The organism is Streptomyces sp. NPDC001985 (assembly GCF_040296845.1).
Classification (GTDB): Bacteria; Actinomycetota; Actinomycetes; order Streptomycetales; family Streptomycetaceae; genus Streptomyces.
In genome coordinates this window covers 57,672-115,342 of the sequence record NZ_JBEOYB010000001.1, presented here as the reverse complement: position 1 = coordinate 115,342, position 57,671 = coordinate 57,672, and the positions used below count along the sequence as shown (strand labels likewise).

The following is a 57,671-nucleotide window of genomic DNA, read 5'->3' as shown; positions in this document are numbered from 1 at the left end:
CCACCGGAATCTCCGTCACCGCCGACGCGTCCTTCGTGTACACGGGATTCACCGCCTCCCTCGGCACCACGATCAGCCGGGGCCTGAAGGTCACCACCGGCTCCGGCTCCGGCGCCACGCCGGAGAGCAGCCGCACGCAGACCGTCAACCGTGTCCACCCCCAGGGCGGCCGGGTCGCCGATGCGCTCTGGCAGAAGGAGGACAAGTACACCCTGACCAGGCTCGACGGAACGGTGGTCGTCGAGTGGACCACCCGTGACCCGAACACCTTCCTCTCCGACGCCTGGTCGGGCTGACCGGCGGCCCCGCCCGCCCCCGCCCGCTTCGGTCGCGGGCGAGTGCCGGCGGGGCCGGTGCGGACCGGCCCGCGAGGGCGGCGACACCGCCCGGCCGGAGAGACGGTCCGCCCGCCCGGTCCGGCGTGGCGTCCCCCGGTACGGCGGTCCCGCTCGGTTTCATGGTCCCGGCGACTGGCTGTCCGGCGGAAGGGCTGATGCGGTGAGCGGAGTTCCGGCGCGGGGTGCGATCGATGTCCCGGCGAACCCGTCGCGCCGACGACTGCTGGCCGCGGGAGTGACGGCGCCGGTGCCGGCCTGGGCCGCTCCCGGAGCGGCGGCCGCGCAGGCGCCGCCCCGGGAGCTGCCGGTGCCGACGGCGGAGGCGGACTGGAGCGGGGTGGCCGGCGTCCTGGGCCGGACAGGGACGATGCTGGACGGACTGGTCTACCGCGTGCGCTTCGCCCGCCAGGACCTGCCGGTGACCACCTACGGCGTCGGACTGTTCCCCGGCTCCTACACGGCGTTCACCCGCTACGGCGACGGCCGGACTCTGCTGATGGGCAGCCTGGCCGTCACCGAGCCCGAGGCGCAGCCCGCCACCGACGCGCTCCTCACGGGCGGCCTGGAACTCACCGCCGTCCACAAACACCTGCTCGCCCACGAACCGGCCATGTGGTGGATTCACTTCCACGGACACGCCGGGGACCCCCTCGCTCTCGCCCGCGGCGCGAAGGCCGCTCTGGCCGTCACGACCACGCCCTCCACCCCGCCGGTCGCCTCGCGGCCCGTGCTGGACCTGGACGTCGCCGCCATCGAGGAGACACTGAGCGCGAGAGGTGTCAACGACAGCGGAATCCTCCGGTTCACCTTCAACCGCCGCGAGACGGTCACCGACCACGGACGTGTCCTGCCCCCGGCCACGGGCATGACCACACTCCTCAGCTTCCAGCCGACCGGCGCCCGCCGGGCGGCGGTCCACGGCGACTTCGCCATGACGGCCGGGGAGGTACGCCATGTGCTGACAGCCCCGCGGCGCGGCGGGATCAGCATCGTCGAGCTGCACAACCACGGCCTCACCGAGGAACCCCGGCTGTTCTTCGCCCACTTCTGGGCGGCCGGGGACGGCGCGGCGCTGGCCCGCGCGCTGCGCACGGCGCTCGACGCCACCAACACCACCCCGGCCGGCTGACCGGCGGAACCCGGCGGGGAGCCGGATACCCGGTCAGCGCGCGGCGCTCCCCCCGGGCCGGGATGCTCCGGGCCCGCGTGCGCGGCAGTCGGGGGCGGATGCGCGGGCGCGGTGCGGGTCCGGCTCTTCGGAGGGTGCTCCCCTCGGCGGACCCGGACGGGAACCCGGTGTTCCCGGCGCCCCGCCGAGCCCCACGCCCCCCGGCGGTCCCGGTGCCGGTGCCGTGTGTACGGACAGGCGAGCGGTCGCCGGTCAGTCGGCCGCCACGGCCTGGCGGTCCTTCAGCGCGCGCGACTTCGCGTTCTCGATGTGCTCCCGCATCCGGTCGGCGGCGCCCTCGGCGTCCCCGGCGGCCAGCGCGTCGTAGACGGCCGTGTGGTCGCGCGCGGGTGACTCCGCGTCGGACGAGCCGAGTTCGGTGAAGAGACGGAACCGCTGCACATGGCCGCCGAGCGAGCGGTACGCCGACTCCAGGAAGGGGTTGGCCGACTGCCTGGCGATCAGGAAGTGGAAGCGCTCGTCGGCCGACAGACAGGCGCGGACCGATGTCGAGCCGCCGCCCCCGGTCGCGCAGCGCCGCAGTTCCTCGATGCTGTCGGCCACCTCCTGGAGGAACTCGGGGGTGGTCCGGCGGCCCGCCTCGTAGGCGAGCGTCGGCTCCAGCACCAGGCGCGCGTCCATCAGTTTGATCAGCTCGGTCTCGCTGAAGAGCGGGGCCACGCGGTAGCCCTTGAGCGCCTCGCGGCGCACCAGACCCGTGTGTTCGAGCCGGGCGAGCGCCTCGCGCAGCGGGGTCTGGCTGACGTTCAACTCGCGGGAGAGCGCGCCGATGTTGAGCGGCCGGCCCGGCGACCACAGTCCGTCCATGAACTGCCCGAGCAGCACTTCGTACATCTGGTCGGCCAGGGGTTGCCGGCCGGACGGGCGCGTCGTCATGCGAGTTCTCCTTTGTCGCCCGATGGTAACGCGGCCTCTCCGCCCTGATCGACTCGCTCCTCTACCGCTATAGTGTTTCGCATAATCCTATACTATAGTCCGGATCTCTTCACTGAACGTGCCCAGAACACAGAGGACCCCTGATGACACAGCCGCCGAACGAACACGCGCTCCGTGTACTCGTGACAACGCCCTATCTCGAACCCGGCGGCGCGGTCGACCGGACGCTCCGGGAAGCAGGTCTGGAGACCGTCTTCGCCCGGCGCGCCGACCGGGAGGCCACCGGGCAGGCGCTGACGGAGTGCGTCAGGGATGTGGCGGGCATCATCGCCGGCACCGACGCCTTCACCGCCGAGGTCATCGAGGCGGCGCCCGGACTGAAGGTCTTCGGCCGCTGCGGCGTCGGCTACGACAACATCGACGTCGCGGCCGCGACCCGCCGGGGCGTCGCCGTCACCATCACCCCCGGGTCCAACCGGATATCCGTCGCCGAGCACGTTCTCGCGCTGATGCTGAACTGTGCCCGGCGCATCCCGCAGAACCTCGCCGCCGTACGCGACGGCGGCTGGACGCAGGAGAGCGGACGGGAACTGCACGGCACAACGCTCGGCGTCGTCGGCCTCGGCTCCATCGGCAAGACCGTCGCCCGCGCGGCGCTCGCCCTCGGCATGCGGGTCGTCGCGCACGACCCCCGGCTGGACGAGGACTTCCTGACCGAGACCGGCGTCAAGGCGCGACCCCTCGACGGCGTGCTGGCGGCGGCGGACTTCCTCACCCTGCACCTCTCCCTCGACGACACCACCCGGCATCTCATCGACGCCACCGCGCTCCGCCGGATGAAGCCCGGCGCGTATCTGATCAATACCGCCCGGGGCGGTGTCGTGGACGAGGAAGCGCTCGCCGACGCGATCGAGGCCGGCCGGCTGGCGGGCGCCGCCCTGGACGTGGTCGAGCACGAGCCGCTGCGGTCCGGCAGCAGGCTCCGCGCGCTCGACAGCGTCCTGGTCACCGCGCACATCGGCGCGGCCACGGTCGAGGCCCGCGCCAGGTCCGGTGACATGGCCGCCCGGCAGGTGATCGACCTGCTCACCGGACGCACCCCGGACCACCTGGTCAACCCCGAGTACGCGCACACCGCGCACACCGCCGGAGCCCGCTGATGCGGGCGCCGAACGGGCTGCGCTTCGACGCCAATCTGAAGTGGCTCTTCACCGAGGTCCCCTTCGAGGAACGGTTCGACGCCGCGGCCGCCGCCGGCTTCACCGGCGTCGAGTACGCCGACCCCTACCCGTACCCGGCCGCCCGGCTGCGCCGCCGGCTCACCGACGCCGGGCTCCACCAGGTGCTCATCAACGCCCCGATGGGCGAGCCCGGCACCCCGGAGCAGGCGGGCGTGGCCTGTCTGCCCGGCCACACGGACCGGTTCCGCGCCGATCTGGAGCGCGGCCTCGGCTACGCGGTCGAACTGGGCAGCGACTTCCTGCATGTGCTGGGCGGGACACGGCCGGCCGGCGTCGACCACGACCGCGCCTTCGCCGTCCTCGTCGCCAACCTCGCCTGGGCCGCCGAACGGGCCCGGGGCACCGGAGTACGCCTGGTGCTGGAGGCGCAGAACGCCCGGGACGCACCCGGCTTCCTCCTGGACACCCAGGCACGGGCCGCGGCGGTCGTGGAGGCCCTCGGCCCGGACGGTCCCGGGCTGCTCCTCGACGTCTACCACCTCCAGGTCCAGGAGGGAGACCTCGTCTCCACTCTCCGCGCGCTGCTGCCCCGGACCGGCCACATCCAGATCGCCGACCCACCGGACCGGACCGAGCCGGGCAGCGGTGAGATCTTCTGGCCACGGATCTTCGACACGCTGCTGGACGCCTCCTACCCGGGCTGGATCGGCTGCGAGTACCGCCCGGCGAACGGCACGGCACGCGGGCTCTCCTGGGTCGCCGAACTGGCCGGAACAGCGATGACCGCACGGACGGTGACCCCATGAGCGGCGGAGCCGGCGACCGGACCCGGGACCGCGACCGGACCCGGGACCGCGACCGGACCCGGGACCGCGACCGGGACCGGGCACCGAGGATCGCGCTGATCAGCGCCACCCCCACCGCCGTCGGCCCGGCGGTCGCGGGACTGGCCGAGGAGTTCCCGGCGGCCGAACCCTGGAACCTGCTGGACGACCGGCTGCTCACCGACGCGCCGGACCACGGCCCGCTGCCGCCCCGCCTCGTGGACCGGATGCACCGGCTGATCGGCCACGCCCTGGCCGGAGGGGCCGACGGAGTGCTGCTGACGTGTTCGCTGTACGGCACGGCTGTGAGCGGGATCGAGACGCCGGTCCCGCTGCTGGCCCCCGACACGGCCGCCTTCGCGCGGGCGCTGGAGCTCTCCCAGGGGGGCGGCTCGGTGCTGGTCCTCGCCTCCTTCGAGGCCGCCCTGCGCGACGCGGAGTCCCGCTTCTCCGCCGCGGTCGCGGCGGCCGGCTCGGCGGCCGAACCGGTCGGTGTGGTCGCGCCCGGCGCCTTCGAGGCGGCCCGGCGGGAAGACCCGGCCGCACTGTTCGACGCACTGCGGAACGCGTGCGCTCCGCACAGCGCCGGCGCCGGCGTGGTCCTGCTCGCGCAGTACTCACTGGCGCCCGCCGCCGCGCGGCTGTCCACCGCGCTGGGCCTGCCCGTCGTCTCCGGCCCCCGGGCCGCCGCCGCGGCCCTGCGCTCCGCACTCACCGGGAGGCCCGTATGAGCGAGAACCCGGACAGCCACCCGCTGACGGACCCGGCCGGCGACCGCGCCGCACCACTCGGCGTCATCGCCGACGACTTCACCGGCGCGACGGACGTCGCCGTCGCACTGCGCCGCGCAGGACTGCGGACGCTGCTCTTCTTCGGAGTCCCGGACGGCACGGGCGGACAGGGACAGGGCCACGGAGGCCCCGGGGGCCGGCTGCCGGAACACGAGGCGCTGGTCGTCGCGTTGAAGAGCAGGATGACACCCGCGGCCGCCGCGGTCGCCTCGTCCACGGCCGCCCTGGAGTGGCTGCGCGGACAGGGCGCGGGACAGATCTACTTCAAGTTCTGCTCCACCTTCGACTCCACCCCGCGCGGCAACATCGGCCCGGTCCTGGACCGGCTGGCCGAGGCGACGGGCGCCGGTCCCGTGCTGGTGACACCGAGTTCACCGGAGCATCTGCGGACCCAGTACCACGGCTGTCTGTTCGTGGACGGCGTCCTGCTCGCCGAATCGCCGATGCGTGACCATCCGGTGACCCCCATGACGGACTCGTATCTGCCCCGGCTGCTGCGCGCGCAGACACGCGAGCGAGTGGACCTGATCGGGCTCCGCACCGTACGGGAGGGACCGGCCGCGGTCCGCGCGGCGCGGGAACGCGCCGGAGCGCGGGGCGCGCGCTACATCCTCGCCGACGGCATCGACGAGAGCGATCTGCGCACTCTCGGCAGGGCCGCCCTGGGCACACCGCTCGTCGCGGGCGCCGCCGGACTGGCCGCCGGCCTCGCGCACGCGTACGCCGAGGAACGCGCCGCCCGCCCGCCGGGCGCCGAGCGGTCCGCCGCCGGTGACGCCCGGGAGGCCGGGGCCGTCCCGAGGACCCCGGAGGGCCCGGCGGCGGTGCTCGCCGGAAGCTGCTCCCGCCGCACCCTGGAACAGCTCTCCGTGCTCATCGACGCGGGCCGGCCCCGCTACTACCTGGACGCGGTGGCCACCCCCGATCCCCTGGCGCTCGCCGATGCGGCGCTCGCCTGGTACGACGCCCTGCCCCCGGGCGGCGGCGCACCCGTGCTCCACTCCTCGGTCGCCCCCGGGAAGCTGCGCGAGGTACAGCGCGAGCTGGGCGTGGAGCGGTCGGCCGCCGTGCTGGAGCACGCGACCGGGCTGATCGCCGCCGGACTGGCCGGGCGCGGGGTGCGCCGGCTGGTCGCCGCCGGGGGAGAGACCTCGGGGGCGGTGGTCGCGGCACTCGGGGTGACCGGCGCGCACGTCGGCACCGAGGCCGCGCGCGGCGTGCCGTGGATTCATCCGCTGGGCGGCCGTCCGCCGGCGCTGCTGCTGAAGTCCGGCAACTTCGGCGACCCCGGCCTGCTCCTCGACGCCTCGGCGGACCCCGCGTGAGCGCGCGCCGCGACGAACCGGACCGGCGCCGGCTCATCGCCCTCGCGCGGGCCGTCGCCGCCCGTTCGCTGACCCACGGAAGCACGGGCAATGTCTCGGTCCGCGCCGGCGGACACATCCTGGTGACCCCCACCGGGTCGACTCTGGCCACCGTACGCGCCGGGGACCTGTCGGTCATCGACTCCGACGGCGCCCATGTCTCCGGCCCGGGGCCGTCCAAGGAGGCGTTCCTGCACGCCGCGGTGTTCCGCGCCCGGCCGCACGCCGGAGCCGTGGTGCACACCCACTCCACCCACGCGGCGGCCGTCTCGTGCCTGGCCGGTGTCGACCGCCGCGACGTCCTGCCGCCGCTGACCGCCTACTACGCGATGCGCGTCGGCGGCCTCCCGATGCTGCCGTACTTCGCCCCGGGCGACAGCCGGGCCGCCGCCGCCGTCGAAGCGGTCGCCCGCGACCATGCCGCGCTCCTGCTGAGCAACCACGGTCCGGTCGCCGCCGCCGCCGATCCCGACGGCGCGCTGGCGGCGGCCGAGGAGATCGAGGAGACGGCCAAGCTCTTCCTGCTGCTCCGCGGCGCCCCCACCCGTCCCCTGACAGAGGCCCAGCGCGCGGCCCTGCGCCCGGCCTCCCCCTGACCCACCCCCCTGAAATCTCCTGAGGGAGCTGCGGGGCGCCCCGGCGGAATCCCTGCCGGAACGCCCGCCTCCCCACCCTGGTGAAAGGACGAAGATGTCCACGGACATACCGAGCACGGTGTCGCTCTTCAGCGCGCTGGCGGTGAAGAAGGCCCTCGACGACGTCATTCTCGCGGCGTTCACCGAGCGGACCGGGACCGCCGTCGACGGCGTCTACGACCCGACGAACGTGCTGTTGCGGAGAATCGAGGCGGGTGACCGGCCGGAGGTCATGGTCGCGGTGACCGGCTCCTTCCCGGCGCTCTGTACGGCGGGGGTGATCGACCCGGCCTCGGTGCGGAGCGTCGCCCGGGTCGGGATCGGCCTGGCCGTGCCGCCCGGCGCGGAGCCGCCCGCGCTCGACACCGTCGACGCGCTGGTCACGGCGCTGCGCTCGGCCCGTTCGGTCGCCTACTCGCGGACCGGCGCCAGCGGCGTCCACTTCGCCGGGCTGCTGGAGCGGCTCGGCATAGCGGAGGAGGTCAACCGGCGGGCCACGATCGTGGAGAAGGGCTTCACCGCGCTGGCCGTGGTGGACGGCCGGGCCGATCTGGCCGTCCAGCAGATGAGCGAGCTGCTCTTCGTGCCCGAGGCCGAGGTGGCGGGGCCGCTGCCGGACGGCGCCCAGCACTTCACCGAACTCTCCGCCGCGCTGGGCGCCGCGGCCACCGGCCGGGCCGAGGCCCGCGCCCTGCACACCTTCCTCACCGGGAAGGAGGCCGGAGATGCGTACCGGAACGCGGGACTCGAAGTGCTGCCGCTGGACTGAACCGCGCCCCGCCCACGGAGCGTCCTCCCCCGAGCCCCTCGTCCGCCGGGAGAGATGCCGATGAACGCGATATTCGCGCTGGTCGCCTTCATCGGGGCCATCATCGTGTGGAATGTCTGGGCCAAACGCAACATCGGCGAGGCGATGGTCGTCGGCTTCCTCGTCAGCGCGGCCTTCGCCGGCACGGACGCGCCCCGCGTCGCCTGGGAGAGCCTCGTCGAGGGGTTGCAGTCGGAGATCACCTTCGCCGCACTCGCCTTTGTCTTCGTCAGCGAGCTGCTGACGAGAACGGGGCTCGTGCAGCGGATGATCGACATCCTCAGCTCCCTGCTCGGCCGCCGCGAGGGCGGCTCCGCCTACGCGGCGACGGTCTCGGCCGGTCTCTTCGGCGCCGTCGCGCACAACGGCGCGGCGATCGTGGCGACCATCGGGTCCATCACCATCCCGTGGATGAAGCGCTCCAGGGCGAGCGGCGAGACCGCGGCGCTGATCCTCTCCGGCAACGCGGGCGTCGGCGCCACCTTCCCGTTCAGCGGCGCCTTCTTCATCCTGCTCGCGGCCCCCACCGTCACGCCGGTCCTCCAGGCGCGGGACGTGGTCGGCACGATCTTCGTCGTGGGCGCCTGGATGGTCGCGATGCGGCTGGTCATCGCCTATGTCATCGTCAAACGGCGAGGCGTGGGCGCGATGGCGCCGGAGGACATCCATCCGCTGCGCCGGTCCTTCGCGGCCGGCTGGACCTCGCTGCTGGTGCTGGCCGCGATCGCGGTGCCCATCGTGCTGACGGCTTCGCCGACCAGCGATCTCATCGGCGACCGGCTGGGCGGGCTGGACGTCTCCGACGCCGTGCCGCTGCTGGTCTGGCTGCCGGTGGTGATGCTGCTCGCCGGACTGCTGGTGGAGCGGCGGGCGCTGCCGCGCGGCGGCGGGGAGTGGTGGACGCTGCTGTCGGAGATCAGCCCCAAGCTCGGGCTGATCGGCGTCACGATGGTCTCGGCCTTCGCCGCCTCCAACGTGCTGAGCACGCTGGGGATCGGCGAGCAGCTCGCCCCGTATCTGCGCGGTCTGGAAGGGGTGCCGCAGGTTGTCGCGGCGCTCGTCGTCGGACTGGTCGTGGTGATCGTCGCGGGCCCGCTGAACACGACCTCCACGCTCGCGGCCGTCGGGCCGGTGGCCTTCGCCGCGCTGACGGCGGCCGATGTGCCGCCGTACATCGCCTTCGCCGCCGTCATCGTGTGGGCCTCCTCCGAGGGCTGCTCGCCGCCGGGCGCCGCACCGCTGTACGTGGCCGCCGGCATCGCCTCCATCAACCCGGTGCGCATCTTCGTTCCGGTGACGCTCTACTACCTCGTGCCCTCCTATCTCATGGGCGTGCTGATGGTGCTGGGAGCGGTATGGATTCCCGGATAGGAGTACGAAGATGTACACGATCTGCCTGAATGTCTCCCGCGTCCTCGTCGCGCTCTTCCTGATCGTCGGGTTCGTGGTGGTGGTGGGCCAGACGGTGGCCATCGCCGTCGGCTCCGCCGGTTTGATGACCCGCTTCGGGACCGATGTCACCGACGTGGCCTGTGTCCTGGCCGGTCTGGCCGGAGTCTTCGCCTTTCTGCTGCTCTACACGGCGGAGGGGAAGGAGAAGGCGGGTGAGTGGGAGGAGTGAGGCGTGGGGCCGGCACTGTCCGGCCGCTTCTCCGGAGCGGCCGGACGGGCGCCGGCCCCTGCCGGGCCGGGCGGAGGTTCGGAGCCGGGCGGAGGTCCGGTGGGTCGGCCCGAGGGGCCCGTGCCTCCCGCCGCGGGCGGGCCGGGTGGCCGGATTGGCGTTCTGGGCAGCGGTGGGCGGGGGTCCTTATCGTGTGGCGCACATGTCCTGAGCCCGGCCCTGGGCGAGGACCGGTGACGGTCCCGTCCCCGTGAGGGACCGCGGACGAAGCAGGGGGAGCACATGGCACACTTCCGTGACCTCGACGAGTCGCACCAGGCCCCGGACGGCGAGCTGTACATCGCTCTCGCGTCCCATCCCGCGCTGGTGTGGGACATGCCGCGGGCGTCCACGGCGCCGGGCACCGCCCCGATCATCCACACCCGCAACAACGGCGCCCACCAGCGGTGGCGCTTCGAAGTCGACCACGACAGCGGCAAGTACACCTTCTTCTTCATCGTCAACGTCCGCAGCGGCCTGGCGCTGACCGTCCAGCCGGACCGCACGATCACCCAGCAGCCGAAGGCGGCATACGAGCTGGGAGGCCGCCGGCAGCTGTGGGCCATGGGCTATCCCGGTTTCGCCGGCAGCACCTTCGACCCGGCCAAGCCCTCCCAGCCGCACCCCACCGGTTCCCAGGGCACCCGTCTGCGCATCCTCGAACACGAACCCGTCGACGTGGCCCCCGTCTCCGGCACCCTGATCGCCCTCCTCACCAGGTGGGACGTCTTCGAAACCGGCTGGACCTTCATCGCCGCGCCCTGACTCTCCCGCCGTCTCCTTGGGAAGCCCGGGAAGCCCGGGAGGCGTGTCGTCGGCCCCGTGCGGTTCCGCGTTCCGCGCCGGTATCCGCGCATGGCTGTGCCCGGGGAGGGTGGTCCCTGCCCCGGGCACGGTGGTGAGGGTCAGACGAGTGCCAGGCTGATCTGGTCCTTGAACACCACCCAGTGCTGGCCGGGGTCATTGGTGTCACACGGCTGGCTGGAGACGTCCGGAGTGCCCCAGGCGTTGGCGAGACAGTAGGCGGAGGCGTAGTTGAGCGAGATCTGCTGCCCCTCCACGTCCCAGTACTGGCCCTCGTCGGTGGGGTCGCACGGCTTGGTGGAGATGTCCGGGGTGCCCCAGGCGTTGGCCAGGCAGTAGCCGGGCGCGTCGGTGAGGGAGATCTGGTTGCCCGAGACGGTCCAGCGCTGGCCGGGGTCGCTGGTGTCGCACGGCTGACTGGAGATGTCGGGGGTGCCCCAGGCGTTGGCCAGGCAGTACTGGCCGGGGGCCTGCTGGGCGGTGGGCGCCGCCCCGGACTCAGCGGCCGACAGGAGGGAAGCCATCGCCGCCACGGATACCAGGGCGAGGGACTTGCGGAGGGTGATTCCCATGCGCGGACTCCATTCTCGGCCCAGGTCGGGCGTGTTTCACGCGCGGCCTGGAAGGGAGGGTGCTCGGCTCGGATGCGAGCGCACGGAGATTGATATCAGTGGTATCGAGCCAGCCGATCACTGCGCGCAACGTATTCACCCAAACGCGTTATTCATGGGATGATCCGATAGATTCCGGATGGTGTGCTGGGGCCTCACGTGCCGAGTCGCGCCGAGTGCGCCACCGGCCCCGCACCGGCCCGGGCGCCGGGAGTTCCCGCGCGAGAGGGCGGCCCCGCTGCCCTCGGGGACACGGCAGAACCCGGGCCCCCGCCGAAGCGTGGGGCCCGGGCCTGCCCGTGGATCTTCCGGTGTCCCGGACCGCGCGGGTCGCGGGGGAGCGGGGTCAGATCGTCCGGCTCGGATCGGCGGGTCGGATCATCGGGGTCAGACCGTCGGGGTGGGGCAGGACGCCTCGACGATCCTGCCGTTGTTCTGGAACGCCTCGCCGTTGTGCACGGTCAGGCACTTCCCGGTCCACGCGTTGGCGAAGGCGAAGCCGTTCGCATTGCCGTTGCCCACCTTCACGGGATGGATGCTCCAGAGCTGATTCCCGACCCCCCAGGAGTTCCCGCACGGCCACCACCACAGCTGCGTACCGCTCGGCGGATGGCTGCCGCCGTTGTTGGGGGCGGTGAGGCAGTTGCCGGTGTTCGTCCTGATCCAGAAGTGGTTCCTGCTGTCGAACCCGGTCGGGAGGGACGCCTCCCACTGCTGACTGTTGGGCGCCGGGTTCGCGCACCCGCGCTGAGTGACCAGACCGCCCGTGGTGCCCGACTCGGCGCCGCGCACCATGCAGCGGTTCCGGTACCGGGAGTTCTCGTACTGCTTCATGCTGTTGAGAATCCAGATGCCTTCATGGGCGTAGATGAAGTTCTTGCGGTTGAGGTCCTTGGCCACCGAAATCGGGGTCACGCCGGAGCCGTCGCTCTTGTGGTAATGGTCCACCGCGATGGCGTTCGGCACACGCCCCGTGGATGCGCAGTCCTTCTCGACGCGCTGGACCAGCTTCCTGCCGTTGAACGGCCCGTCGATGAACCAGTCATCTGAATTGAATTGGTTCAGGATGAACAGCGGCGTCAGATTCCCACTGACCTTCGGGGTGTTCATCGGCTGGCTCTCGGCACGGTTCCGGCAGCCATAGGGGGTGGCCATGAGTCCATATCCGTACTGGGTCTCGACCGCGTGACCCCATGTGTACAGCAGGGAGCCCTTGACGTTCTTGCTGTCGTTGGGGTTGGGGTCGACCGAGACATTCTTCGCCTCCTTGTCCCGGAAAATCACCAGCCGTTGACCCGCGTCGACCATCTGCCGCAGGGTCGGCCAGTTGTTCTGGTAAATATTGAAGGAGGCCGGATCGAAGAGCAGCTTGGGGGCGCTCCTGTCCCACAGGAGGTTGGTGATCTCCGTCCTGAGTCTCTCCTCCGAGACGGAGTTCTCCAGGAAGATCGTGACGACCTCCTCCCGGTTCTGCTTCAGCCAGTCCACGATGGTGCGCAGCTCATTGCGGAGCAGATCGGCGCAGTCGTGCGCGTGACAGAGCTGGATCTCGCCGCTCCGGTCGTATGTGTCGAGCATGAACCCCCGCACGCCATCGACCAGTTGGGCGTTGATGCTGCGGCCCTGGTTCCGCGCGCGGGGCGTGATTCTGCTGTCGTACGCGTAGGAATTGTGGGTGGTCACGAACGACCACTGGTCGTAGCGCGCGTTCCCGTACTTCGCGGAGGGCGTCGCGACGGCTGTGCCGGGGGCGATCAGCACGGAGGCGAGCAGGAACAAAGGGAGCAGGAGCAGAGCCATTCCGCCGGAATATCGGGATCGTTTCATGGCTGTACCGCCTTTCGGATGGTGAAGGGATGGTGGTGGGTGGGGAAGGGCCCGCCTCGGGCTGAACGCGGGAGACGTCCGGTGGGGCTCGCGCCGTCGCGGTCCGGGGTGGTCCGCGAGCGTGCTGGTGCCGCGCCCGGGGAATGCGGCGGAGAGCTGCCACCGGCACGGGAGTTCCTGTTGTTCTCCGTCTCAACTCGTTGCCGTTTCCCTTGAGTTGCCGTCATGGCGTCCCGTCCGGGACGCCACCCTCTCTTTCTCCGGGGGAGGAGAGGGGGTTCGAACCGGGGAGGTTGCCCCTTCACGGGATATCGGCGGGGAACCGGTGGGCCGGCCGCACTCCGGCCCAGGGGATCGGTGGTGGAGTCCCGGTGGGGCATCCGGCCGCACGGGTTTCGGGATTCGGTCTTGCGCGCACGTCAGAACCGGTTCGGTGCTCGCTGCCGGGACGCGGAGTGTCGCGATCGTCCAGCAGCGGACGTTCCGGTGTGACCGCGAACGCGGGGGCGCCTTCGGGGGCGGCCCGCTGTCGGGGCCGCGCGCGCGTCGAAGGACACCCGGGAGACGGTGGGGCCACCCCGCCGGCCGCGGATCTGCGAGGTCGTCCCGGACCGCGAGGCGCCGCGCCGGTCTCTGTGCCGGGCCTCCAGGGCCCGGCACGGAGACCGGTGGGTCAATCCGGCTCGTCCGGGTGGAGAACCGGGCGCCGCGTCAGGCCATCAGGCCGCCGGCACCTGGATGTTCCCCCACGTGTACCCGGCGCCCACCCAACCGCGGAACGGCGGGTTGAACGTTCCGTCCGGCCGGCCGCCGAAGATGTGCACGGCCATCTCGGGGACCGTGGTGAACCCGTACAGAGAGGCGATGTCGTCGATCCCGTCGCCGTTGAGGTCGCCGGTGGTCAGCCTCATGCGGTCGGCGGTGCCCCAGCGGTTGTCCGGGGTGTTCGTCACCTTCCACGCCTGGAAGGGGGCGTGGAAACCGCCGTCCGCCTTCGAGAGGAAGGTGTGCAGACCGACCGCGGAGCCGCCCTCGTAGTCGTACAGGGCCGCGATGTCGGCGCCGCCCTTGCCGTCGAAGTTCCCGCTCACGATGCGTGTGCGTTCCGGCGCTCCCCAATACGAGGCACCGGTGTTGGTCGTTGTCCACGAGCGGAAGGGCGGGTTGAAGGTGCCGTCCGCCTTGGCGGTGAACGTGTGGAGGCCGAGCCCGTCGGCGGAGGAGAGGACCGCGATGTCGTCGCGGCCGTCGGGGTCGAACTTCCCGCTCACGAGCTGCATCTCGCTCGTCCGGGCGAAGCCGCTCGTGTTCTCGTACCCGGTCTTCGGTCCGGAGAAGGTGCCGTCGGAGTGGGCGAGGAAGGTGAAGATCTTCCACCGGTCGCCGTTGCCCGCGTAGGTGTAGAGCGCCGCGATGTCGTCGCGTCCGTCGCCGTTGTAGTCGCCACTGGTGAGGCGCATGCTGGTGAACCAGCCCCAGTCGGAGTTCGCGCTCCAGGACGTGGTGCCCGCGGAGTAGCGGCCGTCGGGCTTGCCGAGGAAGGTCTCCAGGGAGAACGTCGCTTTCCCGGCTTTGACGCCCTCGTCGTTCAGGGTGACGAGGTCGGGCACACCGTCGCCGTTGACGTCACCCCGGGCCGTCCTGTGGGCGGCGCCCGCGGGCGAGCTGATCACCTGGGGGGAGTTCTTGGGGTCGCGGAACGTGTTGTGCCCGGTCGTCCCGAAGGTGAACGGCCTGGCCGAGTACGGGGCCGACGAGGGTGTTTCCCGCGGGTACGTCGCCAGGAACGGAAGGGCCGTCAGCCCGTTCGCCGTCAGGTCGTTCTGCGCGCGCAGCCAGTCCCAGTTCGCCTTGAAGTCGTCGTAGATCCGTGCGTCGGTGATGCGCAGGTGCGTCTCGTCGGCGCTGGTGACGGCGGGGTTGTTGAAGTTGTCGGAGCCGGTGTGCACCACGCGGTGCGGCCCGGCGGCATCCTCCCAGGACAGGAGCGTGTACTTGGAGTGCAGCCCGCCCGAGGCCCCGTTGAGCTGGTTCATCGTGACCGCCCACACCTGGACGTCCCGGTTCGGGTGTGCCGCGTTCGGCTCCAGGGCCAGTGCCTTCTCGGGCGAGCCCGCCACCAGAATCCTGAACGCGCACCGATTGCCGCCGACGGCGCCGTTGTCGATCTTGTCCTTGATGGCGGCGTCGACCTCGGTACGGCCGCCCCACGACGCCATCGCGATGTGGACCTGCGGGCGTGTGGCGCAGTCGAGGGCTCTGATGCTCCTGGCCACCGGGTCGTTCACGACCCCGCCCTGCGTGGCCGACCGGGGGAAGCGCCAGCCGGCGGCCTTGCCCGCGTGTCCGCTGAAGTCGCCGGTCCCGCCGGCGTCGACCTGCGGCCAGATCGCGGCGGTCTCGCCCGCGATCTCCTTCGAGAGCATGGTGTCCCAGGTGTGCTCGTAGCCCTGGTGTATCTGCGCGTCGTTCGAGCTGATGAGCATGTTGTCCGCGAGCCCGGGGGACGTTTTCGACAGGTTGTGCGAGGACTGGACCGCGACGTTCGTCCGGCCGTCGGAGACTTCGCTGAACAGCCAGAACTTGTCGTGGTTGATGTCCTTGGTCTGCATGCAGCCCTTGTTGCAGAGGACCACGCGCGGCCGGTTGTCGGGGCCGTTGCCGAGCGACTGCGCCAGGCGCTGGACCTCCGGGAGTGGGACGGCGCAGTCCAGATTCGGCCCGGACCACCGGCAGCGCTCGCTGAGGACACGTACGTCGGTGCCTCTCGCCTGGGCGGCGATGAGCGCGTCGGCGATCTCCCTGTCCTCCATGATGTACAGGGACACCCGGATGCGGGAGGTCGGGGTGGCCTTGCCGATCAGCTCTTTCAGCTTGTTCTCGATGGTCCGGTCGTAGCCCGCGGTACCCGTGGGAACCGGCTTGTTGAACACCGCCTCCAGGGAGGGGGCCGCGGCAGGGGACGGCGGGTCGGCCGCGGCGGATACCGTGGTCGGCATCGACACGGCGGCGGCGGTTATGACGCTCAGCGCCAGCGAGACAAGTCTGGTGATTCTCAAAGATCCACCTTTGAGTAGACAATCATGGGCCCGCCGGAGTCCGGCGGGCCTGACGAATCCAACCGTCACTTCCTTTCTATCCTTCTGCTTCAGCCGCACCAAGACACGGCGGAGAACACACGGGTCCCGGAGGATCGCCCCATCACCACGTGATGCCCTCCGCGGCGCACCACGACGGACGGCTCGGCGAAGAGCGCGTCCGCGCCGCGGTTCACGGACGGGGTGTGCCTGCCCGGGCAGCTGCCCGGCGTGCCTGCTGACCGCGCCACCCCGCCTGGTTCAGCAGCCACAGCAGAGCCGGGATCACCAGACCCGCGGCGATGAAGGCCCAGGCGCTGTCCCGGTGCCGGCCGGTCTCGTCCACCTGCCACAGGACGAACACATTGATCGCGGCGGCGGCGGGCATATGGGTCAGCAGCACCAGCATCTCGACCGGGTGCAATGGTTCAGGCGACTTCACGCTGAGAACAACAATCATCCCGAGGAACAGGACCCAGACGCCACCTGTCCAGCCGGCGGCGAGATACCAGCCCTTCCCGGGGCCGTCCGCGAGGGTCCCGCCCCTGGCCGTCGGCTCCACGCCCAGATCGAGGACACCCACGACCGCGAGCCCCACACAACAGGACCCCACGAGGCCCACGAGCCAGATCACCCCGAAGACTCTGACGGTGTTCCACGAGAACCGCGCAGATCCGTGCCGTTCCCCCATGGCCTGGCCCCCTCCGATGCGATGGTCGTTCCATCGATTCGGATCAGTCTGGTGTACGGGACTCGGCTCGCGGCATTATCCCGCCGGCAGGCGCGAACCGTCGGGGCGAAACCGTGACACCGGCACCGGTGCCGGAGTGCTCGCGGCGCGGGTCCCCGGCCTGATCGGCCGGGGGCCCGCGCGGGGGTGGGGCGGCGTCAGCTGGGCTGGTCACCGGTGTAGCGGTAGATCTCGCCCGCGGTGTTGATGTGCCACGCCGTGCCGTCGGCGCCGGCGGCGATGTCGGTGGCGGTGCCGGGGATCTTGACCCACGGGTTGCCGCCGGCGGCGTCGTTGTTGGTGTACCGGTAGATGGCGCCGCCGGGGTCGACGCCCCACACATGGGTCCGGGAGCCCACCGCGATGCGCTTGAGGCTGCCGCTGACGCCCTTCCACGCGTTCGAGCTGTCCTGGTCGCCGGTGTACCGGTAGACCTGGTTCCCGGCGTTGACGCCCCAGACGGTGCCGTCGGCGCCCGCGCCGATGTCGCTCAGTGTCCCGGGGATCTTGATCCAGGGGTTGGTGTCGTGGTTGGTGTACCGGTGGACGGCACCGGCGGAGTCCACACCCCACACGTTCGTCCGGGAGCCCGCGTCGACACGGACCAGGCTCCCGCTGATGCCCACCCAGTTCGTCGTGGTCTGGTCGCCCGTGTACCGGTAGATCTGGTTCCCGCTGTTGACGCCCCACACGGTGCCGTCCGACGCGGCGCCGATGTCGCTCAGTGTCCCGGGGATGTTGATCCAGGGGCTGCCGTCGTAGTTGGTGTAGTGATAGACGGCGCTCGCCGCGTTCACCCCCCACACCGTCGTCCTGGACCCCGCCGAGACGGCCGTGAGACTGCCCGCGACCTTCACCCAATCCGCCATGCCGAGAACTCCCCTTCCTCGAACCGGTCAGTGACCGCCATCCTCCGCGATGCCATGGGCCCACAGGCGGATGAACGACTGCCCTGCGGTCGAACAAGCCAGACACGTCAGTGTGTGAACGCCTGCCACCTGCCGGGACGAGGGCAGCAGCAGCCCGGCGGGGAGTATTTCGGCGCAAAGCCCTGTCGCACCTGTGGGGGATCGACACGGGCTCCGGCCCATGCATTCCCGTCCGCACGACCCGCCGGCCACCGGCCGTCCCGCCGAGCCGCTCCCGTACCGCCCAACGCACCGGGACGCCTCGCTCCCGACGGCCACGAAGGCATCACCGGGACCCTGACCGGGATGTCCTTCCGTTCAGGACCCGGGTCGTCTCTCGCGGATCTCGCCGGGCTCGCGAGCCCTGGCGTCGAGACCGCCCAGGATCAGGTCGGTGAACACGGCGGCCGCCTCGCCGTCGGTGGTCCGCTCCCGGTGCAGCTCGGCGGCGATCGCCTCGGCCGCACCCAGCAGGCCGACGCACCGCAGCCGGAGGGCCTGGGGCGCGAGGCCGGAGTACGGCAGCAGCGCGGTGGCCATCAGCTCCGCGTAGCCGTCGGTCAGCTCGTGCTGGACCGCCTCCATGCCCGGGTTGCCCTTCAGCGCGGCGGAAACGGCACTGAGCTCCGGCATGTCGGTGGCGCAGGCGAAATAGGCGGCGCTGATGACGCGGGCGACCTCGCCGGCGCTGGGTGCGGCGTCCCGCAACGCCTGTGTGATCGCGGCCCGGTGGCGTTCGTCGAGTCGCCGGCAGAGCGCGAGCAGCAGGCCGGGGCGAGTGGCGAAGTGGTCGTACGCGATCGGTCTGCTCACCCCGGCCGCCTCCGCGAGGGTCACCAGCGTCAGGGCGTCGGCGCCCTGGCCGCGCACGATCGCCCCGGCGGTGTCGAGCAACTGCTCGCGCCTGGCCTGCCTGGACAGACGGGTCGGTGTGGTGGCCATGGTCCTCCCTTGCGTTCCCGCTCCAATCTAAGCTACAAAACGTAGGTTACAAAATGTAGCTTCATGGATGTGAGGGGGAACCGACCGTGGAACAGCAGGAATCGGTACTGATCCTGGGGGGAACGGGCCAGGCGGGCGCGGGTGCCGCCGCCCTCCTGCGCCAGTGGCACCCGGCACTGCCGCTGACGATCGCGGGCCGTGACATCGGTCGCGCGCGGCGGGTGGCCGACGGACTCGGCGCCGCGACCGCCGCGACCATCGATCTGCGGCGCGCCGATCTCGGCCTCCCGGCCGACCGGGGCCACTCGGCGGTGGTCGCCGCGCTCTGGGACGACCGCCTGCACGGGTTGCGCTACGCGCAGCGCCGCGGGCTGCCGTACCTCAGCGTCTCCAGCGGTCTGGTGGACATCGCGCCGGAGGTCGTCGCGGGCGCCCAGCGGGCACAGGCCGCGCCGATCCTGGTGGCCAGCCACTACTGCGCGGGTACCGTCGTCCTCGCGGCACTGCGCGCGGCCCGGCGGTTCGACCGGATCGACACCATCCGGATCAGTGCCGTGCTGGACGAACAGGACACCGGCGGGCCTGCGGGAACGGCGGATCTGGAGCGGTGGTCCACGGCCACCTCGGCGGGACTCGTGCGCCGGGACGGCGTCTTCACCTGGGTCACCGGCCCCGACGCGGAGGCGGATGTGCGCAGGACCGACGGCATCGATCTGCCCGGCCAGAGCATCGCCATCCTCGATGTGCCGAGTCTCGCCCTGGCGACGGACGCGCCCCATGTCCGCTTCGACCTCGCCATCGGCGAATCCGCCGGCCGGAGCCGCGGGGAACCCGCTTCCTTCGAGGTCCGGATCGACCTCGAAGGAGCGGACCGAGGGGGAGCGCCGATCCGTACGAGCCGCTGCCTGGTCCACCCGGCGGGGCAGCGCCCCCTGACCGCGACCGGCATCGCCCTCGGTGTCGAGCGATTGCTCGGGCTGCGCGGCGAAGCCGTCCCGCCCGGCATCCACACCCCCGAGGCACTGATCGACCCGGCCTACGCGGTCGAGCGGATGACGGAGACCGGCGCCGCCTTCACCGGCTGTCACGGAGACGGCCGTTCCCACCCACTCACCGACGGTTCCGGTGGTTCCGCGGATGCGGTTCCGGGGCTCCGGACCTGACAGCGGAGGGGGAGACCGGGAGCGCCGCTCCGGGCGCCCCGCCGGACAACCGCCCTGGGACCTCTTCCCCGGGGAGACGCCGGCCCCGGCCGGCGTCCGCGAGGACCGCCTGGGCGCCATCCGGCAGCCGTCCCCCTCCGCCGGCGCGGGGGCGGCGCTGCCCCTCCGCGGCCCGCCCGGGGTGGTTTCGGGCCGTTCTCCTCCGGCCGTGGCGGCGGGGTTGAGCCAGTGCCGGACGACGGGGTGCGCGGAGTCCGGGTGCGCCGGAGGGCCGGGCGGCGCGGCGTTCTCCGAAGTGGGCCGGGGTTGTTCCGGCTGCTGATGCCGCGTGCGGGGGAGTGGTGCGCCTCGGTGCTGTGCCGGGCGCCGGTGCCGGAATGGGTTCCGGTCACCGACCGGGGGCGGATCTCTCTCCGTGTGGTGGGGGTATGCGCCATTCCGCCTTCTCGCGGGATTTTTGGCTGTCTGTTCGATTTTCGGTGAGAGTCGGGGTGTGGTCGACTGTGCCGCAATCGACATGACCGCTCCTTCACCCGCCTGCCCGGGACGCGTTCGCTCTGCCCTGCCCCGGCCGGCGGTTGCTCTCTCCTGCCCAGCCCCCTGCTCCACCCGTTTCCCCCACCCGCGTTCCCCCGCGCACGAGGTGGGGCCGCTCCGAGGACGGATGGCCCATGACCACGGCTGACCCGAGTCTGCAGAAGGCCTACAACGACCGCCGCTACACCCACACCACGATGGTGCGCCACCAGGGAACGGCCCTCGCCTTCGCCCTGGACGAGCAGCGCCGCATCGTCTACACGGTGCTCGACCTCTCCGTCCACGACGACGCCAAGGGGGAACTCGACGCCGCTTACTGGTCCGAGAACCCGGTCGAGCTGCCCTTCCCGCGCGAGATCGTCAAAGTGGGCTACGCGGTGGCGGGCGCGACCGCCCTGCCCGTGGTCAAACGGGGCGGGCGGAGCGAGGCGGGCGCGGACGAACTGCTCGCCGACGACGAGACCGACCCCTTTCTCTCCTCGACCGCCCGGCTGACCGCGCCCGCCGTGCCGTTCCAGGTCCTGTCGGACGGCACCCATGTGGTGGTGCTCCGGCAGGCGGTCGACGGCGGACACGCGGACGCCGTCCACCTCCTCACCGGGGGCGGCAGCTCCGGCAGCGCCTCCCGTACCGACTATGTGAAGGACACCGCCGGGACCAAGGTGCCGGTGGCCGCAGCTACGCTGCTCTGCGACCGCTTCCTCCTCGTCGGCGGCGCCCTCAAACCGGTCAGCGAGGTCCGCTTCCGGCGCAGCCGTCACAAGACCAGTCCGGATTCGGTCAAGGACAGCCTCGGCGCCACCGACATGGACGGCAGGCCGTTCCTCGAACCCACCCAGGAGCTGGCGTTCATCCGGAACCTGACCGGGGGCCGCTTCACCGCCGTCCTCACCCCGACCGCCGTACAGGGCCGGCAGCGATGGCAGTTCTTCGCCCACAACTCCACCACCAAACGGATCGACTCGTTCAGTGTGGAGCAGGGCACCGAGGGCCTGTTCAACACCCAGGGCACCCGCTACTGGACCAGCCCCGACCCCCAGTACCGGACATCGGTCTACGAACGGGCCCCGGGCTTCTGCCCCTTCACCGGCCGGCCGCTGGTCCCCGTCCTGCCGGAGGCCCTGCACGCGGAGAGCGCGGTCAGCTTCCCCGATGCCACCGGCAACAACTGGATCGACTGCGGCCGGCCCGCCCTGGGCCTCGGCTCGGGCCCGTACACCATCGAGGCGTGGGTCAAGCCGGGCAGCCGCAGCGGCTCGGTGGTGTCCCAGGCGGACTACTCGTTCCAGAGCGGCTTCCGGCTGAAGGTCTACACCGATCAGACCGGCCCGTACGCCAATCCCACCGACGACCGCCACCTGGAACTCACCCACCCCAACGGCAGTGTGTGGGTCTACAACGTCCTGAAGACCGGGGTGTACGCCCATATCGCGGCCTCCTACGACGGAACCACCGCCTCCCTGTACGTCAACGGGTCACTGGTGAAACAGGGCACCCTGCCCAGGACATCGAGCAGCACCGCGAGCCTCTGCATCAACGCCGCATCCGCCGTCGGCGGCACCTACTCCGGCGTCATCGACGAGGTACGGATCTGGAACCGGGCCCGGACCCAGAGCGAGCTGGCGGAGGAGCTGTCCTACCGGCTGATCGGCAACGAACCGGGGCTGGTGGCCTACTACCGTCTCGACGAGGCGACCGGCAGCACGGCGTACGACCAGAGCGACACCGGCGCCCACGGCACCCTCACCGGAAGCTGCTCCTGGGTCGCCTCCGAGGCGCCCATCGGGGACCACCCCGGGGTGCGCCGGGACAGCTTCACCCTGAGCGGGCGCGATGTCGTCACCGGACTGACCGCCACCGTCTACTACCAGCAGGAGAACCTGGCCTCCGGCCACAGCGGCACCGTCCAGCCCGCCAAGCGGCAGGCCCGCGTACTCCTGGCCTGCGGCACCCGGCCCACGGGCACCGCCACGGGCGACCCCGCCGCCGCCACCGTCGACTTCGGCGTCGGCCTGGACGGACGGCTCTCCCAGATCCCCGATGTGGTCACCCTCACCGCCCTCCCCCAACCGCCGCCGTCCTCCACCACCGCCGACACCCTCAACCAGCGCATCACCACCCTCCAGAACGAGACCGCCCAGCTGGGCACCGACATCACCGGACTGCGGAACCAGCGGAGCGCCCTCGGGCCCGACCGCGCCCTCCCCTCCGATCCCTGGGTCACCGACATCCTGCGGCGGAAGGTCGGCCTGGACGTCTCCGCCGGGGGCCAGATCAGGGTCCTCGGCACCGACGGCAGCACCACCGACGGCGCACCGGTCACCCTGCTCAACCGGATGTACAACTGGCAGCTGCTGCCGCTCCCCAGCAGCTCCGCCTGGGACGTCCGGGTGGCCATCGTCGACCTGGAGGCCGGCGGCTACCGGGTCGTGGAGACCGAGAACGGCGGCACCACCGCCGGGACCCGCCTCGTGCTGAGGCGGCGCTCCTTCGCCCAGCCGCTGCCGGACTCGGCCCAGTGGGTTCTCAGCAGCTCGTACGACACGACCCGCTACCGCCAGACACTCAAGCACGTGGCGAGCGGGAAGTACCTGAGCGGGAACACCATCCAGGAACAGAGCCAGGCATCGCAGATCAGCATCCAGTCCCTGCTCGCCTACGCGCCCGATGTGCTCAACCACGAGAAGCGGCAGCAGGAGGCGACACTCGACAACTCCATCGCGGACAAGGAGAATCTGCGCACCGTCAAGGGCCTGGAGCTGGACGCCGCCCGCGATGAACTGGCCCGGCTCACCGGCGGGGCGCAGGGCGCCGCCGACACCACGCTCGCCGTGCCGCTGATCGGCACCGACGCCGCCGGTCTCAGCACCTCCGGAGCCCTGCTGACCTTCGCCAAGGCCGACACCACCCCGTTCCTGCTGGACAGCGCCACCGGCCGGGTCGCCCTCTACTACCGGGCCAGTGGTGACGGCCAGTTCTCCGCCGCCTATCTGGACACCGCCACCGTACGCTCCACCCAGCGGCTCTCCGGGACCGACGGAACGATCCTCTTCACCGCCCGCGACCCCGGCGTCGACATCGGCAAGGACACCACGATCACCGTCACGGCCGGAGCCGCGACCACCCTGTGCACGCTGACCATCACCCGGGCCACCGAGACCGAGACCTTCCAGAACGTTCCGCGCCGCGCCCGGGACCTGGCCGGAGTGATCAACGGCCTTCCGGACGAACCGGTCAGGATCGGCACCGTCGCCAGTGCGGCGGGCCGCACCCTCACCCTCGCCGCCGGAAGCCCCCTCGAACTCACCGACGCCACCTTCCTCCAGATCTCCGGCCGCCGCTACCGCGTCACCTCCGCCGTGCAGAGCGGCGCCACCGCCGTGACCGTCGCCTCCGATCTCGCGACCGGTCTGACCAACGCCGTGGTCTCCCTGGTGCGCTACGACACCGCCCAGGCCACCGCGTCCCGCGCGGGGGCCTCCCTCGCACGGGGCTCCCGCTGGATCGCCGTCGGCGCGGAGAGCGCCGACACCCTGATCCCCAACGGCACCGCCACCGGAGCCACCCCCGGCCACGGCACCCGCTGGCGCGGCGACTCACCCGGCCGGGCCCTCTCCTTCGACGGCACCACCCAGCGGCTCTCCCTGCCCACGGCCCAACTGCCCCAGCTCGCCGCCCCCGCCGGCGATCTCACCGTGGAGGCCTGGGCCAAACCCGACCCCGTCACCACCACCCCGACCCGCCAGCGGCTCGTCCAACTGGAGTCCGGCGACACCAAGACCTCCCTGATGCTGCTCCCCGCCGCCCGCGCCATGGCGCTGAACGGCATCAGCGCCATGCAGATCAACAACGCGAGTCCCACGGGCACGGACTTCACCATCGAGTGCTGGCTCAAGCGCTCCGCCAACCGCAACAGCACGGACACCATCGTCGCCTGCGGCACCAACGGACTCACCATGGGCTTCACCGCGAGCGGCGCCTTCAGCTTCGGCTTCGGCACCGGCAGCTCCGTGGAGACGCTCACCACCACGACCACCTGGAGCGACACCGACTGGCACCACTGGGCGGTCACCTTCAACCGCACCACCAAGGCGCAGGTCATCCACCGGGACGGTGCCGAGGTCGCCCGCCGCACCGCCGCCACCCTGCCCGGGAACGCCACCTTCATCATCGTCGGCCGCACGGACACCGGCACCACCGTGTTCTTCAACGGACACCTCGCCGAACTGCGGACCTGGAACACCGCCCGCTCCGACGCCGAGATCACCGCCCTCAGGGACCGGCCCGTCACCGGCGACGAAGCCGGACTGACCGGCGCGTGGAGCTACCAGAAGAGCACCTCGTACAGCGACGGGGGCCTGCTCTTCACCGACCGCTCCACCGCCGTGCGCCACGGCGGGGTCTGGGGCAACGCCGACAACGCCGAATCCCCCCTCGGCTACCAGGTCATCGCCAAGGTCGCCGACCAGATCCGGATCAGTGACCGGACCTGCCCGATCGGGGAATGGTCCCATCTGGCCGCCGTGTACGAGCAGTCCTGGGGGCTCCGTCTCGACGGCTCCTCCTGGGCGGAGACCCAGGACGCCGACCAGCTCGACCTCACCGAGGACCTGACCATCGAGGTCTTCGCCACGATCGACGCGGTCGGCACCCGGCAGGGCCTTGTCTCCAAGGGGCAGCTCGGCGACAGCGCGGGCAGCGTCCCCTACCAGTTCTCCGTACTCCCCGGCGGACGGCTGGAGTTCGCCTTCGAGGAGCCCGGCCCTTCGGTCCGGCGCTACACCTCCAGCACAGCGATCACCCAGGGTTTCCACCGGCTCGCCGTGGTCCGCCGCGGCGGGAAGTCCATGGAGCAGATCAAGGGAAACAAGGAGTTCACCTACAAGGACGCGGACGGCAAGGAGAAGACCCAGACGGTGGAGGTGATTGACCGGGTCGACACCAAGACCTGGGACGACATCGTCTTCGTCGCCGACGGCCAGGAGATCGGCACCGGCCGCTACACCGGCCCCGGCCCGCGCGGCAACGACGGGTCGCTGGAGATCGGCCGCGCCCGGACCACTTCCGCCGTCCACCCGCTGACCGGCACCCTCGGCGAGGTCCGCATCTGGAGCAGGGCCCGCGACACCGCCCAGATCGGCACCCCGCTCCAGCCCCGTGACGAAGGACTGGTGTCCCGCTGGTCCTTCGAGGAGAACGAGGGCAGCACCACCCAGGACCCGGCCGGCGGCCACACCCTCCGCCTGCGCGGCGCCCGCTGGACCACCGACCCCGACCCGGCCGCCAGCACCTTCCGGATCTACCGCAACGGCCAGCCCCTCCCGTCCACCGCCGTCAACACCGTCACCCTCCGCGGCTGGAGCGGCGGTCAGCTCACCCTCGGGGCCATCAACACCGGCGGCACCACCCACGCCGACTTCTTCCGGGGCACCCTGGAGGAGGTACGGATCTGGCAGACCGCCCGTACCCGGGAACAGCTCCTCGACAACCTCTTCACCCGTCTCAAGGGCGACAAGAAGGACCTCCTCGGCTACTGGCCCTTCGACAGCGCCTCCACCACCACCAGCGCCGCCACCGTCGCCGACCACTCCCTGCGCGGCAACAACCTCGACCTGGGAACCGGCAACAGCCGCCCCACCGTCGTCCAGTCCACCGCACCCGTCTCCACCGACACCGCCGCCGTCCGCTCGGCCCTCGCCACCGTCGCCACCCCCTTCCACCGCACGATCTCCGCACCCCCCGCCGCCGCCGAGTACGCCGACCTCCAGTACACGGCCGCCGGTGAGGCGTTCGGCGTCCTCAAGCGCTGCTACAGCCACATCAAGGACAGCGCCTGGAACCTCACCACCGGCTACAAGGTCGGCGACCTGGTCAGCGAATGGGTCAGCCAGATCCAGTTCGACCCCCAGCTCATCGGCTATATCGAGGGCGCGCCCCCCGTCCCCTCCGAGAACCTCACCAGCACGACCACCACCACCGAACCCGCCGGCTGCTCCAGTGTCACCTTCCAGCAGGCGGACACCGTCACCTCCACCCTCTCCTCCGACCGCGAGCGGAGCGTCAACGCCTCCTTCAACCTCGCCGCGGGCGCCGAGATCGACGAGAACATCCTGATGATCACCGCCCCTCTCGGCATCGGCACCGCCCAGCCACTCGCCTCCGTCGCCCTCCGCGCCCGGATCGGCGGCGGTATGGAGTACGTCAACACCTGGACCGACGAGACCTCCGTCTCCCAGGGCACCACCACCGACTACGCCACCACGGCCACCCTCACCGGACACTGGGAGGACAGGTCGGCGCCCCTCAACAGCGCCATCGGCCAGCGCTATGTCCCCGCCAACCAGGGGTACGCCCTCGTTCAGTCCGAGACCGCCGACGTCTACGCCCTGCGGCTCGCCCACTCGGGAACCCTGGTGGCCTACCGGATCACCCCCAACCCGGACATCCCCCGGGACTGGAACATCATCACCTTCCCCATCAACCCCCAGTACACCAAGCAGGGCACCCTGGACGGCGCGGTCGGCTTCAACGACCAGGGGAAGGTCCTCGACCCCTCCTACCCCAACGCCTCCCAGCGCGGCGACTACAGCTACTTCAAGCCCCGCGAGGCCTATGCCCTCAAGCGCCGCATCCTGCGCGAGCGCCAGCATCTGGAGGCGTACTACAACGCCGTCTCCACCGAGACACATGACTCCGACCCGACGCGGGAACTCGCGGCACGGGTCCTGGGCTCCGTGATCGGCGCCTCACCGAGCACACCGGCGAAGAACGCTGCCACCCGCTCCCAGGACGCCTTCGCCAACCGCAACATCGCCAACACCTACGTCTGGACGGCGGACGGCGGATTCTTCGCCGAGACCACGAGCACGGTCGATGTCGTCACCGAGACCACCGGCGGCTCCTACAGCGTCTCCGGCTCGGTCACCACATCCCTGGAGATCGACTTCGAGATCGCGGGCATCGGGGTCGGCCTCCAGTTCGACGCCTCCATCGGGGGCGGTATGACCGTCACCCGCCACCGCTCCCGGGAGGCCACCCGCTCCCACAGCCTCAGCGTGGTGTGCAGCCCCACCAACGACCTCCAGAAGTACGGCCAGGACGGCAAACCGGTGTATCTGAACGGCAAGCCCGTCCTCGCCCCCGGCAAGGTCGACGCCTATCGCTTCATGACCTTCTACCTCGGTGAGGACACCTCCCACTTCGACGACTTCTACAACAAGGTCGCCGACCCGGTCTGGCTCGCCAACAGCAACGAGGCGAACGCCGCGGCCCTGCGCCAGGCCCGCCAGAGCGACCACAAGCCGCCCTGCTGGCGCGTCCTCCACCGGGTCACCTACATCTCCCGCATCCTGCCTCCGATTCCCCCGCCCAGCGCACCGCCGCTGGAGAAGGCGATGAAGGACCTGGACATCGCCAGCAACTACGAACTGATCCGCCGTCTCGACCCGTATGTCCGCTCCTCCACGACGAGCGGCCATGAGCTGGCCACGGCCACCCGCGCGGCCCTCACCACCTATCTCCCCCAGCTCCTGCCGCACACGGCGGCCGTCATCGCCTTCCTCACCGACTACTACGGCATCACCGACTGAACCGGCTGAACCGGAGCGGTCTCCGGGGGAAGATCTGCTCTTCCCCCGGAGCCCGTGCCCGTGCCCGTGCCCGTGCAGCCGGAACGGTCGCCGGAGGCGGGGCGGTCAGAGGCCCATGTCCTTGGCGATGATCGTCTTCATCACCTCACTGGTGCCGCCGTAGATGCGGTTGACGCGGATGTCGGCGTACATCCGGGCGATGGGGTACTCCAGCATGTAGCCGTAGCCGCCGTGGAGCTGGAGGCACTGGTCGATGACCCGGCCCGCGCTCTCGGTGCCGTGGAGTTTGACACGGGCCGCGTCGGCGGGGGTGAGGTCACCCGACTCCTCCAGCTCCATGGCCCGGTCGCAGAGCGCCTGTGCCGCGGTCACCTCGGTCTCGCACTCGGCGAGCACGAACTTGGTGTTCTGGAAGGAGGCGACGGGACGGTCGAAGACCGTGCGCCGAAGAACGTACTCCAGTGGGTGGTGAGCGCCCCGCGCCGCATCTGCTCGAAGCCGACCGCGAGCGCGCACTCCACCGCCCCGGACTCCACCGCCTGACGGGCCAGCCACAGGGCGGACGAACCCGTCGCGCAGTTGTTGTTCACATTGACGACCGGCACTCCGGTCATACCGACGCGGTAGAGCGCGGCCTGGCCGCTGGTCGAGTCGCCGTACACATAGCCGGCGTACACCTGCTGGACCCGGTCGTAGGCAATCCCTGCGTCCTCCAGCGCCGCGCGGATCGCATGGGCGCCCATCACGTCGTAAGGGTCACTGTGACCCGGTTTGGTGAACGGGATCATCCCGGCACCAGCCACGAGGACTCGGCGATTCATCGCACCTCCAGGGCGGGTTGAGTGATGTGAATGCAAGTTCAGTTTTTTCGTAGACTTCCTTGTTGTCAAGGGGTGAAGGAGAAGCAACCATGCGATGGGGTATTTGAAATTGAGCGTTGGTGGCCGGGCGGTCGCCGGTGCGGTGGCCGTGCTCGGCAGCCCGCGGAACGAGATCCGCCGGGTGGCCTGTATCTTGGGCCGGTGGCTGGTTCGGTGGGGGACATGGGAGACGCGAAGGGCCGGCGCATCCGCGGTCTGGACGCCGGGGAGCGGCGCGCGAGACGCCGTGAGGATCTGCTGGACGCGGCGCTGGAGCTGTTCTCCGTCCAGGGCTACCAGGACACCTCGATCGAGCAGGTCTGCAAGCAGGCGTACGTCGGGACCAAGAGCTTCTACGAGGTCTTCACCGGCAAGGAGGCCCTGTATCTGGCGCTGCTCGACCGCATCGTGGTCGATGTGACGGGCCGGCTCACCTCGGCGCTCGACGCACGGGACGCGCCGGGTGGCGGCCGGGACGAGAGCGAGGCCGCGCGGGCTCTGATCCGGCACTTCGCGGACGCCTTCGTGGACGATGTGCGAGTGGCGCGGGTGACGTTCGGCGAGGGCCGGGCCGTGACACCGCTGGCGGAGGCGCACCGGCGCGCCAACCGCCGCTGGGCCGCCTCCTTCGTCGAGACGGCCTGGCGGCGGCTGGGCGTCGAGGCGGGTCCGCACGGACACACCGTGGCCATGGGGCTGATCGGTGGCCTGTTCGACATCATCGCCGACTGGCTGGTGGACACCGGCACCGCGCCGCCCGCCGACCGGGCGTCCCTCCAGGAGGGTCTCGACCGCTTCTACACCGTGGTCAGCTCCGGACTCCACCGCTCCTGACGTCCCGTCACGCCCGTCGCGCGCCGCGGGAAACCCTTCCGGGGCCGGTCGGCGCACGCCCCTGTTCTTTTTGGAAACGATGCCTTGTTCCCAGCAAGAGGGCGTGCTCTACTTCCGGGTAACCTTCCACGAACAAGGAGTTGCCCGATGGCCAGGCTCCGCACGTTCCTGGCAGCCCTCGTGCTGTCCGTACTCGCCTCGACCACGCTGACCACGGCGGCCTCCGCCGACGCGCCGCCCCGGTCGGGGTGGAACAACTGGTCCTGCCGTCCCAGCGCCGCCCATCCCGAGCCGGTGGTCCTCGTCCACGGGCTCGGCGGCAACAGCTGGGACAACTTCGCGACCCTCGCACCCACCCTCCGCTCGGCCGGCTACTGCGTCTTCTCCGAGACCTACGGGAAGACCGTGCTGGGCGGGCTGGCCGGCGGGCTCGCCCCGATGGCCGAGAGCGCCGCCGAGGTGGGCGGGTTCGTCGATCGTGTGCGCGCCGCGACGGGGTCGGCGAAGGTCGACATCGTCGGCCACTCCGAGGGGACCACCGTCCCGGCCTACTACATCAAGTACCTGGGCGGGGCCGCGAAGGTCGACGACTTCATCGGCTTCGGCTCCAACTTCCGCGGCACCACGCTCCAGGGCCTGACGAACCTGGCCGCCGCCCTGAAGCTCCAGGGGCTGCTGACCGGCGTCGGCTGCGGGGCCTGTACGGACTATCTGCCCGGCTCCGCCTTCCTCGCCAAGCTCAACGACGGCCCCGTCGCCGTGCCCGGGCCGGAGTACACCACCATCGTCAGCCGCTACGACAGTGTCGTCACGCCGTACACCAGCGGCCTGCTCACCGGGGACAACGTCACCAACATCGTCCTCCAGGACAAGTGCCGTCCGGACTCCGCCGGCCACCTCGGCATGGCCATCGACCCCAACGTCGCCCAGCTCGTGCTCAACCGGCTCGACCCCGAGCACTCCAGGCCGTTCCGCTGCCTCCCCTTCACCACCATCGGCATCTGACACACCGTGAGACCTCTGTGGGGGCGGCCCGTGCCGCCCCCGCCGTGCTGTCCGGACGCCGTTCCCCCGGGTGTCCGCCGGAGCGCCAACTGGACGCCGAAGCAGCGGATGTGAGCTGCCGTCAGATCTCGCTGGTCGAGGCGCGCACAACGAGCTGGGGAGGGAACCGCTCGACCCGCTCGGTCCGTTCCCCGCCGGGGGCCTGAAGCAGCGTCAGGCCGCGTTCGGCCATGGCGGAGAGCGGGTGGCGGATGGACGTTATCGGCGGGTCGAGGAGCTTGAGCATCTCGGTGTCGTCGAATCCGGTGACGGCGATCTGCCGGGGCACGGCGACCGATGAGCGGTGCAGTGTGCTCACCAGTCCCACCGCCAGGACATCCGCTCCGCAGACGACGGCGTCGATCCGGTCGCGCTGTTCGATGATGCGGCGCGCCGCCGTCCGCCCGGCGTCGGTGGTGAAATCGGGCAGCAGGATGGTGGTGGCGCCGGGTCCCCGCGCCCGGGTGAAGGCCGCCAGCCGTTCCGCGCCCGAGGAGGAGGTCTGGTCGGCGACCAGGGCGATCCGGTGCCGCCCGATGTCCTTCAGATGATCCACGAGAAGCCCGACCGCCGACACGTTGTCGAGCGTGACGGCGACCGTGCCCGACCCCTTGGCCCACCGGTCGAAGAGGACGACGGGACGGCGCTTGGCGGCCTCCCTGATGGCCGGTCCGGACGCGCCGGCGGAGACGGGGACGACGAAGAGACCGTCCACCCGGCCCCCGAGCAGGGTGTCGATCTGCTCGGCCTCGATCGCGGTGTCGTTCGCCGCGTCGGAGACCACGAGCGCACCGCCGACGGCGCGCACATGACGGGCGATGGCATCGGCGAGCTGGACGAAGTAGGGGTTGGCGAGCGTGGGGACGATGACGCCGATGGTGCCCGTCGCGCCGGTGCGCAGTGCCCGGGCCGAGTGGTTGGGCTGGTAGCCGAGCCGGTCCGCCGCCTCCTCGACACGGCGCGCGAGGTCGGGATCGACATTGCGCTGGGTGCCGGCGAGAACGCGTGATGCCGTCGCGCGGGAGACGCCGGCGGACTTGGCCACGTCGATGAGTCGGGGCGCTGTCACGGAGGTGTCCTTCTCGGTCGGGGGGCGGGGTGCGCCACGGTGTCGGGCGACCGGGCAGCACGAGGCTACTTGACGGCACGGGTGCGCTGGTACAGCATGTCGGAAATCGATCTCCCGAGGAGTTCGCATGTCGCTCACCAGAGTCGCCGGTTCCGTGAACCGCGACGTCGCCCTGACCGCCGGGGACCTGTCGCGACCTGTCGAGACCGCGTTCGCCCGGCACGTCGCGCCGTTCGGGCACACCGCCCCGAGCGGCCGGCCGCCGGCGTCGCCCCCGCTGAGTTCGTCCCCTTTATCCGGTTCCGGCCGGCTCCACCGCCGATGATGTGACGGTCCGCCGGAACGCGCCGCGCTCCCGCGCCGGACCGTCGTGACGGCGCCCGGGGCGGACGGGCCGTCCTGAACGAGGCGCACGCCCACCGCACCCACGCCCACCCCGGCGCCATCGCTGGACACCGTCGCTACCGTGGATGGCGACGGCCCCCTTCCGCGGTGTTCCCGCCGGCCCGACCGGACACGGCACCGGCCCCCGGGCCGCGGCCGGCGGACCGCCGCGCGGCACACGGCCCGGCCCGGCGTACCGCGAACACCCCTGCCCCGGACACCTCGCGAGTCCACCACCAGCACAACGGAGAACCACCCATGAGAAACCTCAGGATCGGCGTGTTCGAGAACGCGCAGACCAACGCGAGCGGTACGGCCACCTGGCGCCACCCCGACAGCCGGCGGCACCTCTTCGACACCCTTGAGTACTGGCGCGAGCTCGCCGCTGTCTGCGAGGACGCCAAACTGGACTTCCTGTTCCTCGCCGACGCCTGGGGCTGGTCCGAGATCGACGGCACGCGCCCGCCCATCGCCACGGAGGAGACCCTCGACCTCCCGCGTCTCGACCCGATAGTCGTGGCGTCCGCGCTGCTCTCCACGACGACCGACCTGGGTCTCGTGATGACGGGCTCGGCCCTGGTGGAACCCCCGTACGCCTTCGCGCGCCGCATGGCCACGCTCGACCAGCTCTCCGGTGGCCGCATCGGCTGGAACATCGTGACGACCGGCACCGCCGACACCGCCGTCAAGGCGTTCGGCATGGAGATGGTGGACCACGACGACCGCTACCGGATGGCCGAGGACTTCCTCGATCTCGTCTACAAGTACTGGGAAGGGGCCTGGGAGCCGGACGCGCTGGAGAAGGACAAGGGCGGACGGTTCGCGGACCCCGCCAAGGTGCACCTCGTGACGCACAAGGGCCCGTTCTTCCGCTCGCAGGGGTACGGCAACACCGCGCGCTCCCCGCAGGGCACGCCCGTGCTGTTCCAGGCCGGGGCATCGCCCGCGGGCCGCCGGGTCGGCGGCCGGCACGGCGAGTGCATGTTCGTCGGGAGCGGCTCGGTCGAGCAGCTCGCCGGGCACACCGCCTCCATCCGCCAGGAGGCGGTCAAGGCGGGCCGCCGGGCCGACGACGTGAAGGTGATGTCCGCGTTCTCCTGTGTCGTGGGTGCGACGACATCCGACGCGGAGCGGCGCTACCGGCAGATCCTGGACGCGCAGCGCTCCGAGGTGACCGTCGCCAGCTACGCGATGTTCACCGGCCTCGACCTCTCGTCCTACGCGCCCGAGACCCCCATGACCGCTCTCTCCACCGAGCTGTCGCAGACCCAGGTGGCCCGCTTCGCCGGGCGGACGGTCGGCGATGTCCTCGCGGACTGGCACACCCACGGCGTCGGAGCGCGCCCGGTCGTCGGCACGGCCGAGGAGATCGCCGACGAGATCTGCGCGCTCGCCGAGGGCGCCGACCTCGACGGCTTCCTGCTCTCCCCGACCGTCCAGCCCGTGTCGACGACGGACTTCGTCGAGTCGGTCCTGCCGATCCTGCGGGCGCGCGGAGTCTTCCGCGGGGAGTACACGCGGGGCGAGAGCCTGCGCGAGCGCCTCACCGGGGCATCCGACCGCGCACTGCCGGCCAGCCACCCCGCAGCGCAGTACCGGCACTGAGAACAGAACAGAACGCGCGACGAGAGGATGTCGAAGACCATGGCCACCGCTGCCCACAACCCGCAGGGGGCGTCCGCGCCGGCGGAACTGGACGCGGCGACGCTGCGACGGGCGTTCGGGGCCTACCCGACCGGTGTCGTCGCGATCAGCGCGCTGCGCGGGAACGAACCGGTCGGGTTCGCGGCGAGTTCGTTCGTCTCGATCTCGCTCCAACCGCCCATGGCCGCGGTCAGCGTGGCCCGCACCTCGACCACCTGGCCCCGGCTCGCCGGGGCACCCGTCCTGGGGCTGAGTGTGCTCAGCCGGGGCCAGGGCGGGCTCTGCCGGCGGCTGGCGTCCCGGGAGGTCAACCGCTTCGACGGCGTCGCGTGGCAGGCGACGCCCGAGGGCGCGGTCGTCATCGAGGACGCCGCGCTCTGGCTGACGGCCCGGGTGAGCGCGACCCACGACGGCGGCGACCACGAGATCGTGCTGATGGAGCTGCTGACGGCGGAGCTGTTCTCCGGTGTGGAGCCGCTCGTCTTCCACACCAGCCAGTTCCGCGAGCTCACCCCCCATGGATGAGACCCCGTCGGTCCACGCGCACCTCACGGGTGCGGTGGTGCACGGCGCCGGCCGGGGGCACGGGCTGGGGTTCCCCACCGCGAATGTCGCGGCCGACCCCGGCTCGCGGGTCCCCCCGCCCGCGATCTACAGCGGCTGGGTCGTACGCCACTCGACCGGCATCGTCCACGCGGGGACGGTCAGTATCGGGTCGAACCCGACCTTCTGTGACACGACCGATGTCCATGTCGAGGTGTACTGCCACGACACATCGGATGACTTCTACGGAGAGCGCGTCGGACTCTGGTTCGTGGCGCGCATCCGGGACACGGTGAAGTTCGCATCGCCCGGCGATCTGATCAGCGCCGCCCGGCAGGACGTCGCGCGGTCGGAGGCACATCTCGCCTCCGGCCCCGGGCGCCGCGTCCTCGCCGCGGCGCTCGCCGCGCACCGGAAGACCGTCTCCCGCTGAGGCAGCACTCCGCACGGAATCGGCGCGCACTGCCGGTTCCCGTGCCATGACCGGCCCGGTCCGGTCCCAACCCCCCACTCCCAGCCTTGCTTCGAACGAACAAAGGTGTGAGTAATGAGTGCATTCGCGTGGTTGAACGACCAGTTCAGCCTCTTCGGCTTCCCCGTCTACTGGTCCGACTTCCTCGGCAACATCCTGGCGCTCGCGACGGTCTGGCTGGCGCTGCGAAGATCGCTGGTGGCCTGGCCGGTGCAGATCACCGGATCGGTGCTCCTGCTGATCGCGAGCCTGAACGTCGATCTCGGAGGCAATGCCGCCCGGCAGATTGTGATCATAGCATCGGCCTCATGGGGCTGGGCGACGTGGCGGCGGAGCAGGGAGAAGGAAGGCGCGATCAACGTCCGCTGGGCATCGTGGCGGGTGCGCGGTGTGCTGCTGGTCGCCATGGTGGCCGGGACCTTCGCCTTCGGCGCCCTGCTCAAGACCACCGAGGCGTCGTTCTACCCGGGTGCCCCCTGGTGGATGGTCCTCGCGGACGCCTGGATCTTCGTCGGCTCGATCCTGGCGATGTACACCCAGGCCCGCCGGTACGTGGAGTTCTGGTTCGCCTGGCTCGCCGTCGACCTCGTCGGAGTGCCCCTGGCCATCCACTCCGAGCTCTACTTCTCCGGGATCGTGTACGCCATCTTCTTCGTCATGGTGGTCATCGGGATTCGCGACTGGGCGTCCCGCAGCAAGGACCAGGAGATCGCCTCGCCGCTGGAGCCGGCTGCCGTCCTGGAGGGCCGGAACGACACCCCGCCGGCCACGGGAGCGCAGGCCCCGCGGCCGGGCACGGAGGCGGCGAGCGGACCCGCGGTCGCCGACTGACCGGTGATCCGGGCCTCGTACGGCACCGGCGTCCAGGGCCTCGGCCGGGTCCTGGACGCCATGGGGGCGACCGTCGCGGAGAGTCGCGGAGGGGCCGCCGCTGCCGGGTTCAGCCGCGGGGCCGGGGGAGGATGAGCTTCTCGAAGCCGGAGACCATGCCGTACTCCAGGCGGAGCGCCTCAAGGACCGAGTAGGCGTGGTACTTGGTCATGACATCGGCGCCGGCGAGGCGCTGGGCCCAGGTCTGGCCGTTGTCGGTGACCTTCTCCAGAGTCTTCCGGGTGACGTAGTTGGTCATCTCGTTGAAGTAGTTCTCCCACAGGACCCAGGCGTTGGAGAAGCCGATCCTCTCGATGTACTCGAACTCCTGGCCGTGGTCGAGGGCCTCCTTGGAGAACTCGACGATGTCGTGGGTGTAGTCGCGGGATGCCCTCGCGTCCTCGGGGGTGCCGTAGCGGTTGACATGACCGGAGACGACGCCCTTGAAGTCGTAGCCGAGAATCCAGTCGTGCGCCTCGGCCCAGCCGCGGATGTTCTCGGAGGCGTCGCAGTGCTTGAACGCGCTCCATCCGGGGCTGATGATGTCGATCGCGGCGAGCGCCTTCTGCCGCGGGGCGTAGATGAAGATGTTGCCGGGTGTGTGGTTGACACCGTGGTAGTCGAGATGGAACCGGACGCCGTTGACGTCGAGGGTGTCGCTCTCGGTGATGGTGTCGGTGGGCAGCGGCAGTCCGCGCTCGCCGCCGAGGTCGGGCCAGCGCTGGATCATCTCGCGGGTGTAGTCGTGCGCGATGACCTTGGGCTTGGCGTCGGCGAAGACACCGGCCGCGCCGATGTGGTCGGAGTGCCAGTGGCTGTAGATGAGGTGGGTGACCGGCTCGTCCGTGACCTCCGCGATCGCGCGGTTGAGGTTCTCGCCGAGCAGTGGCGGGGCGTCGACCACGACCACACCGTTGCCGGTGCTGACGAACATGGTGTCGTAGGCGCCGGAGGTCACGTAGTAGGCGCCGTCGTTGATCTCCTCGACGTGGTAGCCCTTGGCGAGCCGCTCCGGCAGGAAGAGCGCGCCGTAGCTGTCGGCGGGTATGGGGCGGTAGTCGGCGAGGGTGTTGAGCGGCATGCCCGCCGCGCCCAGCTGGTGCCGGTCCGTGGGGGTGCCGGGCTTGAGGTGATCGGTCATGGTGCGTGAGTCCTCTGTGCGGGTGGTGGGGGAGAGAGGGCGTGACCGCTCTCCCAGGGGTGGGGGGCACCGCGCGGACGCTGCGCGGGGCCGGCCGCAAGTGAGCCAGATAGTTCGTTCTGCAACGAAGATAAACACGCCTGCGACCGAGGGTCAAGCGAGGCGGCCGGATGGTCTGTGTCATCGATGTCACTCCGGGAATGCCCAGCCCAGTGGTGGTATCGGAGGGATGATGATTCGTTGCTGAATCAACTGGATGCCTGTCTTGCGGAGCTCCGCGCCCTCGTCGGGGTCAGGGGCTTCGGGCGGTGATCGGCCGGCTGGACGCGGCGCACCGCACCCTCCGCCCCCGGCCGGCGGACCCGGGCCGCGCACGGGTCCGCCGCGCCCGCCGCCCCGTCCCCGCGGTGGGCCGCGCGCCCGCCGCCCCGGAGGCCGCGCACCCGTCACCGCCGGCGCCCGTCCCCGGAGCGCGGAAGAGTCGCCGCCCCCCGCTTCGCACCCCCTCTCACCTCGGTGAATCCCGGAGGCGAGGGGGTGGCGGCGCCGGCCGGCGCCCGGAGGCCGGTTCGATTCCGGGGTCCACGGGGTATGGGTAAGTGAGCCATGAGGCCGATGTGGCGGGTGTGGTCACCCCCGCTCGCCGAGGGAGCCACCGCCGGAGGGAGCCACCGCCCCTCCCGCCGGGGCACACCGGCCGGGGCAGCGGAGCGCAGTGGGCCGTACACACGGCGCGGCGGCCGGCAGCCGGCTGCCGCACGAGCGAGGAGGACCCCGCACGGCGGAGCCGCGCGTCACCCCGGTAAGGAGAGTGGCAGCGAGATGAGTGGTATGCAGTTCGGTATCTTCACCGTCGGTGATGTGACACCCGACCCCACCACGGGCCGTGCGCCCACCGAGGCGGAGCGCATCCGGGCCACCGTGACCATCGCCGCCAAGGCGGAGGAGGTCGGTCTGGACGTCTTCGCCACGGGCGAGCACCACAATCCGCCCTTCGTGCCGTCCTCGCCGACGACCCTGCTCGGCTTCATCGCGGCGATGACGGAGCGGATCATCCTCTCGACCTCCACGACGCTGATCACCACCAACGATCCCGTCAAGATCGCCGAGGACTTCAGCGTGCTCCAGCACCTGGCCGACGGACGGACCGATGTGATGCTGGGCAGGGGGAACACCGGACCGGTGTACCCGTGGTTCGGCCAGGACATCCGCAAGGTCATCCCCCTGACCGTCGAGCACTACGGGCTGCTGCGCCGGCTGTGGCGCGAGGAGGTGGTCGACTGGGAGGGCGAGCTGCGCGGCCCGCTCCAGAGCTTCACCCTCGCCCCCCGCCCGCTGGACGGCATTCCGCCCTTCGTCTGGCACGGCTCCATCCGCACCCCGGAGATAGCGGAGCTGGCGGCCTTCCACGGGGACGGATTCTTCGCCAACCACATCTTCTGGCCCGCCTCCCACACCCGCACGATGGTCGAGCTGTACCGGGAGCGCTTCGAGCACTACGGGCACGGCCCGCCCGAGGCCGCCATCGTCGGGCTCGGAGGACAGGTCTTCCTCCGGCCCCGCAGCCAGGACGCGGTCGAGGAGTTCCGGCCCTACTTCGACAACGCGCCCGTCTACGGGCACGGACCGTCGCTGGAGGAGTTCACCTCGCTCACACCGCTGGCGGTGGGCTCGCCCCAGCAGGTGATCGACAAGACCCTGGGCTTCCGCGAGTACGCCGGGGACTACCAGCGTCAGCTCTTCCTCGTGGACCATGCGGGGCTGCCGCTCAAGACGGTGCTGGAACAGCTCGATCTCCTGGGTGAGCAGGTCGTGCCGGTGCTCCGCGAGGAGTTCGCCGTCGGCCGTTCCCCCGCCGCCCCCGACGCCCCCACACACCAGTCGCTGCTGCGGGCGCGCGACGCGGCGGACGGGCCGGGGGGTGCGGCGGACGACGGCACACCGAGAGGGAGCGGCTGAGATGACGGTCAAGATCTCGATCATCACGGGCGGGCTGCGGGAACCCTCCTCGACCCGGCTGCTGGCCGACCGGCTGGAGGCGTCCGTCCGCACGGAACTCACCGCGGCCGGTGCCGCGGTCGAGTCCTCGTTCGTCGAACTGCGCCCGCTGGGACGCGCGATCATCGACGCGATGCTGAGCGGATTCCCCACCGAACCCCTGGAGAAGGCGTACGGCACGGTGGCGGGCGCCGACGGCGTCATCGCGGTCACCCCCGCCTTCAACGCCTCCTTCAGCGGGCTCTTCAAGTCCTTCTTCGACGTCCTGCCGGAGGACACCCTCGCCGACATGCCCGTGCTCATCGGTGCGACCGGCGGCACCGAACGGCACAGCCTCGTCCTGGAGCACGCCCTCCGTCCGCTCTTCTCGTATCTGCACGCCATCGTGTCCCCCCGGGGTGTCTACGCCGCCACCGACGACTTCGGCTCCCGCGACAGCGGCGCGGCCCTGGGCGACCGCGTCAGCCGTGCCGCGGCCGACTACACCCGCCTGGTCCAGGGCTGCGGCCCGCGCGCCCGGCGCGAGTCCCTCACCGACGAGGTCGCCACCATGGAGCAGCTCCTGCGGCGCGGAACGCCGTGACCGGGACCGCCCCGAACCGCTCCCCGCGCCTGTCCCGCATTCCTCCCTTTTCGGTTCCTCCCTCGCATCCCTCTCCTCTCTCCCCGTCGTTCGGAATGTGATCCTCCACCGGGGGCGTCTTCCGTGCTCCCCGGGGAATTCGACGACGCGTGACAAGAGAGGTGCCGCGGTCGCGGGAATACTCCGCACCGCCCTGGGAACCCTGAAGCCTGGCTGCCCCCGCGACGCGGCGACCGCGCGGCGCCGGGCGCCACCGTGCGCGGAACCACCCTCAGGATCAAGGGAGTTGGCCACGGGGCCGGCCCGGAGGCGGGGCCCGGAAGGCGCCACGGGGGGCGGAGGGCCGGCGACTTGACACGTCTCGACGGAGCGGGCCATAGTGATTTCCTTCTGGAAACCATCTGAATTCTCAAGCCATGCTCGAAACGTGTCCGAACCATCGAAACGGAAGGCGGTGGGGTAATGCCGAGCCCGCTGGAGTCTGTGGTCGTGGATATATGGAAAGGAATCGCCGGGAAAGGGGACTTCCCCGCCCCCGCCACCGCCGAGGGGCGGGCCGGCGAGCGGGGAACCCACATCGCCGAGTTCGCGACCACGCTGCGCAGCGTGCTCGACGTCGACATCGGCCCCGAGGAGATCGCCGCCCAGCCCGACTTGGGGGAACTCGCCGCCCGGGTGGAGGAGTTACGCGTCCCGCCGGCCCGCGCCGCCGCACCGCCCGGCCCGGCCGGCCCCCCGTCCCCGGACACCCGGGACGACAGTGCGATTCCGGCCTCGTACGGCCAGACCGGCCTCTGGTACACCGACCAGTCCGTCACCAACTCCGCCATCTACAACTCACCGATCGTGCTGCGCCCCCGCTTCCCGGTCGACACCGGACTCCTGGAACGGGCGCTGCGCCGCACCGTCGCCCGGCACGAGTCACTGCGCACCACCTTCGCCATGGAGGACGGCGCACTCGTCCAGCGGATCTCCGGGGAACCCCGCGCCGACTTCTCCGTCGAGCGGTACACGGATGACGAGGAGTACGACAGGATCGTCCGCCGGGTCATGGACACCCCCTTCGACCTGGCCGAAGGCCCTCTGGTGCGCGTCGTCTGCGCCGTGGACCCTCGGGAGCGCGTCCGGCTGCTGTGCAATGTGCACCACATCGTCTTCGACGCCACATCCGCCGGCATCCTGCTCGACGACTGGTTCACCGGATATCTGCGGCTGCGCGAGGGCCCCGGCGAAGACGACCGCCCCGCACCCGTCCAGTACCGCGAGTTCGTCGACCGGCAGCGCCGCACCGTGGACGAACGCGCCCTGGAAACCCTGCTCCCGTACTGGCAGGAGAAGCTCGCCGGGCCGCTGCCCCTCCTCGATCTCCCCCTCGACAAGCCCCGCCCCGCCGTCCGCACCCACGAGGGCGGCAGCCACCGGTTCATCCTCCCGGCGGAGCTGACGGAGCGGCTGCGACGGCGCGCCGCCGAGGAGGGTGTCACCCTCTACATGCTGATGCTGTCGGCGTACGCGGTCCTGCTGCACAAGTACACCCGGCAGTCCGAGGTCCTCATCGGCAGCCCCGCCTCGCTCCGCGACACCCCGGCGCTGCACGGCGTCATCGGCTACCTCGTCCACACCATCGTCACCCGGCACCGCTTCGAGGACGCCACCGAGCTGCGGGAGCTGCTGCGGTCGGCCAAGGACGACGTCGTCTCGTCCCTGCGGCACAAGCACGCCCCGCTGGACCGGATCATCCGGCGCGTCGAGCCGGAGCGCAGCACCAGCCACCCTCCCGTCTTCCAGACCCTGTTCGTCATGCCGGACGGCGACGGCGGGCTCTTCGACCGCCTCGGTCTGCCCGTGGACACGGAGCCGTACGCCGGCCACAGCGCCAAGTACGACCTCTCCCTGCTCATCGAGGACCGCACCGGTGACGGAGGGCTGAGCGGTGTCGTCGAGTACGACGCGAGCCTGTTCCACCACACCACCGCCGAGGCCGTGGGGCGCCATCTGCGCACCGTGCTCAACCAGTTCGCCGACCGGCCCGGAACCCCGCTCGGCGAGGTCCGGCTGCTGGACGACACGGAGGAGCGCGAGCTGCTCGCCCGCTGCACCCGGCCCCGCGGCGGGCCCGCGCCGCGGCCCGTCATGGACCGCTTCCGGGAGCGGGCCGCGCGCACCCCCGACGCCGTCGCGCTCGTCCACGGCGACCGCACCCTGACCTACCGGGAGCTGGACCGGCGCGCCAACCGGCTGGCCCATGTGCTGCGCTCCCGGGGCATCGCCGCGGGCAGCAGGGTGGGTGTGTTCCTGCGCCGCTCGCCGGAGATGGTGGTGGGACTGCTCGGCATCCTCAAGTCCGGCGCCGCGTATGTGCCGATCGACCCCTCCTACCCGCAGGAGCGCACCGGCTATGTGCTGCGGGACGCGCGGGTCCGGCTCGTGGTCACCGAGACCGCGCTGGCCGGCCGGCTCCCCGCCGGCCCGGAGCTGTTCCCGCTGGACGAGCGGGCCGCCGAGACCGACGCCCGGCCCGCGACCGACCCGGGCACCGTCAAGACCTCCGGCGACGAGTTCTACGTCATCTACACCTCCGGCTCCACCGGCGCCCCCAAGGGTGTCGTGCTGAACGACGCCACCATCGCCGCGCTCGTCGAGTACCAGCTCTCCGTCACGGCGGTGGGCCCCGGCGAACGCACCCTCCAGTACATGAGCCTCTCCTTCGACGTCTCCATCCAGGAGATCCTGGGCACCCTCTGCGGCGGCGGGACGCTGGTGCTGATACCGGAGGAGCTCCAGAAGGACCTGCACCGGCTCGCCGGGTTCATGGCCCGTGAGCGCATCGCCCGTGCCTACTTCCCGTACATCGCGCTCCAGCAGCTCGCCGCCCTGGCGACCGCCGACGGAGTGCGGCTGGAGGCCCTGCGGGAGGTCGTGTCCACCGGCGAACAGCTCGTGGTCTCCCCGCAGATCAGGGAGTTCTTCCGGACCCACCCCGAGGCCCGGCTCTGGAACATGTACGGCCCCTCCGAGACCCATGTGGTCTCCGCCCACCGGCTCCCGGCCGACCCCGGCGGCTGGGCCGAGGCCGCCGCCATCGGCCGCCCGCTCCCCGGCTTCTCGATGCTCGCCCTGGACGGCGCGGGCAATCTGGTGCCGCCCGGTGTCACCGGTGAACTCCACCTCGGGGGCGAACTGATCTCCCCCGGCTACAACGGGCTGCCCGACGAGACCCGCAAGAGGTTCCTCCGGTACGGCCGGACCGCCTCGGGCGCCAGGGCCGGCCGCGCCGACCGCGAGCTGCGGCTCTACCGCACCGGGGACCTCGCCCGGATCGGCGCCGGCGGCGACTTCGAGTACCTCGGCCGGGTGGACAGCCAGGTCAAGATCAGGGGCTACCGCGTCGAACCCTCCGAGATCGAGTCCGCGCTCAACGGTCTGGAGTGCGTGGCCGCGTCCGCCGTCGCCGCCGTGCCCTTCGACGGCGGGGACAAGCGGCTGGTCGCCTTCCTCGCCACAGAGGAGGACACCGACACCGACGGCCTGCGCGCGCTCCTCGGCGAGGTGCTGCCCGACTACATGGTGCCCTCCCACTTCGTCCGGCTGGACCGCATCCCCACCACACCCAGCGGCAAGATCGACCGCAAGGCGCTGCCCGCCCTGTTCGACCCCACGGCCCGGACGGCCTCCGCGCCGCCCCGCACCCCCGTCGAGCGGGAGATCGCCGACCGCTGGGGCGAACTGCTGACGACCGCCTCCATCGGGGCGCACGATGACTTCTTCGCCCTCGGCGGCCACTCCATCCTGGCGACCCGGCTCGTCCACCGGCTCAGGAAGGACTTCGGCGCCGGCATCGGACTGCGCGAACTGCTGGCCCGGCCCACCGTCGCCGGGATGGCCGCCACCGTGGAGGCCCACCGCGCCGCCGGCGGCCGGCGTCCGGCCGGGCCCGCGCCGGGACCCGATCCGCGCGCCGACATCCGGCTGCCCGACACCGTGACCGGCGCCGCGCCGCACCGGCGGATCGCGGACAGCGGAGGACTCACCCGCGAGAGCGGCGACGTCCTGCTGACCGGGGCCACCGGCTTCCTCGGCACCTATCTGCTGCGGGATCTGCTGGAGCGGACCGGCGCCCGGGTGCACTGCCTCGTCCGCGCCCCCGACGCGCGGAGCGCACGGCGCCGGCTCGCCGAGTCCGCGGCGCGCTACCGGCTCGGACACGACCTCGGGGACCCCCGGGTCATACCGGTGCCCGGCGATCTGGCCGCGCCCCGCCTCGGCCTCGACGAGAGGACGCACGAGACGCTCGCCGCCCGCGTCGGAGCCGTCTACCACGCGGCGGCCCACATCAACTTCGTCGCCCCCTACGCCTCCGTGAAGGCGGCCAACGTGGACGGCATGAGGGCCCTGCTGGAACTCTGCACGGCCGGCGGACGCCCGGTGCCGCTCCACTGCGCCTCCACCATCGCCGTCTTCTCCCCGGCCGCCCGCCCGGGCGTCATCACCGAGGAGAGCGTCCCGGAGGACGACCGGCACCTGGGCATCGGCTACACCCAGAGCAAATGGGTCGCCGAACGGCTGGCCCTGCTGGCCCGCGAACGGGGCGTCCCGGTGACCCTCTACCGCATCGGCCGGATCGCCGGGGACAGCGCGACCGGCGCCTGCCAGGCCGATGACTTCCTCTGGCGGCAGATCAAGAGCTTCGTCCAACTGGGCTCGGCACCACCGCCGGAGACGATGACCACCGATCTGCTGCCGGTCGACTTCGTCAGCCGCGCCATGGTGCGGCTCTCCCGCCGCACCGCGCTGCCCGATGAGACCTTCCATCTGTTCCACCCCCGCCCCGTCTCCTTCGACGTCGTGCACACGGCGATCCGGCGCGGCGGCAGGCCGCTGGAGATCCTGCCCGCCGATGAGTGGTTCCGCCGCCTGGAGGAGTCGGCAGCCGCCGGCGGGCAGAACGCTCTCGCCGCCGCGGTGCCCCTCTTCCGCGAGGGAGCGCTGGAGCTGGGCGGGAACACCTACGCCAACGGCGCGACCGTCCGGGCGCTGCGCGCCGTCGGGATGGAGTGCCCGCCCATCGACGCGGCGGCCGTGGCCAGGATGATCGGCTTCTTCCGGGAGACCGGCGAGCTCGACTGAACCCCGCCGCGCGGCCGACGCCGCGCGGCGCCGAGCCGGTACCGCCCCACGGCGGTGTCCGGGACCTCAAGAAGATGGGGAACGACTGTGACCGACCGTGTCCCGACCGGAGTCCGTCCCACCCGAACCGAGGTGGACCGCGCCCTGGCGCTGCCCGCGCGGCAGCAGCCCGACTGGCCGGAACCCGAGCGCGCCGCGTCCGTGCGCGCCCGGCTGACGCGGGCCAGGGCGCCCGTCGGCCTCGCGGAGGTACGGCAGCTCGCCGGGCTGCTGGCCCGGGCCGCCGCCGGTGAGCTGTGCCTTCTCCAGGCCGGCGACTGCGCCGAGGACCCGGCCGAGTCGGCCGAGTCCGATGTGGCGCTCAAGGCCGGGATGCTGGATGTGCTCGGCGACATCATGCGGGTCGGCGCTGACCGCCCCGTCGTCCGGGTGGGCAGGCTCGCCGGGCAGTTCGCCAAACCGCGCTCCCGGCCGTACGAGACGAGGGACGGGGTCAGCCTCCCGGTCTTCCGGGGGCCCCTCGTCAACGGGCCGGAACCCACCCTCCGGGCCCGGCGGGCGGACCCGGCGCGGATGCTGGAGTGCCGCACGGCCGCCGCCCGCGTCCACCGCGCGCTCGACACCCTCGGCCGGGGGGCCGGTGCCGACCCGCTGGAGCGGATCTGGACCAGCCACGAGGCGCTGCTCCTCGACTACGAGGGGCCGCTGGTCCGGCCGACCGGCGATGGCGGCCACTATCTGGCCTCCACCCACTGGCCGTGGATCGGCGAGCGCACCCGGCAGCCCGGCGGCGCCCATGTCCGGCTGCTGGCCGAGCTGGAGAACCCGGTGGCGTGCAAGGTGGGCCCGGACACCACCGCCGGGGAGTTGCGGGAGCTGTGCGCGCTGCTCGACCCGCACCGCGCCCCGGGCCGGCTGACGCTCGTCCCGCGCTTCGGCGCCGCCCGGGTGGGGCTGCTGGCCCCCCTGGTGCGGGCCGTGCGCAGGGCCGGCCACCCGGTGCTGTGGATGTGCGACCCCATGCACGGCAACACCGTGCAGGACGGCGACGGGCTGAAGGTCCGCAGGCTCGACGACATCATGAACGAGATCCGGGGCTTCCTGGCGGCCGTGTCCGAGGGCGGCGGGGTGGGCGCGGGGCTCCACATCGAGTCCTCGCCGCAGGACATCACCGAGTGCGCGGGGGCCGGGGTGACTCCCGTCCGGGGGCCGCGCTACCGCACCCTGTGCGATCCGAGGCTCAATCTGATGCAGGCCGTCGCCGTGGCCGCGCACTGGCAGCAGACCACCCGGGAGCGGGTGGGCGCCGAGGGGCGGGCGCGCCCGTAGCGTCCCCCGGCGCGGCGGTCACCGCGCGCGGACCGGCCGCGCTGACCGCCGCGCCCGCCCCCGCGCGCCCGCCTGCGGTACGGGGTCCGGCCGGGGCCCTGTGGCGGTCGGCCCGGTCGGCCCGGTCAGCCCCGGCCGGCCGGGCGCTCGTGCAGCAGACCCTTGATGGCGTCCGCCGTCCTCTGGCACATCTCGGCGAACGCCTCCCGTTCATCCGGACCCAGCGCGTCCATCGCCGCCCGCGCGTTCTCACGGCGGCCACGGGCACTGCGGGAGAGGAAGACATGACCCTCGTGCGTCAGCGACGTCGTCTGCTCGCGCCGGTCGTCGCCCAGCGCTGCCTGCTCCACCAGCCCCAGGTCCTTCACCACCCGGAGCGACTTGGAGATCGTCTGCCGGGACACCCCGAGGGACTCGCTGAGCAGGGAGGGGGTCATGGCGCCCCGGATGCGCAGCATCTCCAGCACGTCGTACTGCTGCCAGTTGATCGGCTCCGGGCTGGCGCTGGTGCGCCGGGCCACCAGCACGCACTGGAGGAAGGAGAGTGCGTCCTCCAGACTCGGGGCCCCGCTTCTCGGCGCGGGTGCGGTCTCCGGTCCGGTCATCTCTGTCACTCCACTTCCCACATCTTTTCCCCAGGGAAAACACTTTACCGCAGGGGGTCAGCCCCGGAGCCCGCTCACGGGCGGCGCGACGGGGCCGGAGGGGGCGGGCGCCGCCGCCCCCTCCGGCCCCGTCCCGGGCTCAGCTCACCGGGCCGCCGCCCGCTCCGGCGCGGGGGCCCCGGGACGGGCCCGGCACGCCTCGCCGAGCAGCCACAGCAGGGTCCGGGGGCCGGAGAGGCTGAGCACGGACTCGGGGTGGAACTGCACCCCGGCGAAGCCCGGCCCGCGGACCGCCGTCACCTCCCGCGTCGTCGCGTGCCGGGACAGCTCCACCCCCTCGTCCCGCAGCGCGCGTTCCCGCCCCGCGTCGGCCCGTACGGAGAACGAGTTGTAGAAGCCGGCCGTCACCCGCTCGTGGAACAGGTCCACCGTGCGCTGCGCGCCCTGGAGCGGGCGTGCGCTGCGGTGTACCGGCAGACCGAGGGCGGCGGAGACGAGCTGGAAGCCGAGGCAGACCCCCACCAGCGGGCCGCCCCCGGAGCGCGCCCGGCCCAGCAGCTCGGCGGCCAGGGTCCGCAGCGCGCCGATGCGGAGGTCCGTACCGCTGGTGGGATCACCGGGCCCGGGGCCGAGGACGACCGCTCCCCGGTGCCGGTCCAGGGCCCGGTCCAGCCCCGGGTCGTCGTACGGCAGGACCCGTGTCACCAGTCCGGCCGACCGCAGCACATGCGCCAGCATGGCCGTGAAGTCGTCCTCGGCGTCGATCACCAGCACCTTCCCGGGCACCGGGGGCCGGCCCGCCCGTTCGCCGGGGGCGCGCCGCGCCGGGTCCAGCCAGAACGGGGCCATGTTCCCGCGCCGTCCGGCCAGGACCGCCAGCACCTCCGGGGTGCGCAGCGACCCGGCGGCCGGTTCCGCGCCCCGGGTGCGGGCGGGCCGCTCGGTGACACCGAGCGCGCCGAGCACCCCCGCGAGCTTGGCGTGGGTCTCCGCCACCTCCGAGCGCGGCTCGGAGTCCCGTACCAGGGTGGCCCCGACCGACACCCGCAGCTCACCGCCGGGGGAGATGTCGGCGGTACGGATCAGAATCGGCGAATCCAGCCAGGGCTCCCCCTCCGAGTCCCGGCCGAACAGCGCCAGCGCGCCCGCGTAGTAGCCGCGCCCCGACGGCTCGTACCGGCGTATCACCCGGCAGGCGCTCGCCAGCGGGCTGCCGGTGACGGTCGCGGCGAACATGGTGCGGGCCAGCACCTCGCGGACATCGCGGCTGCCGTGCCCCCGGATCTCGAACTCGGTGTGCGCGAGATGGGCCATCTCCCGCAGATAGGGGCCGTGCACCCGGATGTCCCGGTCGGCGACGGAGCAGAGCATCTTCAGCTCCTCGTCCACCACCATGGAGAGTTCGTCCCGCTCCTTGGGGTCGTCGAGGAAGGCGAGCAGGCTCTCGGTGTCCGGTCCGGCGGCGGGGTAGCGGTAGGTGCCGCTGATCGGGTTCATCACCACCTGTCCGTCCCGCACCCGCACATGCGCCTCGGGGCTGGCGCCCACCAGGGTGCGGCCGTCGCCGCCGTCCGCCGCCGGGCCGGTGTGGACGCAGAAGGTCCAGTAGGCGCCCGTCTCGGCGGTCAGCAGCCGGCGGAACAGGGTGAGCGCCCCGGCCGGGCCGAAGCCGTCGGCGCGGGCGGTGAAGTCCCGCCGGATGACGAAGTTGGCGCCGGTGCCCGGGGCGATCTCCTCCCGCATGATGCGTTCCACGGTGTCCGCGTAGGCGTCGTCGTCGAGGTCGAAGGCCGCGTCCCGGAGCGGGACCGGCACCCGGGGGAGGGCTTCCAGCAGCGCGTCGGGATCGAGGGTGTGGCTCTCCTTCACCGCCAGGACCTGCAACGGGGTCGCGTCGTCGTGGCACGCGTAGCCGCGTTCGGCGATCTGCCGGAAGGGGACGAGCGCCAGCGCGGACGGGCCGGTCCCGGTGGCGGGGAGCGGGATGTCGCCGATCCGGTCGGCCCGGGTGACCGTGCCCAGCAGCAGTTCGACCGGCCCGGCCCGGCCGCCGGCCGACGGCGCCGCGCGCCGCAGCAGCGCGAAGGCGGGCGGCCGGGGGCCGGACACGAGACGGCCGATCAGTTCACCGGCCGAGGGGCCCGGGGGCCGGGCCGGGCGGGGGAGTGGCCTGGTCATGAAACGCCTCCTGGAATCCGCGGGACGGGGTGGGGTGCGCTCTCTCCGGTACAGGTGATTCCCGTGATGATTTCCATAAGGAAATCAGATGGTCTCTTGTTTGTCGACTCGCTGCCGGGGTGTGGGTGTCGCATATGCGTGGTCGCGCCAACGGAGCCCTGTCCGGGGTGGACTTGACATCGGCTGTCGATATCTCCCAAGGTTGTTTCCTCAAGGAAAATATCTGAATGAGTGATGTTCCGCCCCTCGATGGCGGGAGTGGCGGCGATGGAGAGGAGTCGGAGAATGCCCGGAGCGTTGTCGGCGGATGTATCCGTTGCCGGGACCCTCACCGGGGTCTTCGCGGACGTGGTGGCACGGCACGCGGACAGAACAGCACTGGAGTACGGCGACGAGCGCGTCTCGTACGGCGAACTGGACCGCCGCTCCGGCGAGGCCGCCCGCGCGCTGCGCCGGGCGGGGGTGGCGCCGGGCGACCGGGTGGGCCTCCACCTGGTCCGCTCGATCGAGCTGTACGTGGTGATGCTGGCGGTGCTCAAGGCGGGCGGCTGCCTGGTCCCGCTCAACCCCGCACACCCCCGGCCCGTGGTCCGGCGCGTCGCCCGGGAGGCCGGCCTCGCCCTGGTGGTGCACCGGGACGGGGAGAGCCTGGACGGCTTCGGGGACGGCCTGCGGGGCGTCCCGGCCGGCGGGCTCACCGCCCGGGACACGCGCACCGGCCCCGGCGAGCCGGGCGGACCGGACGTGGCGGTGGACCCCGAGGACCCCGCGCTGCTCCTGTTCACCTCCGGCTCGACCGGAACGCCCAAGGGGGTCCGCATCGCGCACCGGGGCCTCGCCCGGCTCGCCGGGCACAGCGAGGAACTGCGCATCACCGAGCACGACTGCTTCCTCCAGCAGGCGGCGTTCTCCTTCGCGGCCTCGACCATCGAGATCTGGCAGAGCCTGCTGCACGGCGCCAGGCTCGTGATCCCGCCCCCGGGGGTGCCGACCGTGCCGGAGCTGCGGGCGGTCGTCGAGCGGCACGGTGTGACCTTTCTGAGCCTGCCCTGCGGGCTGTTCAACCTCCTGGTCGACGACGATCCCCGCGCCCTCGCCGGGGTGCGCGTCATCACCGTCAGCGGCGACTTCCCCTCGCCCGGCCATCTGGCCCGGGCCGTCGCCGCGACACCGGCCGCCGTCTACAACGTCTACGGATGCACCGAGGGCTCCTCCCTCGTCACCGTCCACCCGGTGCACACCGACCCCGCCGCGCTCAGCCCCACGGAGCCGGTGCCGGTCGGCCGGCCGCTGCCCGGGATGACCGCCGAGGTCCTCGACGAACAGCTCCGCCCCTGCCCGCCGGGCACCCCGGGGGAGCTGTGCATCGGCGGCGCCGGTGTCGCCCTCGGCTACACCGGCGACGAAGCGCTGACGAAGGCGCGGTTCGTCCGCCGCCCGGGGCCGGACGGCGGGGTGATCTACCGCACCGGCGACCGGGCCAGGACCACCGCCGAAGGGGACATCGTGCTCATCGGGCGCGCGGACGGCATGGTCAAGATCCGGGGCTTCCGTGTGGAGACCGGAGCGGTGGAACTGGCCCTGAGGGCCCATCCGGACATCGACCGGGTGGTGGTCAAGGCGGACGGCGACGCGGTCTCGCAGAAGCGGCTCATCGCCTTTTACACCACCCGCGACGGCGTCCGCCCGCCCGCCGGCGACCTCATCGGCCATCTCCGGGACACGGTGCAGGACTATATGATCCCGTCCGCCTTCCACCGGCTCACCGAGTTCCCGGTGAATGTGAACGGAAAGATCGACCGGAGCCGGCTGACCGCCCCCGATGCCCCGTCCCGGCCCGCCGCCACGGCCCGGGGCGGCGACGGCGACGGCGCGCCCGGCCCCCTGGTCGCCGCGGTGCTCCGCACCTGGCAGGACGTCATCGGTACGCGGGAGTGCGCGCCGGACGAGGGATTCCTCCAGCAGGGCGGAACCTCGCTCCACTTCGTCCGGCTCGCCGCCGGTCTGCGGACGGTCTTCGGCGTGGACATCCCGGTGGAGGAGATCTTCCGGTACGACAGCGCGGTGAAGCTGGCGCGGCGTATCGAGGAGCTGCGGTCCGCCGCCCGCCCGTGACCGCGCGGCACCCGCCCGGCCCCGGGCCGCCGAGCGGACCCTTCCCTCTCCCGCGCCCCGGCCGGGAACCCTTCGGACCACCTCGGCCGGGGCGGACACCGCCCCGGCCGGCCCGGCCGCGCGTGACGCCGGCCGGGACAGCGAAAGCGGAGTCCTCATGCCTGTTGCCATCACGGTGCTCGGGGTCGCGGTCTTCAGTCTCAACACGACGGAGATCATGATCGCGGGCCTGCTGCCCAGTCTCTCCGCCGAGTTCGGTGTCTCGGTGTCCACCGTCGGATATCTGATCTCCGTCTACGCGCTGGGCATGGTGGTGGGCGGCCCGGTGCTGACGGTCGCGCTGCTGCGCGTCCCCCGCAAGGCCGCGCTCACCGGTCTGCTCGCCGTGTTCGTGGCCGGGCAGGCGCTCGGCGCGCTGGCCGAGCAGTTCTGGGTGCTCGTCGTCGCCCGGATCGTCACGGCGCTCGCCGCCTCGGCGTTCTTCGGGATCGCGGTCGCGGTGAGTGTGCGGCTGGTCCCGTCCGAGCGGCGCGGCCGGGCGCTGGCCACCCTCTTCGGCGGTCTGATGGTCGCGCATGTCGTGGGACTCCCCGCGGCGACCCTGGTCGACCAGCACTTCGGCTGGCGGGCCAGCTTCTGGGCGGTGGCCGGACTCGCCGCGCTGAGCGCGCTCGCCGTGGCGCGTCTCGTGCCCGCCACCGGGGCGGCGGAGCGGCTCGATGTCCGGGGGGAGCTGGCGGCCTTCCGCAATGGCCCGCTCTGGGCCGCGTACGGCACCAATGCCCTGATCATCGGCGCGATCATGGCGGCGAACAGCTACTTCTCGCCGATCTTCGTCGATGTCACCGGCTTTCCGCCCTCGGCGGTGCCCTGGCTCTTCGGGCTCTTCGGGGCCGGCACGATCATCGGGAACATGGTCATGGGCCGATTCACCGACCGGTACATGATGCCGATGCTCGGCTGGGGCTTCGCCGCCCTGGCGGTGGTGCTGGCGGTGTTCGCGCTGGTGGCGCGCGATCCGGCGGCGACGCTGGCCGCGGTCGCGGTGCTCGGGCTGATCGGGCTGCCGCTCAGCCCCGTAATGAGCACCCGGGTGATCCAGGTCTCCAACGAGGGGCCGCTGGTGTCCACGGTCAACGCCTCGGCGGTGAATGTCGGAGTGGTGGTCGGCCCCTGGGCGGGTGGTCTGGCCATCGACGCGGATCTGGGGCTGACCTCCCCGCTGTGGATCGGCTGCGCGATGGCGGTGGCCGGACTGCTGGCGATCCTGCCGGTGGTGCTCGGCGGCCGTACGGAGCACGGCGCCGCCGCCGGGGAGGTGGCGGAGCCCGTGGACCGGGCCGCCGAGCGCACCGCCGGCTGAGCGGTGTTCCGCGCCGGGGACCGGGTACCCGAGGGTTACCGGTCGCCGGCGCGGGCGACGTCCGCCAGTTTCCGCATGGTCCCCGGAACCGGCGCCGCCACCGTGGTCCCGAAGGCGTCACCGGCCGACGGGCCCTCGATCTCCACCCCGTGCGTGATCCGGGTGGCTCCGCCGGCCTCGCCGGCCAGCCGGTGCGCGAAGCGGATGACGGTCCCGTCCGCCATACGGGTCTCGGTGCGGAATCCGGAGAGCCTCTCCGCCTCGGTCACCCTGATCGGAATCGGAGGCAGTTCGTGCAGATGCAGCGTGCCGCCGGCGCCGGCGGCGAAGGGCCGGTCCAGAATCAGTTCCCTGACCTCCCGGTCCCATTCGGGCCAGCGCGCCGGGTCCTCGTAACAGGCCCAGACCGCCTCCGGCGTGGCACTGGTGGTGATGGTGTGCTCATACGTCCACATGGAATCCCTCGCGATGCTGGAGAAGGCCGCCACCCCGGTGCGGATGATTGCCGTCGAGAAACCATATGCGATAGGGTGGGGTCGGGGGAAACGGAGGTGGAGAACACGCCATGAGCCCCGTCAGCAACGACATCGTGGTACGAGGTGGCCGGGAGAACAATCTCAAGGACATCTCCCTGACCATCCCCAAAGGGAAACTCACCGTCTTCGCCGGACTCTCCGGATCGGGGAAGTCCTCGCTGGTCTTCGACACGATCGCGGTCGAATCACAGCGGCAGCTCAACGAGACCTTTCCCGCCTTTGTCCGCAACCGGCTCACCCGCCGCGAACGGCCCCGTGCCGAGGCCATCGAGAATCTCTCCACGGCGATCGTCGTCGACCAGAAACCCCTCGGCGGCAGCTCGCGCTCCACGGTCGGCACCCTCACCGATGTCCACCCCGTCCTGCGGGTGCTCTTCTCCCGGTACGGACGGCCGAGCGCCGGCCCGTCCAGCGCCTACTCCTTCAACGATCCGCGCGGCATGTGCCCCGACTGCGAGGGCCTCGGCCGGACCATCGGCGTCGAGCCCGGCCGGCTCATCGACGAGAGCCGCACCCTCAACGAGGGCGCCCTCACCTTCCCCTCGTTCGCCATCGGCAGCGCGCAGTGGCAGCTCTACGCCGAGTCCGGACTCTTCGACCCCGACAAACCCATCGCCGACTTCACCGCCAGGGAACGCGAACTCCTCCTGCACGGCAGCGGTTTCTCCGTCAAGCGCCGCACCCGGCACAGTGTCTTCCGCAATGAGTACGAGGGTGTCCTCACCCGCTTCAACCGCCGCTACCTCAAGCGGGACGCCGACTCGCTCAGCGACCGCGACCGCCGGGCCGTCGCCGGCGTGGTGCGCGAGGAGGTCTGCTCCCGGTGCGGTGGCGCCCGGCTCAACCAGGCCGCTCTCCGCACCCGCGTCGGCCGCCACACCATCGCCGGCCTCTGCGCGATGGAGGTCAGCGAACTCATCCGCGTCCTCGACGCCATCGACGACCCCGCGCCGGGGGCGGTCCTCTCCGCCGCGCTCGCCACCCTGCGCCGGATCGAGGACATCGGACTCGGCTACCTCAGCCTCGACCGGGCGTCCTCCACGGTCTCCGGCGGCGAGGGCCAGCGGCTGAAGACCATCCGCCACCTCGGCAGCGGCCTCACCGACGTCATCTACATCTTCGACGAGCCCAGCGTCGGCCTGCACCCCCGCGATGTCGACCGGCTCACCGGACTGCTGCGCGCCCTGCGCGACAAGGGCAACACCGTCCTCGTGGTCGAGCACGACCGCTCCGTCATCGCCGCCGCCGACCATGTCGTGGAGCTGGGACCCGGCGCGGGCGCGCACGGCGGCTCCGTCGTCTACCAGGGCACCCCCGGCGGCCTGCGGAGAGCCGACACCGTCACCGGGCGCCAACTGCGCCGCCGCCCCCGGGTGAAGAAGACCTTCCGCACCGCCGGGCCCACCCTCACGGTGCGCGACGCGGATCTGCACAATCTGCGGAACATCACCGTGGAGGTGCCCACCGGAGTGCTCACCGCCGTCACCGGCGTCGCCGGCTCCGGCAAGAGCAGCCTGGTGTCGGGCGCGCTCGCCGCCCAGTACCCCGAGGCCATCAGCGTCGACCAGTCGTCCACCGGCATCTCGCCCCGTGCCACCCCCGCCACCCACACCGGCGTCATGGACACCGTGCGACGGCTGTTCGCCCGGGCCGGCGGCGTCGGGCCGGGACTGTTCAGCTTCAACTCCGACGGCGGCTGCCCCGAGTGCAAGGGCCGCGGCGTCATCCAGACCGACCTGGCCTTCCTCGACCCCGTCACCGTCACCTGCGAGGCCTGCGAGGGGCTGCGCTACCGCCCCGAGGCCCTCGCCCACCGGCTGGACGGCCACACCATCGTGGACGTCCTCGGCCTCACCACCGACGACGCCCTGGACTTCTTCACGGAGAGCACCGTGGAGCGCCGGCTGCGCGCCCTCCAGGACGTGGGCCTCGGCTATCTCACCCTCGGGCAGCCCCTGTCCACCCTCTCCGGCGGGGAGCGGCAGCGGCTGAAGCTCGCGGGCCGCCTCCACGAGGAGGGCGACCTCTACCTCTTCGACGAACCGACCACCGGACTGCACATGGCCGATGTGGCGGGTCTGCTCGATCTGCTCGGCCGGCTGGTGGACGGCGGCAACACCGTCGTCGTCGTGGAACACGACCTGGATGTCGTCAGATCGGCCGACTGGGTCATCGACCTCGGCCCGGGCGCCGGACACCACGGAGGGCGCGTCGTCTTCCAGGGCACCCCGGCCGAGCTGCTCACCGCCGAGGGCTCCCTCACCGGCGAGCACCTCAGAGCCGCCACCCGGGCCTGACCCGCACCGGCCCGGGACCGTTGCCACCCGTACGACGCGAACGCGCCGGAGCCGCGGCCCCACCGGCGGCCGACTGCTTCCGGCACCCCCGGCCCGCGGCCGTGGCGGCGCGGGCACGGCGGGCACCACCACCCGCCGCCACCGTCAGCGAACAGGAGAAACAGCGTGACACCCACCAGCAGTGCCGTGGAACTCACCAGCCGTGGAGGGGAACAGCTCCAGCTCCAGACCGATGAACTCCGGGCCGCCGGACCCGCCGTCCGGATCGAACTGCCCGAGGGTCTCACCGCCTGGTCCGTGACGCGCGGGGACATCGCCAAGCGGCTCCTCTCCTCCCCGGACGTCTCCAAGGACGCCCGCAAGTCCTGGCCCGGCTACGAGCCCGGGGCCATACCCTGGCTCAACCCCTGGGTGGACGTCGCCTCCATGTTCACCACCGACGGAGCCGACCACGAACGGCTGCGCGCCCTGGTCGGCAAGGCGTTCACCCCCCGGAGCGTCCAGGAGCTGCGCCCCGCCATCGAGAAGATCACCGCCGATCTGCTGGAGACGATGGCGGCCGGCGACCCCGGCCGGCCCGTCGATCTGCGCGCCGCCTTCTCCCACCAGCTCCCCAACCGGGTCATCTGCGACCTCTTCGGCATGCCGGAGGAGGACCGGCCGGCGATGCTGCACGCCATCTCGGCGTCCCTCGACACCGAGGCCACCGAGGAGGAGGCCGCCGCCACCCGCGACACCATGATGAACGCCATGCGGCACCTGGTGGAGACCAAGCGCCGCGAACCCGGTGACGACATGACCAGTGCGCTGATCGCCGCGCAGACGGAGGACGGCGAACGGCTCACCGACCACGAGATGGTCTCCACCCTCTTCAATATGATCGCGGCCGGGACCGAGACGACGACCTCGCTCATCAACCACGCCGTATGCGAACTCCTCACCCACCGCGACCAGCTCGAACTCGCTCTCGGCGAGCCCGGCCGCTGGGACGACGTGGCGCAGGAGACCCTGCGGCTGCACGCGCCGATCATGCATCTGCCGCTGCGGTACGCCACCGCCGACATCGATCTCGGCGAGGGGGTGGTGCTCCGCACGGGGGACACCATCGTCATCCACTTCGGCGCGCACGGGCGCGACCCCGAGGCTCACGGGGACCCCGGGGCCTTCCGGCTGGACCGCGCCGACAAGGCGCATCTCGCCTTCGGCTTCGGTGTCCACTACTGCATCGGCGCGCCCCTGGCGAAGCTGGAGGCGGGGGTGGCGCTGCCGCGGTTGTTCGAGCGGTTTCCCGATATGGATCTCGCGGTGGGGAGGGAGAGGCTGGAGCCTCAGAGGTCTTTCATCGGGAACGATTACGAGACGCTGCCGGTGCTGCTGCACGGACACGCGGCCTGACCCCCGCCCCCGGGCTACGGGTGACCCGGGCGATTTCAGCCCGTCCGGCGTTTGAGGACGGACCCTGCGCCGCGGGACCCCGCACGGTGCGGGCCACAGTCGGGGGCCGGGCCCCCGAACCCCCGCTTCTCCATCTCCCCTCCGGCAGGGAGAGGCGGGTGTGCCAGGGTGGGAGGATGACGTGGAACGGTGACGACTACCAGGCCCGGTTCGAGCGGATCGCCGCCGGCGGCGGCGATGTCCACGGTGAGGCCGCGCTCGTGCGCTCCCTCACCCCCACCCCGGGGACAGTGCTCGACGCCGGCTGCGGCACCGGCCGGGTCGCCATCGAGCTGGCCCGGCACGGGATCGACGTCACGGGGGTGGACATCGACGACTCGATGCTCACCACCGCCCGGCGCCTCGCGCCGGACCTCCCCTGGCACCGGCGCGACCTGGTCGGCCTCGACCTGGGGCGGTCGTTCGACGCCGTGGTGATGGCGGGCAACGTCCCGCTCTTCACCCCGCCCGGGACCGAGCCCGCCCTGGTCGCCTCGGTTGCGGCCCACCTGCGGCCGGGCGGCCGTCTCGTCGCGGGGTTCTCCCTGGACCGCGGCTACACCCTGGACGACTACGACACACACTGCCGAGCGGCGGGACTCGCCCTCGAAGCGCGGTACGCGACCTGGTCCCGCGACCCCTGGACCGGTGGCGGGTACGCCGTATCGGTGCACCGCCGGCCCTGACCGCCGACGCCGCGAGGCGCGCGGCGGCCGGGCCGGCCCCGTCATCGCTCGCCGCTCACTCCGTCTCCAGGCGGAAGTCGAAGACGGAGGAGTCGAAGCGGCTGTAGCCCTCGTAGTCCACGAGGTCGTACAGATCACGCCGGTGCTGCATCTCGTCGAGCCGGTTGGTGAGCGAGCCCTCGTCCAGCAGGGTGCTCAGACCGCGGTCCGCGGCCCCCATCGCCATCCGCAGCAGCGAGACCGGCCAGATCACGATGTTGACGCCGACGTCCCTCAGCTGGTCGGCGGTGAACAGCTCGCTCTTGCCGAACTCGGTCATATTGGCGAGGAGCGGCACATCGATCGCCGCGCGGACGCGGGCGAACTCCTCCAGGGTCCGCAGCGCCTCCGGGAAGACCGCGTCCGCGCCGGCGTCCACCAGCCGGCGGGCCCGCTCGATCGTCGCCTCGACGCCCTCGGCGGCGCGCACGTCGGTGCGGGCCACCAGCAGGAAGTCGGGATCGCGCCGGGCGTCCACGGCCGCCCTGATCCGCCGTACCGCGGTCCCGGCGCCGACCACCTGCTTCCCGTCGAGGTGGCCGCAGCGCTTGGGGTTCACCTGGTCCTCGATGTGCAGACCCGCGAGACCGGCGTCCTCCAGTTCCTGGACGGTGCGCGCGATGTTCATCGGCTCGCCGAATCCCGTATCGGCGTCGGCGAGGGTGG

At 71.8% G+C, this 57,671-nt stretch carries 42 protein-coding genes and 1 pseudogene (2 of these 43 cut by a window edge); 28 read left to right on the top strand and 15 right to left on the bottom strand.

The window, feature by feature from the left end; genetic code table 11:
* Positions 1 to 296 carry the 3' end of a hypothetical protein gene (locus tag ABT122_RS00420; protein ID WP_351542965.1) on the top strand. It extends 316 nt beyond the left edge of the window, so only the last 296 of its 612 coding nucleotides appear in the window; its start codon lies beyond the left edge, outside the window; its stop codon occupies positions 294 to 296.
* A 202-nt stretch (positions 297 to 498) separates the two neighbouring features.
* Complete coding sequence (locus tag ABT122_RS00415) at positions 499 to 1,467, top strand: LppY/LpqO family protein (RefSeq protein ID WP_351542962.1); 969 nt, start codon at positions 499 to 501, stop codon at positions 1,465 to 1,467.
* 252 nt (positions 1,468 to 1,719) lie between these two features.
* Here the strand turns inward: ABT122_RS00415 and ABT122_RS00410 are convergent, their stop codons facing one another.
* Positions 1,720 to 2,403 (bottom strand): GntR family transcriptional regulator, encoded by a 684-nt coding sequence (locus ABT122_RS00410; RefSeq protein WP_351542959.1) that lies wholly within the window; start codon positions 2,401 to 2,403, stop codon positions 1,720 to 1,722.
* 143 nt (positions 2,404 to 2,546) lie between these two features.
* Between ABT122_RS00410 and ABT122_RS00405 the strand changes: the two genes are divergently transcribed.
* The 9 genes from ABT122_RS00405 to ABT122_RS00365 all read left to right on the top strand — a co-directional run bounded on the left by ABT122_RS00405 (position 2,547) and on the right by ABT122_RS00365 (position 10,431).
* Positions 2,547 to 3,563, top strand: coding sequence for a phosphoglycerate dehydrogenase (locus ABT122_RS00405; RefSeq protein WP_351542957.1), 1,017 nt, complete (start codon positions 2,547 to 2,549; stop codon positions 3,561 to 3,563).
* Positions 3,563 to 4,390: a hydroxypyruvate isomerase family protein gene (locus ABT122_RS00400; protein WP_351542954.1), complete on the top strand. Its 828-nt coding sequence runs from the start codon at positions 3,563 to 3,565 to the stop codon at positions 4,388 to 4,390. Before ABT122_RS00405 ends, ABT122_RS00400 begins: the two co-directional genes overlap by 1 nt.
* Positions 4,387 to 5,139, top strand: coding sequence for an aspartate/glutamate racemase family protein (locus tag ABT122_RS00395; protein WP_351542951.1), 753 nt, complete (start codon positions 4,387 to 4,389; stop codon positions 5,137 to 5,139). Before ABT122_RS00400 ends, ABT122_RS00395 begins: the two co-directional genes overlap by 4 nt.
* Positions 5,136 to 6,524 (top strand): 3-oxo-tetronate kinase, encoded by a 1,389-nt coding sequence (gene otnK, locus ABT122_RS00390; protein ID WP_351542948.1) that lies wholly within the window; start codon positions 5,136 to 5,138, stop codon positions 6,522 to 6,524. The genes ABT122_RS00395 and otnK overlap by 4 nt, the downstream gene beginning before the upstream one ends.
* The gene (locus ABT122_RS00385; RefSeq protein WP_351542945.1) at positions 6,521 to 7,159 is read left to right on the top strand and encodes a class II aldolase/adducin family protein; all 639 of its coding nucleotides are present in this window, start codon (positions 6,521 to 6,523) and stop codon (positions 7,157 to 7,159) included. Before otnK ends, ABT122_RS00385 begins: the two co-directional genes overlap by 4 nt.
* Positions 7,160 to 7,253: 94 nt before the next feature.
* Positions 7,254 to 7,967: a molybdate ABC transporter substrate-binding protein gene (locus ABT122_RS00380; RefSeq protein ID WP_351542942.1), complete on the top strand. Its 714-nt coding sequence runs from the start codon at positions 7,254 to 7,256 to the stop codon at positions 7,965 to 7,967.
* A gap of 60 nt (positions 7,968 to 8,027) precedes the next feature.
* Positions 8,028 to 9,377, top strand: a complete 1,350-nt coding sequence (locus ABT122_RS00375) for a TRAP transporter large permease subunit (RefSeq protein WP_351542939.1) — start codon at positions 8,028 to 8,030, stop codon at positions 9,375 to 9,377.
* A 10-nt stretch (positions 9,378 to 9,387) separates the two neighbouring features.
* Positions 9,388 to 9,627 carry a hypothetical protein gene (locus tag ABT122_RS00370; RefSeq protein WP_351542936.1) on the top strand — a complete coding sequence of 80 codons (240 nt, stop codon included), beginning with the start codon at positions 9,388 to 9,390 and terminating at the stop codon, positions 9,625 to 9,627.
* A gap of 282 nt (positions 9,628 to 9,909) precedes the next feature.
* Entirely contained in the window at positions 9,910 to 10,431 is a 522-nt protein-coding gene (locus tag ABT122_RS00365) for an RICIN domain-containing protein (protein ID WP_351542933.1), read from the top strand.
* 140 nt (positions 10,432 to 10,571) lie between these two features.
* On the opposite strand, the gene ABT122_RS00360 is transcribed toward ABT122_RS00365, so the two are convergent.
* The 6 genes from ABT122_RS00360 to ABT122_RS00335 form a co-directional block, all read right to left on the bottom strand.
* A complete protein-coding gene (locus ABT122_RS00360; RefSeq protein ID WP_351542930.1) occupies positions 10,572 to 11,042 on the bottom strand; it encodes a ricin-type beta-trefoil lectin domain protein in 471 nt (156 codons plus the stop codon).
* Positions 11,043 to 11,468: 426 nt separating this feature from the next.
* Positions 11,469 to 12,881: a phosphoinositide-specific phospholipase C-related protein gene (locus tag ABT122_RS00355; RefSeq protein ID WP_351542927.1), complete on the bottom strand. Its 1,413-nt coding sequence runs from the start codon at positions 12,879 to 12,881 to the stop codon at positions 11,469 to 11,471.
* 746 nt (positions 12,882 to 13,627) lie between these two features.
* Positions 13,628 to 15,967: a phospholipase D-like domain-containing protein gene (locus tag ABT122_RS00350; RefSeq protein WP_351542925.1), complete on the bottom strand. Its 2,340-nt coding sequence runs from the start codon at positions 15,965 to 15,967 to the stop codon at positions 13,628 to 13,630.
* A gap of 211 nt (positions 15,968 to 16,178) precedes the next feature.
* Positions 16,179 to 16,583: a hypothetical protein gene (locus ABT122_RS00345; protein WP_351542922.1), complete on the bottom strand. Its 405-nt coding sequence runs from the start codon at positions 16,581 to 16,583 to the stop codon at positions 16,179 to 16,181.
* A gap of 290 nt (positions 16,584 to 16,873) precedes the next feature.
* Positions 16,874 to 17,584: a tectonin domain-containing protein gene (locus ABT122_RS00340; RefSeq protein ID WP_351542920.1), complete on the bottom strand. Its 711-nt coding sequence runs from the start codon at positions 17,582 to 17,584 to the stop codon at positions 16,874 to 16,876.
* A 357-nt stretch (positions 17,585 to 17,941) separates the two neighbouring features.
* Complete coding sequence (locus ABT122_RS00335) at positions 17,942 to 18,565, bottom strand: TetR/AcrR family transcriptional regulator (protein WP_351542917.1); 624 nt, start codon at positions 18,563 to 18,565, stop codon at positions 17,942 to 17,944.
* 86 nt (positions 18,566 to 18,651) lie between these two features.
* On the opposite strand from ABT122_RS00335, the gene ABT122_RS00330 reads away from it, so the two are divergent.
* Entirely contained in the window at positions 18,652 to 19,728 is a 1,077-nt protein-coding gene (locus tag ABT122_RS00330) for a saccharopine dehydrogenase family protein (RefSeq protein ID WP_351542914.1), read from the top strand.
* A gap of 671 nt (positions 19,729 to 20,399) precedes the next feature.
* Positions 20,400 to 27,854, top strand: coding sequence for a LamG domain-containing protein (locus ABT122_RS00325; protein WP_351542911.1), 7,455 nt, complete (start codon positions 20,400 to 20,402; stop codon positions 27,852 to 27,854).
* A gap of 105 nt (positions 27,855 to 27,959) precedes the next feature.
* Here the strand turns inward: ABT122_RS00325 and ABT122_RS00320 are convergent.
* Both ABT122_RS00320 and ABT122_RS00315 read right to left on the bottom strand, forming a co-directional pair.
* Positions 27,960 to 28,310: pseudogene (locus ABT122_RS00320) on the bottom strand (acyl-CoA dehydrogenase family protein); the annotation flags it as partial.
* Positions 28,223 to 28,642 (bottom strand): thiolase family protein, encoded by a 420-nt coding sequence (locus ABT122_RS00315; RefSeq protein WP_451067112.1) that lies wholly within the window; start codon positions 28,640 to 28,642, stop codon positions 28,223 to 28,225. The gene ABT122_RS00315 and the pseudogene ABT122_RS00320, both read right to left, overlap by 88 nt.
* Before the next feature lie 255 nt (positions 28,643 to 28,897).
* Here ABT122_RS00315 and ABT122_RS00310 point away from each other — a divergent pair, with 255 nt between their 5' ends.
* Positions 28,898 to 29,548 carry a TetR/AcrR family transcriptional regulator gene (locus ABT122_RS00310; protein WP_351542908.1) on the top strand — a complete coding sequence of 217 codons (651 nt, stop codon included), beginning with the start codon at positions 28,898 to 28,900 and terminating at the stop codon, positions 29,546 to 29,548.
* A gap of 147 nt (positions 29,549 to 29,695) precedes the next feature.
* The gene (locus tag ABT122_RS00305; RefSeq protein WP_351542905.1) at positions 29,696 to 30,553 is read left to right on the top strand and encodes a lipase family alpha/beta hydrolase; all 858 of its coding nucleotides are present in this window, start codon (positions 29,696 to 29,698) and stop codon (positions 30,551 to 30,553) included.
* Positions 30,554 to 30,674: 121 nt separating this feature from the next.
* Here the strand turns inward: ABT122_RS00305 and ABT122_RS00300 are convergent, their stop codons facing one another.
* Positions 30,675 to 31,661, bottom strand: coding sequence for a LacI family DNA-binding transcriptional regulator (locus ABT122_RS00300; protein WP_351542902.1), 987 nt, complete (start codon positions 31,659 to 31,661; stop codon positions 30,675 to 30,677).
* A 642-nt stretch (positions 31,662 to 32,303) separates the two neighbouring features.
* Between ABT122_RS00300 and ABT122_RS00295 the strand changes: the two genes are divergently transcribed.
* From ABT122_RS00295 to ABT122_RS00280, 4 genes are all read left to right on the top strand, one after another.
* The gene (locus tag ABT122_RS00295) at positions 32,304 to 33,650 is read left to right on the top strand and encodes an NtaA/DmoA family FMN-dependent monooxygenase (RefSeq protein ID WP_351542898.1); all 1,347 of its coding nucleotides are present in this window, start codon (positions 32,304 to 32,306) and stop codon (positions 33,648 to 33,650) included.
* A gap of 39 nt (positions 33,651 to 33,689) precedes the next feature.
* Positions 33,690 to 34,214: a flavin reductase family protein gene (locus ABT122_RS00290; protein ID WP_351542895.1), complete on the top strand. Its 525-nt coding sequence runs from the start codon at positions 33,690 to 33,692 to the stop codon at positions 34,212 to 34,214.
* The gene (locus tag ABT122_RS00285) at positions 34,207 to 34,665 is read left to right on the top strand and encodes a riboflavin kinase (protein WP_351542892.1); all 459 of its coding nucleotides are present in this window, start codon (positions 34,207 to 34,209) and stop codon (positions 34,663 to 34,665) included. Before ABT122_RS00290 ends, ABT122_RS00285 begins: the two co-directional genes overlap by 8 nt.
* A 114-nt stretch (positions 34,666 to 34,779) precedes the next feature.
* Complete coding sequence (locus tag ABT122_RS00280; RefSeq protein WP_351542889.1) at positions 34,780 to 35,535, top strand: nicotinamide mononucleotide transporter family protein; 756 nt, start codon at positions 34,780 to 34,782, stop codon at positions 35,533 to 35,535.
* A gap of 109 nt (positions 35,536 to 35,644) precedes the next feature.
* Here the strand turns inward: ABT122_RS00280 and ABT122_RS00275 are convergent, their stop codons facing one another.
* Positions 35,645 to 36,715 carry an MBL fold metallo-hydrolase gene (locus ABT122_RS00275; RefSeq protein ID WP_351542886.1) on the bottom strand — a complete coding sequence of 357 codons (1,071 nt, stop codon included), beginning with the start codon at positions 36,713 to 36,715 and terminating at the stop codon, positions 35,645 to 35,647.
* A gap of 831 nt (positions 36,716 to 37,546) precedes the next feature.
* Here ABT122_RS00275 and ABT122_RS00270 point away from each other — a divergent pair.
* The 4 genes from ABT122_RS00270 (at position 37,547) to ABT122_RS00255 (ending at position 45,752) form a co-directional block, all read left to right on the top strand.
* A complete protein-coding gene (locus ABT122_RS00270; protein WP_351543210.1) occupies positions 37,547 to 38,674 on the top strand; it encodes a CE1758 family FMN-dependent luciferase-like monooxygenase in 1,128 nt (375 codons plus the stop codon).
* Between the two features lies 1 nt (position 38,675).
* The gene (locus tag ABT122_RS00265) at positions 38,676 to 39,296 is read left to right on the top strand and encodes a CE1759 family FMN reductase (RefSeq protein ID WP_351542883.1); all 621 of its coding nucleotides are present in this window, start codon (positions 38,676 to 38,678) and stop codon (positions 39,294 to 39,296) included.
* A gap of 489 nt (positions 39,297 to 39,785) precedes the next feature.
* The gene (locus ABT122_RS00260) at positions 39,786 to 44,423 is read left to right on the top strand and encodes a non-ribosomal peptide synthetase (RefSeq protein WP_351542880.1); all 4,638 of its coding nucleotides are present in this window, start codon (positions 39,786 to 39,788) and stop codon (positions 44,421 to 44,423) included.
* A gap of 87 nt (positions 44,424 to 44,510) precedes the next feature.
* Positions 44,511 to 45,752 (top strand): 3-deoxy-7-phosphoheptulonate synthase, encoded by a 1,242-nt coding sequence (locus ABT122_RS00255; protein ID WP_351542877.1) that lies wholly within the window; start codon positions 44,511 to 44,513, stop codon positions 45,750 to 45,752.
* 125 nt (positions 45,753 to 45,877) lie between these two features.
* On the opposite strand, the gene ABT122_RS00250 is transcribed toward ABT122_RS00255, so the two are convergent.
* The gene (locus ABT122_RS00250) at positions 45,878 to 46,357 is read right to left on the bottom strand and encodes a MarR family winged helix-turn-helix transcriptional regulator (RefSeq protein WP_351542874.1); all 480 of its coding nucleotides are present in this window, start codon (positions 46,355 to 46,357) and stop codon (positions 45,878 to 45,880) included.
* 144 nt (positions 46,358 to 46,501) lie between these two features.
* On the bottom strand, positions 46,502 to 48,535 hold the full coding sequence (locus ABT122_RS00245) for an anthranilate synthase family protein (RefSeq protein ID WP_351542871.1): 2,034 nt from the start codon (positions 48,533 to 48,535) through the stop codon (positions 46,502 to 46,504).
* 285 nt (positions 48,536 to 48,820) lie between these two features.
* Between ABT122_RS00245 and ABT122_RS00240 the strand changes: the two genes are divergently transcribed.
* Entirely contained in the window at positions 48,821 to 50,650 is a 1,830-nt protein-coding gene (locus tag ABT122_RS00240; protein WP_351542868.1) for a non-ribosomal peptide synthetase, read from the top strand.
* A gap of 157 nt (positions 50,651 to 50,807) precedes the next feature.
* A complete protein-coding gene (locus ABT122_RS00235) occupies positions 50,808 to 52,013 on the top strand; it encodes an MFS transporter (protein WP_351542865.1) in 1,206 nt (401 codons plus the stop codon).
* A 35-nt stretch (positions 52,014 to 52,048) separates the two neighbouring features.
* On the opposite strand, the gene ABT122_RS00230 is transcribed toward ABT122_RS00235, so the two are convergent.
* Positions 52,049 to 52,468 (bottom strand): SRPBCC family protein, encoded by a 420-nt coding sequence (locus tag ABT122_RS00230; protein WP_351542863.1) that lies wholly within the window; start codon positions 52,466 to 52,468, stop codon positions 52,049 to 52,051.
* Between the two features lie 110 nt (positions 52,469 to 52,578).
* On the opposite strand from ABT122_RS00230, the gene ABT122_RS00225 reads away from it, so the two are divergent.
* The 3 genes from ABT122_RS00225 (at position 52,579) to ABT122_RS00215 (ending at position 56,966) form a co-directional block, all read left to right on the top strand.
* Positions 52,579 to 54,846 carry an ATP-binding cassette domain-containing protein gene (locus ABT122_RS00225; RefSeq protein WP_351542861.1) on the top strand — a complete coding sequence of 756 codons (2,268 nt, stop codon included), beginning with the start codon at positions 52,579 to 52,581 and terminating at the stop codon, positions 54,844 to 54,846.
* A gap of 165 nt (positions 54,847 to 55,011) precedes the next feature.
* Positions 55,012 to 56,241 carry a cytochrome P450 family protein gene (locus tag ABT122_RS00220; protein ID WP_351542858.1) on the top strand — a complete coding sequence of 410 codons (1,230 nt, stop codon included), beginning with the start codon at positions 55,012 to 55,014 and terminating at the stop codon, positions 56,239 to 56,241.
* Positions 56,242 to 56,417: 176 nt separating this feature from the next.
* Positions 56,418 to 56,966 carry a class I SAM-dependent methyltransferase gene (locus ABT122_RS00215; RefSeq protein WP_351542856.1) on the top strand — a complete coding sequence of 183 codons (549 nt, stop codon included), beginning with the start codon at positions 56,418 to 56,420 and terminating at the stop codon, positions 56,964 to 56,966.
* A 55-nt stretch (positions 56,967 to 57,021) separates the two neighbouring features.
* On the opposite strand, the gene prpB is transcribed toward ABT122_RS00215, so the two are convergent.
* A protein-coding gene (gene prpB, locus ABT122_RS00210) for a methylisocitrate lyase (protein WP_351542853.1) crosses the window boundary here: on the bottom strand, positions 57,022 to 57,671 show its 3' portion. The gene runs 253 nt beyond the window's last position; the window shows 650 of its 903 coding nt (coding positions 254-903); the start codon falls outside the window, past its right edge; it ends in the stop codon at positions 57,022 to 57,024.

Bases quoted from the DNA above. Each gene is read 5' to 3' on its own strand.
- ABT122_RS00410 (WP_351542959.1), bottom strand. From the start codon at position 2,403: ATGACGACGCGCCCGTCCGGCCGGCAACCCCTGGCCGACCAGATGTAC.
- ABT122_RS00405 (WP_351542957.1), top strand. From the start codon at position 2,547: ATGACACAGCCGCCGAACGAACACGCGCTCCGTGTACTCGTGACAACG.
- ABT122_RS00400 (WP_351542954.1), top strand. From the start codon at position 3,563: ATGCGGGCGCCGAACGGGCTGCGCTTCGACGCCAATCTGAAGTGGCTC.
- ABT122_RS00395 (WP_351542951.1), top strand. From the start codon at position 4,387: ATGAGCGGCGGAGCCGGCGACCGGACCCGGGACCGCGACCGGACCCGG.
- otnK (WP_351542948.1), top strand. From the start codon at position 5,136: ATGAGCGAGAACCCGGACAGCCACCCGCTGACGGACCCGGCCGGCGAC.
- ABT122_RS00380 (WP_351542942.1), top strand. From the start codon at position 7,254: ATGTCCACGGACATACCGAGCACGGTGTCGCTCTTCAGCGCGCTGGCG.
- ABT122_RS00375 (WP_351542939.1), top strand. From the start codon at position 8,028: ATGAACGCGATATTCGCGCTGGTCGCCTTCATCGGGGCCATCATCGTG.
- ABT122_RS00370 (WP_351542936.1), top strand. From the start codon at position 9,388: ATGTACACGATCTGCCTGAATGTCTCCCGCGTCCTCGTCGCGCTCTTC.
- ABT122_RS00365 (WP_351542933.1), top strand. From the start codon at position 9,910: ATGGCACACTTCCGTGACCTCGACGAGTCGCACCAGGCCCCGGACGGC.
- ABT122_RS00360 (WP_351542930.1), bottom strand. From the start codon at position 11,042: ATGGGAATCACCCTCCGCAAGTCCCTCGCCCTGGTATCCGTGGCGGCG.
- ABT122_RS00355 (WP_351542927.1), bottom strand. From the start codon at position 12,881: ATGGCTCTGCTCCTGCTCCCTTTGTTCCTGCTCGCCTCCGTGCTGATC.
- ABT122_RS00340 (WP_351542920.1), bottom strand. From the start codon at position 17,584: ATGGCGGATTGGGTGAAGGTCGCGGGCAGTCTCACGGCCGTCTCGGCG.
- ABT122_RS00335 (WP_351542917.1), bottom strand. From the start codon at position 18,565: ATGGCCACCACACCGACCCGTCTGTCCAGGCAGGCCAGGCGCGAGCAG.
- ABT122_RS00325 (WP_351542911.1), top strand. From the start codon at position 20,400: ATGACCACGGCTGACCCGAGTCTGCAGAAGGCCTACAACGACCGCCGC.
- ABT122_RS00315 (WP_451067112.1), bottom strand. From the start codon at position 28,642: ATGATCCCGTTCACCAAACCGGGTCACAGTGACCCTTACGACGTGATG.
- ABT122_RS00310 (WP_351542908.1), top strand. From the start codon at position 28,898: ATGGGAGACGCGAAGGGCCGGCGCATCCGCGGTCTGGACGCCGGGGAG.
- ABT122_RS00305 (WP_351542905.1), top strand. From the start codon at position 29,696: ATGGCCAGGCTCCGCACGTTCCTGGCAGCCCTCGTGCTGTCCGTACTC.
- ABT122_RS00295 (WP_351542898.1), top strand. From the start codon at position 32,304: ATGAGAAACCTCAGGATCGGCGTGTTCGAGAACGCGCAGACCAACGCG.
- ABT122_RS00290 (WP_351542895.1), top strand. From the start codon at position 33,690: ATGGCCACCGCTGCCCACAACCCGCAGGGGGCGTCCGCGCCGGCGGAA.
- ABT122_RS00285 (WP_351542892.1), top strand. From the start codon at position 34,207: ATGGATGAGACCCCGTCGGTCCACGCGCACCTCACGGGTGCGGTGGTG.
- ABT122_RS00280 (WP_351542889.1), top strand. From the start codon at position 34,780: ATGAGTGCATTCGCGTGGTTGAACGACCAGTTCAGCCTCTTCGGCTTC.
- ABT122_RS00275 (WP_351542886.1), bottom strand. From the start codon at position 36,715: ATGACCGATCACCTCAAGCCCGGCACCCCCACGGACCGGCACCAGCTG.
- ABT122_RS00270 (WP_351543210.1), top strand. From the start codon at position 37,547: ATGCAGTTCGGTATCTTCACCGTCGGTGATGTGACACCCGACCCCACC.
- ABT122_RS00265 (WP_351542883.1), top strand. From the start codon at position 38,676: ATGACGGTCAAGATCTCGATCATCACGGGCGGGCTGCGGGAACCCTCC.
- ABT122_RS00250 (WP_351542874.1), bottom strand. From the start codon at position 46,357: ATGACCGGACCGGAGACCGCACCCGCGCCGAGAAGCGGGGCCCCGAGT.
- ABT122_RS00245 (WP_351542871.1), bottom strand. From the start codon at position 48,535: ATGACCAGGCCACTCCCCCGCCCGGCCCGGCCCCCGGGCCCCTCGGCC.
- ABT122_RS00240 (WP_351542868.1), top strand. From the start codon at position 48,821: ATGCCCGGAGCGTTGTCGGCGGATGTATCCGTTGCCGGGACCCTCACC.
- ABT122_RS00235 (WP_351542865.1), top strand. From the start codon at position 50,808: ATGCCTGTTGCCATCACGGTGCTCGGGGTCGCGGTCTTCAGTCTCAAC.
- ABT122_RS00230 (WP_351542863.1), bottom strand. From the start codon at position 52,468: ATGTGGACGTATGAGCACACCATCACCACCAGTGCCACGCCGGAGGCG.
- ABT122_RS00225 (WP_351542861.1), top strand. From the start codon at position 52,579: ATGAGCCCCGTCAGCAACGACATCGTGGTACGAGGTGGCCGGGAGAAC.
- ABT122_RS00215 (WP_351542856.1), top strand. From the start codon at position 56,418: ATGACGTGGAACGGTGACGACTACCAGGCCCGGTTCGAGCGGATCGCC.